A 57671-nucleotide genomic window follows, 5' to 3' on the forward strand; every position below is an offset into this window, starting at 1 on the left:
GATCTGCGACCTCGGGCTAGAGGCCGAGAGCATCGACCTCGCCCGCCTGCCGTCGGTGATCCGCGGCCGGGCGGGGCCGGTGGACGATGCGGCATTCGTGCGCCACGTGCGCCAGGCCCACGCCTACCTGAGCGAGCGCGGCCGGGAGCTTGACCTGCAGGCGGACAGCTTCGACCAGATCTTCTTCGGCCATGCGCTGGCGCCACGCCGGATGGACCCACGCATCGACGCCGTGGTGCGGCGCATCCGCAACGCGCCCTCGGCCACCGCCACGGCCGAATCTTGCGCCGCATCCGCCCACCTGTCGTTTTCGCGCTTCCTGCACTTGTTCAAGGAAGAGGTTGGCACACCGTTCCGCAGCTTTCGCACGTGGAAACGGGCCCGCAGCCTGCTGCACTATGTCACCCAGGACTCCAACCTGGCGCATGTGGCGCTGGATACCGGGTACCCTGACTCCACGCACTTCAGCCACTCCATCCGCCAGGTCTACGGGCTCAAACCCAGCGACATCTTTGCCGGCTCGCGCAAGCTTGCGCTGATCGGCGAGCGGGTGGCGGTGGGCGACGGCATGCCTGGCTAGGCGGCTCCCGCAACAAGCACGGATTTCCTGCTCCGTAACCTGGCAACCGGGCTTTGGCACGGCTTGGCAGCGGCCGATCTCGCCCCTTCCTACCCACTAAATTGGTAAAATGCAAATACCCATTAAATTGGTATTTGCATAATACCTATATTACTCATAAAATGATTTTACGCACATAACGGGTAAGCCTGGATCACCAAGATGAAGCAATTGCTCTCCACCGCTGGCCAGCTTGGGCAGGTGCTGCAATCCGCACGGCGTGCGGGGAAGCTGTCCCAGACGGACCTCGCCTCGCGCCTGGGCATCAGCCAAAGCCGCGTCTCCCATATGGAGCTGAACCCCGGCAGCATCAGCGCGGATCAGTTGCTGGCGCTGGTCAGCAGCCTGGGCCTTGAGCTGGTCGTCCAGGACAAGCGCCCGGCCGGCGCCGATTCCCCAACGGTGGAGTGGTAGGCATGGGCCGCAAATCGCATGCCCGAGCGCTTTCGGTGTGGGCCAATGGCGAGCGGGTAGGGACGTGGCGCATCCCCACGCGGGGCGATATGGAACTGCAGTATGACCCCGGCTGGATCGCCTCGCCCGCCGGCCGGCCCTTGTCCCTGTCGCTGCCCTTCGGCGTCGGTGCGTCCCCGCTGAAGGGCGACAGGGTGCGCAACTACTTCGATAACCTGCTGCCCGACAGCGACGCCATCCGCAAGCGCCTCGCCACCCGCTTCCGGGCAGCGACCACGGAGGCCTTCGACCTGCTGGAAGCCATCGGCCGCGACTGCGTCGGCGCGGTACAGTTGCTCGGCGAAAGCGAGCAGCCGGTGGGACACGACCGCATCGACGGCACGCCGCAGTCCGATGCCGATATCGAAAGACTGCTGCGGCAAACGGTCAGCCCGGCCGCCCTGGGCGCGCAGGGCGATGAAGACGACTTCCGCATCTCCCTGGCCGGCGCGCAGGAGAAGACAGCGCTGCTGTGGCACGGCAGCCAGTGGATGAAGCCCCACGGCGCCACGCCCACCACCCACATCCTCAAGTTGCCGCTCGGGCTGGTGGGCAACAAGCGAGCCGACCTCAGCACCTCGGTGGAGAACGAATGGCTCTGCCTGACCATCCTCGCCGCCTATGGCCTGCCGGTCGCGCACAGTGAAATCAAGACCTTCGCCAGCCAGAAGGTTCTGAGCGTGCAACGCTTCGACCGGCAACCGCACTCGTCGGGCAACTGGATCCTGCGGCTGCCGCAGGAGGACTTCTGCCAGGCGCTGGGTGTCGCTCCCCACCTGAAATACGAAGCGGACGGTGGCCCGGGCATGCGCGATATCGCGCAGATCCTGCGGCAATCGACCCACGCCGACGAAGACCTCGAGTCCTTCCTCGCCACGCAGATCCTGTTCTGGATGCTGGCGGCACCCGACGGGCATGCCAAGAATTTCAGCATCCGGCTGCTGCCCGGCGGGCGCTACCGGATGACGCCGCTCTATGACGTGATGTCGATCTGGCCGGTGGTCGGCAACGGGGCGAACCAGTGGTCGTGGCACAAGGCCAAGCTGGCCATGGCGGTGGCCGGCAAGAACCGGCACTACCTGTTCAAGGACGTGCAACGCCGGCATTTCAACGCGATGGCGCCCAAGTGTTTCCACGGCCCGGATGCCGAGGGCATGATCCAGCGGCTCATTGCGCAAACGCCGGCGGTCATCGGGAAGGTCGGCGCCGCCTTGCCGGCTGGTTTCCCGCAGAAGGTGGCGGACAGCATCCTCCAGGGACTGGAAGCTTCCGCCAGACAGCTCGAGGCAATGCCACCCGGATAGCGGCGGGTCCGGGCACCGGAGCGCCGACCACTTTGCGCAAGACGAAGTGCGCGGCGCAGCCTATGGTCGCGGCATGCCGGCAGTGCCGCATGGAATCGCCCGCCGGTTTGTGGCCGGCTCCCATGCCGCATGCCCCCGACCCCAAACGGCAGCCGCGCCGGCTGCCTGCCCACTGACAGGACCCACGATGAGCCTCCTGACCCTGCCGCCGCTCGCCCACTATTTCACGGCCGAGCACGAACAGTTTCGCAGCACCCTGCGCGAATTCGTCGCCCGCGAGATCTCGCCGTTTGTGAACGAATGGGATGAAGCCGGGACCTTTCCCCGCTCGCTGTACCGGCGCGCTGCCGAGATCGGCTTGCTCGGGCTGGGTTACCCGGAGCGCTTCGGCGGCACGCCCGGCGACATCTTCTACCACCTGATCCAGGCCGAGGAATTCGCCCGCAGCGGCTCGGGCGGCGTCAATGCGTCGCTCCATTCCCACTCCATCGGTGTGCCGCCGATCGTCGCGGCAGGCAGCGAGGCGCTGCAGCAGCGCGTGCTGCCCGCGGTTATCGCCGGCGACAAGATCGCCGCGCTGGCCATCACGGAACCGGGCGGCGGTTCCGATGTAGCGAGTCTCAGGACCACGGCCGTGCGCGACGGCGACCACTACGTCGTCAACGGCGAAAAGACCTTCATCACCTCCGGCATGCGCGCCGATTTCATCACCACGGCGGTGCGCACCGACCCTGCCAACAAGGGCGCGGGCGGCATCTCCCTGCTGCTGATCGAAGGCAACCCGCGCGGCCTGACCCGCACCGGACTGAAGAAGATGGGCTGGCTCGCCTCCGACACCGCCCACCTGCATTTCGACAACTGCCGCATCCCCGCCGCCAACCTGATCGGCGAGGAAAACCGCGGATTCCAGATCATCATGCGCAACTTCAATTCCGAGCGGCTGGGGATGAGCGCAAGCGCCTATGGCTATGCCGAGGCCTGCCTGCAGGAAGCGCTGGACTGGGCACGCCAGCGCAATACCTTCGGCCAGCCGCTGGTGGAGCGGCAGGTGATCCGCCACAAGCTGGTCGACATGGCGCTGCGCATCGAAGCCGCGCGCAATCTCGTCTATGACCTGGCCTACCGCGTCCAGCACCAAGCAGGAGACCCCGCGCAACTGGTGGCGCGCACCTGCATGGCCAAGATCCAGGCCACGCAGGCGATGCAGTTCTGCGCCGACCAGGCCGTGCAGATCCTGGGCGGGATGGGTTTCATGCGCGGCACGCTGAGCGAACGTGTATACCGGGAGGTCAAGGTCATGATGATCGGTGGTGGGTCCGAGGAGATCATGAAAGACCTAGCAGCGCGGCAACTGGGGTTTTGAGGGGAGGGGCCTGGGTGGCATCGGCGTCCGTACTGCCCGCATGCCAGCCTTATAATCCGACCAGAGATTCCGCCGCCGGGCACCGCCGGCGGGCGAGAGCGTCCTGGAACCGGCCGAATGCCTTCGTACCCCCTCATCCTTTGTCTCACCTTTGCCGTCGTTGGCAGCCTCACGGTTGCCGTGGCCGCGTGGACCAGGCGGGACGACCCCACCGTCAAGGCCTTCCTGATGCTGGCCTTCGGCTGCGTGATATGGAGCGGCGGCCGCCTGCTGGAACTGAGTTCCTTCGACCTGGAAACCCGCGTGATGTGGGCCAAGCTGCAGTACTTCGGTATCGTCGCGGTACCGATCGCCTGGCTTTGCGCCATGATCCAGCTCAGCCGGCCCAGGTTCGTCATTCCCTGGTCATTGCTCTCGATGCCCATCGTGATCAATATCGTGACGCTGGGCCTCGTCTTCACCAACGAACGGCACCACCTGATCTGGGATTCGATCGCGATGGTACCTGGTGGCCTGCCACCCGGAGCGGTCTTCACCCATGGTCCAGCGTACGCGGTGGTGGCCGCCTATTCCTACCTGCTGTTACTGATCAGCCTTTACTTCCTGCTGACGGCCCGCGTGCCCAGCAGCAGCCTGACGCGGGGCGGGCGCACCGTGCTGGCCGGCGGACTGGCGCTGCCGCTGGTGGCCAATATCGCGTACCTGCGTGGATGGACAGGGCTGCTCGGGGGCGACCTGACCCCGGCCACCCTCTCCGTGATGACGGTGCTGGTGTGGATATGCGCGCTGCGCGGGCACCTGAATGACGTGGGGCACTACGCCAGGCTACGGGTGTTCGATGCCCTGCAAGAGGGCTGCGTAATCGTGAATGCGGACGACATCATTGTCGATTTCAATCCCGCCGCCCGCCGGCTGCTGGAAGCCGTGGAACGCGGCAACCCGTACCCGGCAGCCTGGAATGACGCAATCGCCGCCAGTCGCTCTGGCATGCCCGGTAGCGGCGCATCCCACCTGATTTCGGAGGAGCGGGTCGACTACGAGCTCACCGTGGACCCGGTACGCAACCTCAACCGGCAACCGGTAGGGAGCATTGTGTTCCTCCGCGACGTCACCCGTTTCCGCTCGCGCGAACAGGCGCTGACTTCGGAGAACTCCACACTGGCGGTGCGGCTGGGCGAAACCGAGGAAAAGCTCTCTCGCATCGAGGCCGACCTGTACCGCGACGCGCTGACCGGGGTGTTCAACCGGCGGTTCTTCCAGCGCGAGGCCGCCGCCGCGCTGGCCAATGCCTTCGAGCGGGGCATCCCCGTCGGCCTGCTGATCATCGACGTCGATTACTTCAAGCAGTACAACGATCTCCACGGCCACGTGCACGGCGACGAATGCCTGCGCCGGATCGCCGGCGCCCTCGGGGACGCCATGCGCAACGGCCCCGGCGACTTCTGCGCCCGCGTTGGCGGCGAAGAGTTCGCCATCGTGCTCCCGCACATCTCGCCGCGCGAAACCAGGGAAGCCGGATTGCGGCTGCTCCAGGCCGTGCGCTCTCTGGCGCTGCCGCACGGTGGCTGGCCCGAACACCCGTACGTCACCATCAGCGTCGGCGCGGTTTGCGAAATCCCGGCATCGCCGTTCCTGGAGCCAATGCTGGAGAAGGCCGACGCCGCCATGTACGAAGCCAAGCGCAATGGTCGCGACCGCTTCGTGATGCGTGATGCGCTGGCATTGCCCGCGTATCCTGCGTAGCCATTGCCGCGGGCGGATTGCATCCGCGTGACTGTGCATATGCGAGCGCTCTGCGCGATGGCGCGCCCTCCATGCTGCGGTACTCCGTGCCGGTCCATGCCCCCTGAGGCGTGAGCCCGCCCGGGCACGGAAGCGGCCGCTTTCAATTCCGTCTGCCGGAAATGCGGGGCTGTATCGGACGGCATTAACGCTTACTCTGGACTCATCAAAAACGGGCGGGGCAAGGCGCGAAAGTGGCGCCGGGTCCCGCACTGAACCCAGACCGGAGACGCAAGTGCCGAACTCAATCCCTCTCTTTGGCCGGATGCTGGCCAAGCTGGCCATTCCCTTCGCCGCCATGGCCGCGCTGGCGCCATTGGCCGCCACGGCGGCCTACCCGGAAAAGCCGATCCGCCTCGTGGTGCCTTTCGCCCCCGGCGGCGGGACCGACCTGATCGCCAGGACCATGGGGGTCACGATGTCCCAGGACCTGGGCCAGCCCGTGATCGTCGACAACAAGCCAGGCGCTGGCACCATCATCGGCTCCGACGTGGTGGCCAAGAGCGCGCCGGACGGTTACACGCTGGTGATGGCAACGCTGGCCCACGTGGTCAACCCGAGCATCCACGCCAAGCTGCCCTATGCGACCGACAAGGCATTCGCCCCCGTGATGCTGGTAGGCCGGTCGCCCAACGTGCTCGTAGTGCGTCCGGACAGTCCTTACAAAACAGTCCAGGACCTGGTCGCGGCCGCCAGGGCCAAACCGGGAAAGATCTCATTTGCCTCTCAAGGCCCGGGCACCTCGGCGCACCTTGCCGGCGAGCTGTTCAAGTCGCTGGCCAAGGTCGATCTCAATCACATTCCTTACCGTGGCGCCGGCCCCGCGATTACCGACCTGCTGGGCGGGCAGGTCGACGTCATGTTCGCCACCGCCTCGGCGGTCGGACCGCAGCTGGAAAGCGGCAAGCTGCGCGCCATCGCAGTGACCACCGCGCAACGCTCCGCAAGCCCGGTGCTGGCCAAGGTTCCCACCATCGCGGAGAGCGGCGTGCCCGGCTATGTGGCCGAAAGCTGGTACGGACTGTTCGTGCCGGCCGGCACGCCCGCCCCGGTGATCGCCCGCCTCAATGCGGCAGCCAGGAAGGCCGTACAGACCGACGCGTTCCGCAAGCGTGCCGAAACCGAGGGTCTTGAGGTCAGTGCGGGCACGCCAGAGGAATTCGGGCGCTACGTGCGCAGCGAAGAGGCCCGCTGGAGCCGCGTGGTCAAGGAAGCCAAGATCACCGTCGAGTAATCCCGCCGCATCGGCAACACATGATACGCAAGGCCAATCGCATGGCCACCAGACAAAGAGAGACCAGCCAATGACCACCACCTCACTGATCACGCTCGACATCGATGCCGGGATCGCCACCTTGTCGCTGAACCGCCCGGAAAAACGCAATGCCATGACCGATGACATGCGCACCGAGCTGATCGCCGCCCTCGAACACATTACGCAGGACAAGAGCATTCGCGCACTGGTCCTCACCGGCAACGGCAAGGGCTTTTGCGCGGGCGGCGACGTGGCCGGCATGCAGAGGCGCATGGACGCGCCGCCGGGCGAAGTTGCCTTCAATGGCTGGGCGCGCCAGCAACGGGTGCACCATACGGTCGCGCTGCTGCACAACATGCCCAAGCCGACCATCGCAGCGGTCAATGGCGCCGCGGCCGGGCTCGGCGCGGACATGGCGATGAGCTGCGATTTCGTGATGGCGTCGGAAAGCGCCAGCTTTGCGTGGTCCTACATCCATCGCGGCCTGATCCCGGACGGCGGCGGCATGTATTTCCTGCCGCGCCGCACCGGCCTGGCCAAAGCCAAGGAACTGATCTTCAGCGGCCGCAAGGTCGATGCCGCCGAGGCGCTTCAGCTTGGCATCGCGGATCGCCTGAGCGAGCCGGAAACGCTGCTGGCCAATGCGCGCGCCTGGGCCGCCGAGTTGAGCCAGGGGTCGGCCACCGCCCTGGCGCTGGGCAAGTCCATCCTGAACCAGACCTTCGAGCTGCCGGCCGGCCAGGTGTTCGCGCAGGGCAGCCAGGCACAGGGCATCTGCTATACCAGCACCGAGCACCGCGAGTCCGTGCTGGCATTCCTGGACAAGATGGCAGCAAAGGAAAAGGCCTGACACCATGGACACAGCAAACACACGCTCCGTCATCGGCCGCCTGCTCAATCCGCGCAGCGTTGCCATCATCGGTGCTTCCGCCGATGCGGCCAAGACCGCCGGACGCCCCGTTGCCTACCTGAAGAAGCACGGATTCGCCGGCGCCATCTACCCCGTCAACCCAAAGGTGAGCGAGATCGACGGCCTGCGCTGCTATCCGGATGTCCGGTCGCTGCCCGAGGTGCCGGATGTGGGCATCGTCCTGCTTGGCGCGGAACGCGCCCACCTGGCAGTTCGCGACCTGGCCGCCCGCGGCACCGGCGCCGCCATCGTGCTGGCCAGCGGCTATACCGAAACCGGCGCCGAAGGCGCGCGGCGCCAGGCCGAGCTGATCGAGGCAGCGGGCGCCATGCGCCTGCTGGGCCCCAATACCATCGGCCTGGTCAACCTGACCGACAACATCCCGCTGTCGGCCAGCGGCGCGCTCGAGATGGCGCATTTTCCGGCCGGCAACATCGGCGTGGTCTCGCAAAGCGGAGGCATTCTTGGCGCCTTGCTGTCGCGCGCCGCCGCGCGTGGCATCGGGCTGTCCAAGCTGGTTTCCACCAGCAACGAAGTGGATCTGGAGCTGGCGGATTTCATTGACTACCTGGCCGATGACGAAGCCACCAGGGTGATTGCCCTGTACGTCGAAAGCGTACGGAATCCGGAGAAATTCCGCGCCGCCGCGCTGAAAGCCGCCAGGGCCGGAAAGCCGGTGGTGGCCTTCAAGATCGGTCGCTCCGAGGCCGGAGCCCGGGCGGCGGTATCGCACACGGGCGCGCTCGCCGGCGCGGACCGGATGTACGATGCGCTATTCAGGCAGGTTGGGGTGATCCGCGCGGAAACCTTCGCAGACCTGCTGGATATACCCGCCGCGCTAGCCACCGGCAGGGTGCTGCGCGGCAACCGGATCGCCATCCTGACGTCGACAGGCGGCGCCGGCACTCTGGTGTCGGACAGCCTCGGGATGTCCGGCTTCGAGACGCCCCCGCCCGATGAAGCCACCGCGCAACAGCTGCGGGCACTGCAAAAGGGCGATCATGCTGCGCTGGATCGCAATCCCATCGACGTCACCCTGGCAGGCCTGCAGCCAGACCTGTTGCGCGGTGCGATCAGGGCGCTGCTGGATAGCCCGAGCTACGATGCCGTCGCCGTGATCGTCGGATCGTCGGGCCTGGCGATGCCGGACCTGATGGCAAGCGCGATCCAGCAATGCCTGCCCACCAGCGACAAACCGATCCTGGCTTATGTCAGCCCACATGCGCCGCAGGCTGCCAGCTTGTTGAACGAGCGCGGCGTGCCCGCGTTCAGCGTGCCGGAAAGCTGTACCGTGGCATTTGACGCAATGCTGCGCGCCGCGCAATGGCGCGAGACGCCGGCAGACCAGGCTACGACGCCCGGCTTGCCCGCCGCGCATGCCAACGCCGTCCGCGCCGCAGCAGATTACCCGTGCGGCGCGCTCGACGAAGCGGCCGCAAAGCAACTGTTCGCGCGCTTCGGCATCCCCGCCGTGCGTGAAACCATCGTCGCGAACGGAGAAGAGGCAGCCGCGGCCGCCAGCGGCCTGGGCGCACGCGTGGTGCTGAAAATCCTCTCGGCCGAGATCACGCACAAGAGCGATGTCGACGGCGTAGCCGTCAACCTGTCGCCAGAAGACGTGGCGGGCCGCCTTTCGGCCATGTGCGCCGACGTGCACGCGCATACCGGCGTGGTGCCGCGGCGCTTCCTCGTCCAGGAGATGGTCAGCGGCGGCGTCGAGATGATCCTCGGCATGCACCGCGATGCCCTCGGCACCGCGATCCTGCTCGGCATGGGCGGCGTCGCGGCGGAGCTGTTCAAGGACACCACCCTGCGCATGCTCCCGCCGGCGGGCGGGCTGTCGCGCGCCGAAGCGCTGGGCATGATTCGCGAACTCAAGACCTGGCCGCTGCTGGATGGCTTCCGGGGGCGGCCCAAGGCTGACGTCGACGCCCTCGCGGACGCCATTGTGGCTTTCTCCGCCATGACGGCAGCGCTGGGCGAGCGGCTGGTGGAGGCGGAGATCAACCCGGTTTTTGTGTTGCCGGCCTCCCAAGGAGTGAAGGCGGCGGATGGTGTAGTCGTGCTGGCGGACTGAAGAGGGCGGGAGAGGGCGGGAGAGGGCGGGAGAGGGCGCGCAGAGTCGCAATGTGCCTGGTTCCGCGAGCGCTGACTATGTCAAACTCGGCTCCGATACGCTTGATTCCGGCTACCGGAAATCGGCCCCATCAGGAGCAATACCGTGAACCCCGAACAAGCACTGTCGAGAGCGCGAGGAAGAGCGACCAGCACGTCAGCAAACCGCTCCCTCGAACGCGGCATGGAGATACTCCGGGCCTTTCGTCCAGGCTCGGAGGTACTGGGCAACGGCGAGCTGGCCGAGCGTACCGGCCTGCCGCGCTCCACCGTCAGCCGGCTCACGCAAAGCCTGGTGGACGCCGGCTTCCTCCAATACGACCCAACGCTGCGCGCCTACCGGCTCGGCGCACCGGTCCTCAGCCTGGCCCACGCCATGCGCAGCGGCTCGGCAGTCCTGCAAGTGGCGGCACCGTTGATGCGCGAACTGGCACAAAGCCAGCACATCAATGTCGGGCTGGCCATGGCCGATCGCGACGAGATGGTCTACCTGGAGTCCATCCGCTATAGCCGCAAGGTCTCGCTTCGCACCGTGGTGACCGGCCAGCGCGTGCCGATGGAGCATACGTCCCTGGGCCGCGCCTACCTGGCCGCAGCCCCGGCGCGGGAGGCCAAGGCCTTGCTGGAAGGCTTCGGCAAGCGCTTGCGCGCCAACTGGCCGGCGCTGGAGCAACAGATCGAGCAGGGCATCGAGCAGGTACGGAAGCAGGGCTGGTGCATGGCCAGCTGGCAGCCGGAAGTGGTCGCGCTTTCCACGCCCCTGGTGTTCAAGAGCTACGCAATCCACATCCTGAACGTCAGCACGACCACGCAGGCAACGCCGGCCAGCGCCGCGCGCCTTCTCAAGCCGCACCTGATGCAGCTGGCGGCGCAGATCCGAAGCGCCGTAGGGGATGAGGCGCCGTGATCGGGTTAAATGTAAGCGCGATTTTCTCCGCACGTAGCGTTGACGCCCCGAAAGGCGCAGGATTGTGCCCACGATTTTTTTCGTGGGCACAATTCATGGACGATAGCGATTTTGACTTCCTGCCGCTGCGAGTGACCAATGTCGGCGCCAACGGGAAACGCAGCTACGACAGGCAGGGCAAGCGAAGATTGATCGAGGCTTGCCTTGAACCCGGCGTATCGGTTGCCAGCATGGCGATCCGAGCCCGGGTGAACACGAACCAATTGTGGCGCTGGGTCAAGCAGTACAAAGCAGAAAGACAAGGTGGTATTGACATGGATAGCGCCGTCGAAGGCGCGCCATCGGCCTTCGTTCCGGTAGTAGAGGTTCGCGGCGTACCTCCTCAAGCCCAGCGGTCACGGCCGGCATCGCCGGAATCGACATCTGTTCCCGTGCCGCAATCTTCATCTTCGCCACAATTGGCACGCCTGTCGGCACGGCTGCCAAACGGCGTAACCATCGAGCTCGAATGCACACCGAAAGATGGGACGCTCGTGAAGGCGATGATCGCGGCGCTGGGGGACACCTGATGTTCCGCCTCGACGCTGACCTGCGGGTCTATCTGCACCGCGAGCCTATCGACTTCCGGGCCGGCCTGAACAGTCTGGTGACGTTGGTCGAGCAGTCGATGCAACTCGATCCGTTCGCCCGGGCCGTCTTCGCGTTCCATAACCGCGGCCGCAATCGGGTCAAGCTTCTGCTCTATGACCGCTCCGGATTCTGGCTCCTGATGAAGCGTTTGGAAGCAGACCACTTCGCCTGGCCACGCCGCCAGCAGGCGGTGATGGAACTCACCACCGAGCAACTGCACTGGCTGCTTGAAGGTATCGACATCGAAGCCGTTCGCCGACACCCTTCGCGGCGCTACCGGCACGCGAGCTGAGTCAGCGTGAGGGAGGCCAGGGTGCGGGCTCTGGCCATAGGCTTCGCGAGGCGGCTGCTCGCCAGGGGATTGGCCGATACCATTGATATGGATTCGACGTAAACCTGTTGGCGATGCGATTGCACTATCGTGAATGGCATGCCTGCACATGACCTCATCCCTGATCTGCCGCCTGACGTCCAGGCCTATATCCGAGAACTCGAGAAGAAGAATCTGGATCTCGAGTCGCTAGCCCAGCAACTCTCGCAGCGTATCGAGCAGCTCGAAGAGCAGTTCCGCCTCGCGCAGCTCAAACGCTACGCGCCGAGCAGCGAGAAGCTCAAGGATCGGGTGTTTGACGAAGCCGAGCAGATCGCCGCGACAGAACCTGCTGGCGACGATCCCGATGACGCGTTCACGCTGCCCGATACGGGACTTCCGGAAGTCGATGAGTCTGCACACCGCAAGCGGGGACGCAAGCCGCTGCCGGCGTCGTTGCCGCGCCAGCGCATCGAGTACGACCTGCCCGAGGAACAGAAAATCTGTCCATGCTGCCAGAGCCCGCTGCATCGCATGGGCGAGGAGACGAGCGAGCAGTTGCACATCGAGGTAAAGGCCTCGGTGTTGCAGCACGTACGGTTCAAATACGCGTGCCGCCATTGCGAGCGCAACGCGGAGCGCACGCCGATCGTGGTCGCGCCGATGCCAGTACAACCGCTGCCAGGTAGCAACGCGAGTCCGGCGATGATCGCGACGGTGACGACCGGCAAGTACGTGGATGGCACGCCGCTATACCGGATGGAAGACGCGCTGGCCCGTGCGGGCATTCCGGCGGGCCGCGGCACGCTGGCGAACTGGATCATCAGGCCTGCCGAACTGCACTACAGCCGGTTGTACGAGGCGATGCGCCAGACGCTGCTGTCGCAGCCGCTGATCCACGGCGACGAGACGACGGTGCAAGTGCTCAAGGAAGAAGGCAAGACCGCGCAGAGCAAGAGTTACATGTGGCTCTACAGAAGCGCACAGGACTGCGAACAGCCTGTGGTGCTGTTCGACTACCAGCCGGGGCGTGGTCAGCAATATCCGCAGGCGTTTCTCGCCGGCTACGAAGGCATGCTGATGACCGACGGCTACAGCGCCTGGCGCACGCTCAAAGCCGTCACGCACTTCGGGTGTCTTGCACATTCGAGACGACTGTTCGTCGACGCGCACAAGGGCCAGAAGAAGCCCGGCGGTCGCGCACAGCAGGCGCTCGAGTACTTCAAGGCGCTGTATCAGGTCGAGACACTTGCTCGCAGAGAACTGCCAGAGGGCGAGACACGGGCCGGCTACACCTACCGACTGCGGCAGGAACACAGCGTACCGCTACTGGAGGCGCTCAGGAAATGGCTGGACGAACTGGCACCGCAGGTTCTGCCTGAAAGCCTGCTGGGCAAGGCGATCAGCTACACGCGCAATCAGTGGGAATACCTCAGCCGCTATGTTATCGATGGGCGTGCACCCCTCGATAACAACGTGATAGAGCGCGACGTGAGACCCTTTGCAACCGCGCGAAAGGCATGGCTCTTTGCAGACACGGTTGCCGGTGCGAAGGCGAGCGCGACGATCTACAGCCTGATGCTCACGTGCCGCGCCTGCAACGTCGAGCCGTATGCGTATCTGCTTCACGTTCTCACCGAGCTGCCGCAGCGTGCGGCGGACGCCGACATCAGCGACCTGCTGCCGTTCAACTACGCCAGCCAGCAGAGCGCAATGACGAACCCCGGTTGATGACATGACAGGGCGCCGGCACTGCCCCGGCGCGCGATTCCTGGTACCTCCATCGGACATTGCCGATCCTGCTCGAGCGTCGCAATAGGGCCGAGCCCGCCTGTTCACCGAGAACGACTCTCAATACAGTGTGCTGAATTGCGCGGTTACGGTTAAATAAGGTCCCAGATCTCATCGAGTGCTTCGCGCGGGAAATCATTGCGCCAGGCGCCACCGTTTTTCTCGCGAGCGAGCGGGAATTCACCACGCCACGTCTGAGTCGCTGAGGACTCATAGGATTTCCTGATGTTCTGGATCTCCTTCTGGCACTCCTGCGCACTGCACTTGCTGCCGCAAGGCGCTGAACCGCGGCGGGCCAGCGCTCCGGCACCGTGACCACCTGACACTCGAACGACGGGGCAATCCTGGCCCCATCTCCAACTGCCCGGCAGCCGGATATCCCTCAGCAGTAGGTCAAACACTACCGACAGGAATTGACAGTCGCGTCCATTATTCTTTGGATTCCTGCGGGAAGGGCAATTCCCCCAGGCATTTATCAACACCATAGGGTGACACGTGCCATTACTATTCTCATCTAGCCCTGTGTTGCAAGTCTGGAGTTCACACTTGAGGAGAAACGGGCATGACGAAGAGCGGGTTGCAGGAAAGCAAGTCTCCTTCTCAGCTGATCGACGCGAGAATCAAGGAGCTAGACGACTGGCGGGGCAAGATGCTCAACCGGCTCCGTACTTTAGTCAAGGAAGCCGATCCTGAAGTCGTCGAGGAGTGGAAGTGGAGAGGGGTTCCGGTGTGGTCGCACGACGGCTTGATCTGCACAGGCGAGACTTACAAGAACGTCGTGAAGATGACCTTCGCCAAAGGGGCGGCTCTGAAGGATCCTTCGGGCCTTTTCAACTCCAGTCTTGACGGAAACACAAGGCGTGCCATCGACTTCCATGAGGGCGAGAAGATAGACGAGGAGGCGTTGAAAACGCTCATTCGCGCCGCCGTCACCCTGAACAAGTCCAAAGCCCAAAGCTAGTCCACGGTACCAGCCATCAGACCGTCCTTTACGACGGCCTGCCTGCTGATAGCCCGCCCCAGATAAACGACAGCCTGAATCACCTTGAACCGGTCCAGTTCACGCATCGACATGGTCACCATCTCGGGCTTCGGCATGGCTGGACTCCGATCCAAGCGGATAGAGCGCCAGCATGCTCGCGTTAGCTCATGGGTACGACATTACAACTTAGCCCTGACAGTCTATGTCTATCTATTGTCGAGGCAGTTTTTAGATGTCAGCGCGCTGGCTATTTAGAAATGTCAGTGCGGTCGTGCTTTTTGTGGTTTGCCCGTAACGCGGTCAAGCTGGCCGGAAGGGGAGAAGCCGGCACCGGGTGGGGCGGTGGAACCCGCGATGGCGCGCTCCAGATCCAGCCGATTGATCAGCCTCTGGCGCTTGGTGTGGGGTGCCGGGTTGACGGGCCGCGGGGGCTCGCCCGACAGCGTGCGCGACGCGCCCGGGCCGCTCCACGTAGGGTCGCGTCGGGAGTGTCTGCGCGCTGGTCTTGGCGGCATAGCGCGACCGGCGTATCTCTGTGCTTGTATCGTGTCCGGCCCGGAGGGCACTCCGCAGACCGAGCAGCGGGTTGTGCGATGGCGTCCTTTGCGAAGCTGCCGCGTGTCCCGACCCCCTCTCATTGGTTGCTGCCTTTTCCCGCCGCGTGGGGTGCATCTGTGCGTTGCTCTGAGAGCCAGGGCGCTCTTGCGTTCAGGTGGGCGTTGCAGCGCCATACCCATGGCGAGTTTTGCCGCAAGGTAGAGCAGCATCGCGCACCACCCCAGCAAAAGGAGCTTGACCGACCAGTGCCAGTCGGTGGGCTGGCCATTTAGAAATGTCAGTGCGGTCGTGCTTTTTGTGGTTTACCCCTAACGCGGTCAAGCGGGCCGGAAGGGGAGAAGCCAGCACCGGGTGGGGCGGTGGAACCTGCGATGGCGCGCTCCAGATCCAGCCGATTGATCAGCCGCTGGCGCTTGGTGTGCGGCGCAGGCTGGTGTGGCCGCGGGGGCTCGCCCGACAGCGTGCGCGACGGCCCCGTGGTGTGCCGGCTGTCACGCAACGCCTGGACCTTGGCCGCAATGGCCAGCACGTGCCCCAGCCGCTTGTGCTCCACGATCGCGCCCTGGTCGATCTCGGCCAGCCGGTCATAGGTGGTGTAGGGGAGAGCGACGCCATCGGCCCACAGCTCGATCCGCCCGTCCGGATATTCCGCCACCTCGATGTAGCGGTGAATCAGCCGCCGGAACTCGGGCCGGTCCGCCAGCAGGTACATGACCTTGTCGTACTGCAGCGTCAAGCTCTGCGACACCTTGCGCCATTCGCGCCAGGTAAAGATCCGGGTCAGATCCTCGTCCGCGCGCAGCGGCCGGTGGGCATCGAAGTCGCTGCGCGGCGGCTTGGCGAAGCGGGCATTGAAGTCGGCTATAAAGGCCGGCGCAAAGGCATTGGCGGTTGGCATGGTGCTGATGCCGCGCAGCCGCAGTTCCTTGACCAGGCGGTCCTGCAGGGTGCCATTCATCCGCTCCACGCGGCCCTTCTCAAAAGCAGTCAACTACACGTGATCTGACCGGTGGGATGCAATCCTTCCGGGTTACCCATCCCTTTCATCCGCTTTACGGGCGAGAATTCGCGCTGCTGGAATGGCGCAATGCGTGGGGAGAGGACCGCATCTATTTCTACGACGAAATGGGCAACCTCAGACGCATGCCGGCGGCCTGGACGAGCGCAGCGGCGCCAAACGTATTCGAGGTAACGTCGGCCGGACGATCGCATTTCCGAGTAGAGGACCTGTTGCAACTTGTCGCGCTGATTGCCCGACAGCGGGAGGCTAAGCGATCTGGAAGGCCGCAAGCGCGCAAGCGCAAGGTGTCAAGGGAATAATGCCGCTTATGTAAAGATATTTATGCCATTTAGTATCCCGTGCATCTACCTATCCATGGGCGCCATGACACTGAATGCGGTTCGTTTATACAGTTACTGCGGGCATTCTCTACTTTTTTCTAGTAAAAAACCTTGACATAGGTGATGCGTGGGCATAATTTAGATTACATATGACTCGCATTCGAAAACCCGACCCTAAGCTTGCAGCGCTCGAAGAGAGCGGCACGGTGAATCCTCACTCGCAGGGCATCGATGATCCCGCCTTTATCGCCAGCGACTTCTTCGACCCCCGCGATCTGGTTCAGGCCCGCTATGAAATGCTGCGTCGCGTACGTGTCGATGGTCAGGCCATCGCCGATGCCGCTGCGCACTTTGGGGTCAGCCGACCGACGTTCTACAAGGCGCAGGCCGACTTTGATCGAGAGGGCCTGGTCGGGCTGCTGCCAGACAAGCGAGGCCCCCACGGGCCACACAAAATCACCGACGACGTGATGCGCTTCATCGAAGATGCACGTGCCGTGGAGGATGGTCTCGATGTGCAAATTCTTGTCGAACGGATCGCGGAACGCTTCGGTTTGACAGTGCATCGACGCACCGTGGAACGCGCCTTGGCGCGGTCGAAAAAAAAACGGCCATAAAAGCCCCCGCGGCAACGCTTGATGTTCATGTGCTGACCAGATACTACGAGGCGTTGCGTAAAGATGTCGTCGAGCCAAGCGAATGCGGCCGCACGATGATGCGCGGTCGCGCACTTGTCATGTTCAAGGGGATGGCCGCCTGGATGAAGTGTGCGGCCGAAGACGGCTCGCCTCGCCCAGTGCCCGTGGCCGCGAGGAGCGGGTTGAGCCTGCCTGTAGGTATCGAACGGAATCTGGTTGACATCGTGGCAACCATGGCAATCGCGACAGCGCTAGAGGGGATGACATGACTGCAGAGACCCACTCGAAAGTACAGGCAAGACACCTCAAGAGGAACGCCTATCTGTACGTGAGGCAGTCCTCGTTGCGGCAGATGTTCGAGAATACCGAGAGCACCAAGCGCCAGTATGCTCTGCGACAGCGCGCCATCGCGCTCGGATGGCGCAACGATCAAGTCGTGGTCATCGACTCGGACCTCGGCTTATCCGGTGCATCTGCGGTCGAGCGCGAGGGCTTCCAGCGCCTCGTCACCGAGGTGAGCCTGGGACGGGCCGGGATCGTAATGGGTCTGGAGGTGTCTCGGCTGGCGCGCAACTCAACCGACTGGCATCGGCTATTGGAGATCTGCGCACTCGCCGACTCCCTAATTCTTGACGAAGATGGAATTTATGACCCCGCGCATTTCAATGATCGGTTGCTGCTCGGCCTGAAGGGCACGATGAGCGAGGCAGAGTTGCACGTCATGCGGGCACGGCTACGCGGTGGCATCCTCAACAAGGCGCGCCGCGGAGAACTCGAGATGCGGCTGCCGATCGGCTTTGTCTACGACACCGAGGGGCGCGTGCGCCTGGACCCGGATGCACGTATCCAGGAGAGTGTTCGTCAGCTCTTCCGCACGTTTCGTCGCACGGGCTCTGCCACCGCGACCGTCAAGGCCTTTCGTGACCAGGGTCTTCAGTTCCCGCGCCGGATTCACCGCGGAGAGCGCAAAGGCGATGTGCTGTGGACCGAGCTCGAACACGCACGCGTGCTGTGGGCTCTCCATCATCCGCGCTATGCCGGTGCATTCTGCTTTGGGCGCACGCGGCAACGCAAGCATCCCAATGGTCAGAACGTCTGCCTGCGACTGCCGCCCGAGGAGTGGACCGCGCTGATTCGCGATGCGCACGAGGCTTACGTGAGCTGGGAGGAGTTCGAACAGAACGTTCAAATCCTACGCGACAATGCCCACGCACTTGGCCTCGACCGTGAGAGAGGGGCGCCTCGCGAGGGGCCGGCGCTGCTGCAAGGCTTGGCGATCTGCGCCAAATGCGGCGAGCGAATGACCGTTCGCTATCACATCCAAGGCACGCGTAGGGTGCCGGATTACATGTGCCAGCGCCGGGGCATTCAGCACGCGCACCCTGTGTGCCAGAGTCTCCATGGTGGTGAGCTTGACGATGCAATTGGCAGGTTGCTCGTGGAGTTGGTCACGCCGGTAACGCTTGAGGTCGCTCTGGCCGTGCAGAACGAGCTTGAGAGCCGTACCGAGGCGAGCGACCGACTGCGCCGCCAAGAGCTCGAGCGAGCGCGCTACGAGACCGATCTGGCACGCCGTCGTTACATGCAAGTCGATCCGGAGCATCGATTGGTTGCGGACTCGCTTGAAGCGGAATGGAACCATGCGCTGCGCGCTCTCAGTGAGGCCCAGGAACGCTACGAGAAGCAGCGCGAAGCCGATCGCGCCGGAGTTGACGACACACAGCGCAAGAGCATCATGGCACTTGCGAAGGACTTTCCTCGCCTATGGAACGATCCGCACACGCCAGATCGTGAGCGCAAGCGCATGGCACGCCTACTCATCGGCGACGTGACCCTGCTAAAAGGCACGGACGTCAGCGCTCAGATACGCTTCAACGGCGGCGCAACACACACGTTGCACGTGCCACTATCCAAGCCCGCGTGGATGTTACGGCAGACCCCGCCAGCCGTCGTCGCTGAGATCGACCGGCTCCTGGAAAACCACACTGACGGTGAAACGGCAGAGCTACTCAATCGCCAGGGACTCACGTCAGGTCAGGGCAAACCGTTTCACCACGTAATGGTCACCCGGATTCGGCTCTCCTACGATCTGCAAAGTCGCTACGACAGGCTGCGCGCGCGTGGCTTGCTCACGCTGGACGAGATTGCAAAGTGCCTCGATGTCGCACCGACTACCGTCAAGATATGGCGCCGTGCCGGCCTGCTCGTGGCGCACCGCTACGACGACAAGGGGCAGTGCCTCTTCGAACAACCTGGCGCGGATGCGCCAGTGAAGTATCGCCATCAATGCAAATCTCGCGGTAAACGTGCAGTCACCGCGTAAGTATCATCCCACTCGACCCATGAGGTGCATTGTGATGCATAGTCCTTGGCCGGGCTGGAATTGGCGCACAGGATGTCGATGTTCAGCTCGAACAGGGCCCGCCCAAACTGCGTGTAGCCGCGTCCTTCGGCGGCATCTTTGGCGTTGACGCGGAAGATGCTGGCCTTGTCGCTGTAGAACGCCATCGGCTTGCCATGACGCTCGATATAGGCCCGCGTCGCCTCGAAATACGCCTGGGTCGATTCAGTCGGCACGAAGCGCAATGCCATCAGCTGGCTGGTGGCGTCGTCGACATAGACCAGCAGCGTGCAGGCCGGCGCCCGCTGCTCGAACCAGGCATGGTCGCTGCCGTCGATCTGCACCAGCTCGCCCAGGCACGCGCGGCGCCTGCGCGGCTGGTAGACCTTGGGCGGGCGCAGCTTCCTCGGGACCCAGAAGCCGGCGTCAATCATGATCCGGCGCACGGTCTCCTTGGCCAGAGCGATGCCATGGCGCTCGCGCAGCTTCTCGCAGGCCAGGGTCGGACCGAAGTCGGCGTAGGTGTCGCGGATCAGGCCGCGCACGCGAGCTTCCAGGCCAGCATCGAGGGCGCGGTTGCCTGGTGTGCGGCCACGCTTGTGGGACAGCATCCCAGTCGCGCCATCGAGCCGGAATCGATGGGTCAGCCGCTCGACTTGACGCGTGCTTAACCCCAGCTTCTCAGCAGCGCGCCACGGCTTCAGCTCGCCCCGGGCTACCGCGTCAATCACCTTGAGACGATCCAGCTCTCGCATGCTCATGGTCACAAGATCCGGCCTTGCCATGGCGGCCTCCCGATACCCGCTACAAACCCGGTAGCATCGCACCCATGGCGCTGACCGCGACATTTCTATCTAGCCAGATCCCGACATTAGCATCTGGCTGCAACACGTAGTGGGCGCATAATTATCGTTATGTTAAATAATAGCTACGGGGCTGCGAGGCAATACCTCCTGCCTGACGTTGACAGTCAGGCCGTAAGACATCACCTAATTGGCTCTGATGCATCCACCAACAGCTGCCTAGGCCCAATACTGTTAACAAATTCGAATTTGTGTTAACTTTCAAGCCTCTGCAACAACAAGAAGAGCTTGAAGGATGGCAAGAACGGAGGCAACGCTGCCCGGCGGTGCGAGGCTCGCGGACCATTTGGCGGTGGGGTATTTGGCGCTGAACTGTTCCCTGGGGCAGGTCAAGGAGGCGCTCGTGAAGTGCGGTGTGCAGACGCGTCTGCGCCGGGATATGCCGCGGGAAGTGCTGGTGTATTTCGTGATGGCGATGTGCCTGTATCCGCGCGTGGCCTATGAGGAAGTGTTTCGGCTGGTGATCGAGGGGCTGCGGCGCATCTACGGCGATCAGGTGCGCGATGCGCAGGTCAGCAAGGCGGCGATCTCGCAGGGGCGGACACGGCTGGGCTGGCAGGTGATGCGCGAGCTGTTCGCCAGACAGGCAGCGCAACACCCGCGAACTGCAGGCGGTGACTATGCTGGCTATCGGGTCATGAGCGTGGATGGCTCGACGCTGGATGTGCCCGATGAACAGGTCAATGCGCAGGCGTTCGGGTATGCCCAGGGCGGGCGCGGTGAAGGCGCGTATCCGCAGATCCGCTTTGTGGCGCTGGCCGAATGTGCGACGCACGCGCTGTGTGAGGTGCAGATGGGCGGGGTACGCGAGGACAGCGAACAGGCGCTCACGCGGCAGCTGTTTCCGGCGTTCTCGAGCGAGATGCTGGTGCTGGCCGATCGCCTGTTCTACGGCTATGACATGTGGCGCGAGGCGGTAGCGACCGGAGCGAAGCTGCTGTGGCGCGTGAAGTCGAATGTGCGACTGCCGTGCGAAGTGCCGCTGGCAGACGGTTCGTACCTAAGCACCGTCTATGCCAGCGACACCGACCGACGACACCAGCGCAACGGCATGCGGGTGCGGGTCATCGAGTATCGCCTGGAAGGCGTGCCTGACGCTGAGCCGCAGTATCGCCTGATCACCAATCTGCTGGACCCGGCGGTGGCACCTGCCATCGAGCTGGCGGCGCTGTACCACCGGCGCTGGAAGATCGAGGAGATGTTCGACGAGATCAAGACACATCTGTGCGATGGAAAGAAGGTGCTGCGCAGCAAGACGCCTGATCTGGTACGTCAGGAATTCTATGCGCTAATGCTCACGCACGCGGCGATTCGTCGACTGATGTACGAAGCGGCACAGGACAGCGGGCAGCGACCCGAAGACTTATCCTTTGTTCATGCCGTGCGTGTGCTCAACCGACGCCTGCCCGAGGCGGCGGCTATTTCCCCCTGAGCAGTGGCAAAGCTGGAAACAAAGTCTGCTGCGCGAACTCGCCAGCGGCCCCGCGGTGCAAAGCCGCGGCAAGCGCAATCCCCGCGGCGTGAAACGAAAGATGTCGAATTTCCGAATCCGGCGGCGATCCGAGCCGCTGAATCAGCGAATCGTCCCCAAAGTGGTTGTGAAGTGAACAGTATTGTGCCTAGGCCCGTAAATTTAGGCTGCTCCCTACCCGGGTTTTTGTCGCCGGCACCGGTGCCTGGGCGAAACCAAGCGCTTCGCCGCAGAGGCTTCCACTTCAGCGCGCTCGGCCCGCTGCAGCGCCGTCCCGCTTCGGCCCGCAAGGCGGCCAGTTCGCGGGTGGCCGCCTCATATAGACTTGAGCGCCTCCGGCGACCCGGGGTGGTCGATGGTCACGCGCAACTTGCCGCGCAGGTCCACCCAGAACCCTCGGTTGGCATGCCCATGGTGCCCTTGCGCACCGGGCCGTAAAGGCTTTCGCCGGCCCTTGACATGATCAATGCGGGGCACGCGTATTTGAGCAAGTACAATCGGCGCGCTCGCGCTTGGGCGGAGTGACGACCCCGAACATGCATCCAGATAACCTTGGCCGGCGCCAAAAAGTGAATTTCAAATCCCTCAATCTTTTCGTGGCCAGCAGCTTTGCGCTTGCTGTTGCCATTGCTGCCGTAGGGGCCGGTGCGCTCCATGAAATGCGCCAGGACGCGTATGCCCGCGCACAGGAGGGGGCCGCCAATCTCTCGCTGATCCTGGAGCACGATATCGCCCGCAATCTGGAAATCTATGAGCTGTCGATGCACTCCGTGATCGACGGCGTCAAAGATCCCGAGATTCTCCGGTTGCCTCCCGCCATCCGCCAGCTAGTGTTGTTTGACCGTTCCACAACCGCAACGGACATGGGCTCCCTGCTGGTGACGGACGAGCAAGGCCACCTTTTGCTCGACTCCCGCTCGATCCCTCCCCGTCCCGTCAATCTCGCCGACCGCGATTACTTCAAGGTGCATCGCGATTCGGCCACTGCCGGACTGTATGTCAGCCAGCCGTTCCAGCCACGCCTGACGGACGGTGGCCAGTCGATCGGCCTTAGCCGAAGGTTGTCGCACGAAGACGGCAGCTTTGCCGGCATTGTCGTCGGCACGCTGCGTATCCACTATTTCAGGAGGCTGTTCGAAGGGACGAAGCTTGGCCCGGGGGGCACCATCACGCTGCTGCGGGACGATGGCATCGTTCTCATGCGCCGCCCGTATGAGCCAAGCACCATTGGGCGGAGCATTGCCAGCAGCCCGTCCTTCGCTCCGCTTACTCAAGCCTCGCAAGGATCCTATGTCGGCATTGCCGCACTGGATGGCACTGAACGGCTATATGACTTCCACCACGTTACCGGTTTCCCGCTCGTGGTTGTCGTTGGCCTGTCGACCGATTACGTTTATGCGGAATGGCGCAAAAGGGCGTGGCTGTTGGGCGGGCTTATCCTTGCCCTCGACGCCATGCTCATCGCCCTCTCGGTGCTGATTTCCCGGCAGTTCAGGCGCAGGCTGGCAATGGAAAAACACCTGCGACTCATGGTCAATACGGACGGTCTGACGGGTATCGGCAGCCGGCGCGCCCTGGATGAAGCCGCCGACATTGAATGGCGCCGGGCATGGCGCAACCAGCAGCCCTTGTCATTGATCATGATCGATGTCGATCATTTCAAGAACTTCAACGACCACTACGGGCACGCGGGCGGCGACGATGCGCTGGCTGCGGTTGCCCGCTGCATAGCCGACAGTATCCGCAGGCCTGGCGACTATGCCGCCCGCTACGGCGGCGAGGAATTCGCCGTGCTGTTGCCCAACACCGGCATGGAAGGCACCATTGCCGTGGCCGAAAAAATTCGCTCGGCAGTCCAGAGCCTGGCGATCCCGAATTTAGGGAGCGCCGACCAGGTGCTTACAGTCAGCATCGGTGTGGCTATCGCAGAGGACCGCGCGCGTTTCGCCAACCTGCGGGTCTTCTTCAATGCAAGCGACGAAGCGCTATACGAGGCGAAGGCGTCCGGGCGCAACCGGGTGGCCGTCGCCGCGGACGAAGCGCAAAGGAGCGCGGCCAAAAGTGCGGCCCAGAAGGGCTAGAGGGCAAAAGAAAGCCTCGCCCGGCCAGTCCGGCCAGTAACCAGTTGCTGAGAACATCGCGTCAATCGGCGACCAATCCGCAGTATTTGTGCAACGGCAATCGGGGATCGGCAATGGTCGGAGAAAGGCGCCGCGCATAGGCGCGGGCGCCGGGCAATTGGGGCAGATCCTGTGCCAATAGGTCGAGGAAAATGCGGCTGCCCCGCCGGGCGACGATACTCCTTCGGAGCGTCGCCGCTTGTTTCGTGCCGGCGTTCCGGCGCCCGCGCCGACCGCAGATCAGGCGGCCTTGGTTTTCGGCGCCTGCTTGAGCACCGTCGAGCTGGTCGCTTCGACATTGGATCGAACGACTTCCGATGCTTGCCTTGCGGCCTTGCTCACCGTGTCATATGTGCCGTTAGCAGCCGTCACGGCAGACTTTAGAACAGCCGTCACCACCTCGGATCCTGCGGGAGCGTGTTTCGCAAACGCGTCAACGAATGCCCCCAAGCTGCCGTTGTAATGCCCGTACTGCGCCTCGGCGATGCGCATGAACTCCGCCTGGGTCTCAGTAAAAATTTCGTACAGATCTTGAACGTAGGCAATTACCTTCTCTGCGGTCGGCTGCGAAGCGCCGCCCTGCGCGTCTAGCAACTCCCGCAGATCCCTTTGTGTGCACAACTTCGTGACGTGTTCGCTCCCGCTCTCCAGGGTTTCCTTCATTGCTTGAAGGTTAAGTTGGGCAACCCTCTGCCAGCTGTTGAAATATGCCTGGCTGAAACCAGATAGCGCAGCCAGATTGGATTCTTGAAGCGCGGCGAACGGGTTTTGCGCAAACTCAGACATTCAGTGTCTCCTGTAAGTTTTCTCTACAAGAACTTCCCTGAGCAAAAACCCTAAAGCGATTGCACGAGAGATGGCTAGCAGGGATTGGCGGACGGATGGCTGACGGCGATGTTTGTGCTCTGGACCATCCGCTCTCGAGTGTAGAGGCGATTGGCTTCGGGGCGCCACTCTACAATGTCAGGAAAAACCCGATAGCATCCCTGGGCTTTGACCTAGCTCAAATCGCATGTGCAACATGGCGCGCCCAAGCGACGCTTGCCGGGGTCCAGCTCTTTGGCTGGCGTGATCAACGCGTGTTTGCGTATATAAACTGGCTCTGGTGCAAACTACGGGCACGGCAAGCAGCATGGCGTCCGTCTCCGCCATTATGACCGCCCTCGCCTTTGCGCGGCCCGCGACTTTCCACGCCAGGTAAGCCCCGGCCTTCGCAAGCAGGTTTTGACGCGAATGCGGCGCAAGGTCTGCGGGGAAAGCGATCTGCAGCGCATATTCAGGATGAATCAGATTGACTCCCTCGGTTCTGTCCCGCCTCAATGCTTCGCTTAGCCTGTTCGACGCGTGACTGCACTTCACTGTCACCGGCAAACTCCTTCTGCGTGGCAAGCGGTTCGAGCGCTTCCAGCGCCTGCTGGGGGTGCCCAGCACTCAGTTCGCTGTCGGCCCACGCCAGGCGCAGATTTCGTACTTCGGTACTGCTCCATCCGCCAAGCCGCAGCGCTTCGGCAAACTGTTCGGACGCAAGCGTGAACTCCAACTGGCGCTGTGCGAGAAAGGCGCGCTGGGCGTGGAGTTTCTGATCGTCGGGGTACTTTCGCAGCAGCCCTTCCGAATAGGTGCGCGCTTCGACGAGGAGGTTTGCACGGACCAGCAGGCTCAGCCGCAGCAACTCGCGATCCCGGTTGTCGGGCGCGAGTTCCAAGGATGCTTCCACGGCCTTCCTGGCGCCGTCAATGTCTTCTGTTTCCGCCAGCGTGTATGCGCGCTCCGCCAGACGATAGGCCTGGGAATCGAGACTGGCTGCTGAGGAATTCTGGGACTTCCCCGACGGCTTGGCCAAGGTCCCAGCATTTGCGCCCAGGCTCATCGTCACCAGGAGCGGTGTTGCAAGGATCAGGGCGGAGCGCCCCGCGCGGAAGAACGTTGACCAGAGAGAGTGCTTCATAGGGCTTCCAGGTTGTTAGTTCCGACGGAAATCAGGGCGCATGCCGAAGATGGCAAGAGTTTTTTCACTTGCTCTCCCCTACTTGCTTTTTTTATATGCAGGACCCAATGCGCTCATGCCGGCGCGAACGATTTCGCGTACCAAGACTGGTCTCTCTGCGGCACTGGCGCGTTGCCGGGGATTCCTGCAATTTAGATAGTTGCGATAACCATGCCGCAATGTCAATCTGTTGATTTTTAAACAACTTCTTGGCACAGCACCAGGCTGCAGCGCCTGCTTGGCGCGACAGTGTCAAAAACCTGAAACACAGGTATGCATTAGGGTGACGGGGAGGGAGCAATATTGCGCACATATCAATGTGCGCATCACCGGTATCCCGAGCAATCGTGGATAGGATTCGATTTTTATCCCCATCAGCGCATCACACGCGAACATTACGAGACTTGTAAAGATCGCGAAACTCGCGATCAGGATATTTCATCGTCGTCGGATAAAGGGCTCGCCGAAAAGTGTCTTGGCCATCCAACCTATGTATGAGCTATCGGGGTACGTCTCAATCAAGAGTGCTAAGGCGAAAGAAAAAATGTTAGGTTAATGTCACTATCATCCCCTGGCCTCTACCGAAGACGGGCTAAAGGCAGGGGTTTTCAGTGGATGAAAGGCTTACATGGCAAATCTGGTTGCATCCGTGAGACATGCTGCAGGGCTCTGTCAGGCTATCTCCGTAGCGCGGTCCGGAACCGTCATGAAGGTCCAATGTGCCCCCTTAGCTCCTCCCAGGCAATCGGGATCGATCCCCCCGCCCCCTGCAGTGGGGTGACGTCACGGCTGCACGACGCTATCATCGATGCGTGTATGCACATGCAACGATGAGAATTGGTTATGTCGCCCAAGAGCCAGATGTTTCCCTTAACAAGATGTCCGAGGACGTCCGTAGAGGCACTGGCCACGCAGATCCGCCGCCTGGACGCCGGCAAGGTGGTCATTATCGGGGGCGAACCACTCAAGGCGCAGGCACTGAGAGACAAGCTCGCCGCCGATGCATGGTCGTGAACATGGCCGCAGGGTAAACGGCAAACCGACCGCGCCGCTCCCCCCCTGCTCAAGGATCCGCCCCGCCCCTCAACGGCCGCTTATGCATGCCGCGATCCGCTCACGCGCCTGCCACGTATCCTCGATGCCGATACTAATGCTGTTACGTACTTCCATGCGTCAACTCTATATCTGTGCCCTGCTGCTCGGAGGCGGCCCGACCAATGCGCCCGCCCATGCGGATACTTTCCCTGAGCGCCCGGTGCACCTTGTCGTTCCCTTCAGTCCGGGCGGGCTTAGCGATTCAATCGCGCGCATGATTGCAGACAAGCTGCGGTTCAGGCTAGGGCAGCCGGTGGTCATTGAAAACCGCCCCGGCGGGGCCACGCTGATAGGGGCAGAACATGTCGCAAAGGCACCCCCTGACGGCTACACGCTTCTACTGGGCAGTTCCACCACTTTCTCCATGCTGCCGGCCCTACGGCCACATCTGCCGATCGCGGCTGAGGACACGTGGGCGCCTGTCGCCATCGTCGGTGAGACCTCCATTGTCGTATCGACCCGCGCGGAGAACTCCACCATTGAGTCGTTCGCCAGCCTGCTGGCGCAAGCGCGCGCGCGGCCTGGCGCGGTCACGTATGGCACCACAGGCCCAGGGACGGCCCCCCACCTTGTGGGAGCGATGATTGCCTCTACCTTCCAAGTGGACATGACGCCTGTAGCCTATCGAGGCAGCATGCAGGTACTTGCCGATGTCATCGGTGGACAAATCGACCTGAGCCTCGACCCCTTTTTCGTTGCCAAACCGCTCATTGATGCTGGCCGGCTGAAACCGCTAGCAATCAGCAGTGCGGCACGGTTGCCTCAGTACAGCGCAGTTCCCACCTTTTCTGAAGTCGGCGTCACCATGTCGAGCGGTGCGTTCTGGTACGGCATAGCCGCCCCTCGCGGTACTCCGCAGAAAGTCCTGGAGCGGCTGCGAGTGGAACTGCAGGCGGTCCTGCAGAATCCGGAATTTCAGAATACGCTCGCCGAGCGAGCCATTGTTGTCGGGCATGGTCGCGCCGAGGATTTCCGTCAGCGCGTGCGTGCCGAGATCGCACAGTATCGGCAACTGGCAAAAGACGCGCGAATTAAGCTGGATTAAGCTCCCCCTATCTGGTCCACTTTGGACCGTTTGGGGGTTACGCGCAGCGCTCGTAGACATCGACCAACCACTCGCCTGCCCGCGAGCAGTGCAAGCTGGCCCACAATGCCCCGGCGGAACAGCAGGACGCAAGCGATAAAGATGACGCCCGTCACCATCGTGACCGACTCCCCCAGCGAGCCGAACCATGCGATGCCCGTGGCAGAAGCCAAGAAGCTGCCGATCGCGCCAAGCTTGGTCTCCAGCGCCACGACAACCAAGGCGCCGGCCAACGGCCCTGACAGCGTGCCCAGCCCGCCCACCAGCGTCATCAGGATCACCGAGCCCGACATCGCCCAATGCACGTCGGTCAGCGTGGCAAAGCCCAGCACCAGCGCCTTGATCGACCCGGCCAGCCCTGATAGCGCGGCGGACAGCACGAACGCCATCAGCTTGAAGCGGTCGGTGTCGTAGCCTAGCGAGACGGTGCGCGGCTCGTTCTCCTTGATTGCCTTGAGGATCTGGCCGAACGGGGAATGCACCGTGCGCACGATCAGCGCAAACGCGGCCACGATGACGGCCAGCGCCGCGTAGTACAGCGTCAGGTCGTCGGCCAGCGGCAGTACCCCGCACAGCTTGCCGCGCGGGATGGCCTGCAGGCCATCCTCGCCGCCCGTGGCCGGCGCTTGCAAGCAGACAAAGAACAGCATCTGCGCCAATGCCAGCGTGATCATCGAGAAATAGATGCCCTGGCGCCGGATCGCCAGCGTCCCCACCACGTAGCCGATCAAGCCGCCGGCCAGCGTCCCTAGCACCATTCCTGCTTCCGGCGTGACGCCCCACACTTTCATGGCATGGCCGGCGGCATAGCCCGCGCCGCCAAAGAAGGCGGCATGGCCGAACGACAGCAGCCCGGTATAGCCGATCAGCAGGTTGAAGGCACATGCGAACAGCGCGAAGCACAGTACCTTGAGCACAAACACCGGATACGCCCCGGCCATCGGCGCCAGCATCAACGCCACCAGCAGCAATCCGTACCACAGCTTCTTCTGCATGCCCCGCTCCTGTCTTGCGTGCCCTGCCTGTCCTGCCTGTCCTGCCTCGCCCGCGGCCACCGCCGCGCCAGTTGGTTGATGCATCATCTCTCTCTCCCGAACAGCCCCGACGGGCGCAGCATCAGTACGATTGCCATGATGAGGAACACCACCGTGGCCGAAGCCTCGGGATAAAACATCTTGGCCAGCCCTTCGATCACGCCCAGGCCAAGGCCGGTCAGGATCGAGCCCATGATCGAGCCCATGCCGCCGATCACCACCACGGCGAACACGATAATGATCAGGTTCTGCCCCATCAGCGGCGAGATCTGGATCACCGGTGCCGCCAGCACGCCGGCAAAGGCCGCCAGCGCCACCCCGAAACCGTAGGTCAGCGTCACCATCAGCGGCACGTTGACGCCGAAGGCCTCGACTATCTTGGGATTCTCGGTGCCCGCACGCAGGTAAGCACCCAGCCTGGTCTTCTCGATCAGGTACCAGGTGGAGAAGCACACCACCAGCGAAGCGGCCACCACCCAGGCGCGGTAGTTGGGCAGCATCATGAAGCCCAGGTTGGTGGCACCACCCAGTGACTCCGGTGCCGAGTACGGCAGCCCGGACACACCGTAGACCGAACGGAAGATGCCCTCGATCACCAGCGTGATGCCCAGCGTCAGCAGCAGGCCGTAGATATGGTCGAGCTTGTAGATCCAGCGCAGCATCGTGCGCTCGATCACGATCCCGATCAGCGCCACCGCCAGCGGCGAGAGCACAAGCATCGCCCAGTAGCCGAGCCCGAGGTAGATCATGCCCATCCAGGCCAGCACCGCGCCGAGCATGAACAGCGCCCCGTGGGCAAAGTTGATGACGTTGAGCAGCCCGAAGATGACCGCCAGGCCAAGGCTCAGCATCGCGTAGAAAGCACCGTTGACCAGCCCCAGCAGCAACTGGGACAGCAAGGCGGGAAGGGGAAAATTCAGTATTGTCATAAAGCGTTCCTCACACCCCCAGCAACTCGTTCAGTACCGGCATCCTGGCCTGCAGCTCCGCAGCCGCGAAGCGCTCTACGATGGTGCCGTGTTCCATCACATAAAAGCGATCGGCCAGCGGCGCGGCGAAGCGGAAGTTCTGCTCCACCATCACCACCGTGTAGCCCTTCTTCTTGAGCATCAGGATCATGCGCGCCAGCGCCTGCACGATCACCGGCGCCAGGCCCTCGGAGATCTCGTCGAGCAGCAGCAGGTTGGCCCCGGTGCGCAGGATGCGGCCAACGGCCAGCATCTGCTGCTCGCCGCCCGACAGGCGCGTGCCCTGGCTCTGGCGGCGCTCCTTCAGGTTGGGGAACATGTCGTAGATCTCGGCCTCGCTCATGCCGGTGACCGCGCTGCCGCCCTGCCCTTTCAGCAGCGGCGGCAGCAGCAGGTTCTCCTCGCACGACAGGCTGGCGAAGATGCCCCGCTCTTCCGGGCAATAGCCGATGCCGCAATGCGCGATCTTGTGCGTCGGCATGCCGATGGTCTCGGTGCCGTTGACGCGGATCGAACCCTTGCGCTGGCCGGTCAGGCCCATGATCGCGCGCAGCGTGGTGGTGCGCCCGGCGCCGTTGCGGCCCAGCAGCGTCACCACCTCGCCAGGATTCACGGTCAGGTCCACGCCATGCAGGATGTGCGATTCGCCGTACCAGGCGTGCAGGTCCTTGATTTCTAGTGCGGGCGTTGTGCTCATCCTGGCTCCTCAGTGCGCGCCCTGCAGTTCAGCGTCAACGGTGCCCATGTAGGCCTCCATCACGCGCGGGTCTTTCGATACTTCGGCGTACGGCCCTTCGGCCAGGATCGCGCCGCGCTGCAATACCGTGATCTTGTCGGCGATCGACGAGACCACGTTCATATTGTGTTCGACCATCAGGATGGTGCGCCCCACCGCCACCTTGCGGATCAGTTCGGTGACGCGCGCCACGTCTTCATGGCCCATGCCCTGGGTGGGCTCGTCGAGCAGCATCAGCTCCGGCTCCATCGCCAGCGTGGTGGCGATCTCCAGCGCGCGCTTGCGGCCATACGGAAGGTTGACGGTCACGGTCTGCGCAACGTCCGTCAGGCCGACCTGCTCGAGCAGCTCCATGCCGCGCCCGTTAAGCGTGTCGAGCGTGTTCTCGCTGCGCCAGAAATGATAGGACGTGCCGAGCTGCCGCTGCAGGCCGATGCGCACGTTCTCCAGCACCGTCAGGTGCGGGAACACGGCCGAGATCTGGAACGAACGAATCACGCCGCGCCGGGCGATCTGCGCCGGTTTCTCGCGCGTGATGTCGATGCCGTTGAACAGGATCGTGCCGGTCGTCGGCTCAAGGAACTTGGTGAGCAGGTTGAAGCACGTGGTCTTGCCGGCGCCGTTGGGGCCGATCAAGGCATGGATGGACCCGCGCCGCACCTGCAGGTCGACGCCGCTCACAGCGGTGAAGCCGCGGAACGACTTGGTCAGGCTGCGCGTTTCTAATATGGAATCTTCGTGGGGCATCGTTTGTTCGCCTCTGGCATGCATCGGGAATGCGGGTCTGGCCGGCGGCCTTATCCGTGGACGGGCAGCGCCTCGACGGCGTAGGCATGGTGCAGCGAGCGGGCCAGCACCGGATCCTCCAGTTCGATCTCGAAGCGATCCGCCGGCCGGATGCCACCGATCGCCGCCAGCGTGCCGCACAGCATGGCGGTGCCATCGTCAAAATTGCCGCCCTGCTCCGCAAACCTGTCGAGCAAGTCCTGGGGCGAACGCATCGCCGTGACCGGCCCCTGCTGGTACAGGACCCGCTCGCCGCCGATGGTCGCGTAGGCACGCAGGACAAGCTGGTCCCAGTGCTTGCCGATGTCCGCCAGGCGCCAGAGCACCTGCGCGCATGGCTTGTCGCACATCTGCTTGGACACCGTGATGCCGTAGGTCTCCACCTCCCGGTCCGTGTGGTCCGAGGCAATGCCGACAAAGATTTCACCCTGGTGCTTGATCAGCAGGAACTCCACTTCGCCGCTGCTGGCGCCTCCGCTGACCTGGATCGCGGGCTGCGATTGGAGCCGGTGCGCCGCAACCCGGTAGAACACCGGGGTGGCCGATGGCCGCCTTACGCCCAGCTCCTCCAGCTCTCGGATGTGCTTCTCCATCGCGTCGGCATCTCTCCCCGTCCAGCCCGCGATGACAAGCCGCTTGATGTCCACAACGCGCTGCCACCTGCCCGTGCGTGTCTCAATATCGAATGTCAGCATGTTCATGTCTCCGTAGTTGCTAATTGCTAACCGTCACTTCTTGATCAGCGCGCATTTGCTTGCCGAAATCGGCCGGAATGCTTCGCTGGCTGGAATGACCTGCCTGATCTTGTAGTAGTCCCATGGCTTCCTGGACTCCTGCGGCGTCTTGACCTCGGCGAGATACATGTCATGCACCATCAGCCCGTCGGCGCGGATCTTTCCATTGGCCGCAAAGAAGTCGTTGACGGGGCTGGACTTCATCTTCGACACCACCGCATCGGTCTCGTCGGTGCCCGCGGCCTGGACGGCCTTCAGGTAGTGCATCGTCGACGAGTACACACCGGCTTGCACGAGCGTGGGCATCTTCCTGGTCTTGTCGAAGAAGCGCTGCGACCAGGCCCGCGTGGCATCGTCGCGGTCCCAATAGAAGGAGGTGGTCAGCATCATCCCTTGTGCCGCTTGCAGGCCGAGACTATGGATGTCGCTGATAAACATGTGCAGTCCCGCCAGCTTCTGCTTTCCCGCGCCGCCAATGCCGAAGTCCCGGGCGGTCTTCAATGCGTTGACGGTATCGCTGCCGGCGTTGGCCAGGCCGATCACCTTGGCGCCCGATGCCTGGGCTTGCAGCAGATAGGACGAAAGGTCCGGGGAATTGATGGGATGCTTTGCCTTCCCGATCACCTTTCCCCCTACCGAGGTCAATGCATCGACCGCGTCTTTCTCAAGGGACGCCCCCAGCGCGTAGTCGACCGTCAGGAAGTACCAGCTGTTGTCGCCGCCCTTTGACAGGGCTTTGACAGTGTTGGCTGCAAAGGCATAGGTGTCATAGGAATACTGGATGGTGTAGGGCGAGCAATCCTCGTTGGTCAGCCTGGTCGTGCCGGCGCCGCTGGCAATCACCAGCTTGTGCTTCTCCCTGCCGAGATTGGACACCGCGAGCGCCACCGAGGACGGCAATACGTCCTGGATGACGTCCACCTTCTGGTTATCGAACCAGTCTCGCGCGATGGTCCCGGCCACATCGGTCTTGTTCTGGTGGTCGGTGCTGACCACTTTGATGTCCGATCCCAGCACCTTCCCGCCGAAATCGTCCACCGCCATCTGGGCGGCAACGAGCGACCCTTTTCCACCAATATCGGAAAATATCGACGACATATCCGTCAACACCCCGATCTTCACCACGCCGTCGCTGATCTTGCCCGGCTGGGCCGCGGCAAGCGCCGAAGCGCCCAACATCGTGCCGGCCAGGAACATCGGCTTGAACCGAAAATGAAACATGATCTCTCCTCCTCGTTGTTAGAAGCCGCCACAAAGTCTTGCCGGCGGATAAGGCGTCTACATCTTGTGGCTACGCAGGATGCACTCCATGCCCATGCCGATGGCGAGTAGTCGCCGGTCCGCCATCGGCTGGCCGAAGAGCATCAGCCCGACCGGTGCCTCGCCCGTTTCATGGCATGGCATGGTCAGTGCGCACAGGTCGAGCACATTGGCGATGGCGGGATTGCGCAGCAATAGCCGGTTGGCACGAAAGAACGCGGCGTCATCGGCGAGGTCGGCAATCCGCGGTGCCGCGATCGGCACCGCCGGCAGCACCACTGCGTCGAACCATTGCAGCTCCCCTTGTGCCTCCCGGCATAGCGCTTCGCGCCGGGCGCGCATCCGCAGGTAATCCACCGCGCTCTGCTGCTCGCCCATCCGGATGCGCGACAGGACTCGCGGGTCGTACCGATCCGCCTGGGCGGCAACCCGCTCGGCATGCCACGCGCTCGCCTCCGCCGCCACCAGGCCCCCGTTGATGCTCAGTTCCGGCAACTGGTTCCAGCTATCGAAGGCAGCCTCCCGCAGCAAGGCGCCGGCGGCAGCCAGCCGGCCAAGAGCCCGCTCATAGGCACTGGCGACTTCGCCGGAAAGCCCGTCGAGCACCACGTTCCGTGCCACGGCCAGCCGAAGGCCGCGTACCGGCCTCGCTGCCAACGGCACGTCCGGTTCCCCCGCCATGACCCCGTCGAGCGCGGCGCAGCAGGCAACCGTCTGCGCCAGGCAACCGATCGAGTCATAGCTGGGCGACAGTGGCACCGTGCCCTGCAGCGGCACCCGGCGCGCGGTGGGCTTGAACCCCGCGATGCCGCAGAGCGCCGCAGGAACCCGGCATGAGCCGCCCGTATCCGAGCCGATCGCGGCCACAGCCATGCCGTCCGTCACCGAGACCGCCGCCCCGGACGAGGAACCGCCGGGAATGCGGCCAACCGCGCGCTCGAACGGATTGCGGGGCGTGCCGTAGTGCGGATTGGTGCCAACCCCGGAATACGCGAACTCGGTCATATTGGTGCGGCCGACGAAGACCGCGCCGGCCGCGCGCAACCGTGCAATGGCGACCGCGTCAACCGTGGCAGCCTGCTCGGGCAGCACGCGGGCGCCGGCCCGCGTGACGTCGCCCTGCACATCGAACAGATCCTTGACCGAAATCGGCAAGCCAGAGAGCCGCCCGACAACGCCTTGTCTGCGCAATATGTCGCTGGCCGTGGCTTGCTTCGACGCGGCCATGCTCACGCCGTGCGGAAACACGCGAGCCCCCTCCCCGCCGGGATTGCAGGCGCGCTCCACGCAGTCCGCCAGCAGCGACGCCGCATCGGCGGCGCCCGCCGAGAGCTGGCCCATCACGGAATCTATGGTCGCCACCATGATCAGGCCGGGTCGAAGTAATGGATTTCCAGCAGCATGCAACCCGCGTTCGACTTGAAGGGACCGTGATATGCACCCGGCGGACGGCATGCATAGGTGTTTGGATCGAAAGCCCGCCCGCCCTCGCCGCGCTCGTCGTTACCGACGGTCAGGTCGCCGCTGAGCAGATACACCTCCTCCCAGTAGCGATGGACGAACGGCGCGGTGGTGAAGACGCCGGGCTGGAATCGCAGCAGGCGCGTGCGGCTGCCGCGGCCGCCGCCTTCGTCGAGGGAGCCGGAGAGTATCTTCTGCTGGATGCCCGAAGGATAGCCGGGAGGCACCTCCCAGCCGCTCTCCATATCAATGGTGTGAAACTCATCGTGAAGCTTGTTGATCGCCATGGTTATCTCCGTGGGTGTCAGCGAATCTCAAAAACGGCTGCCGGCTTAGGCAGCGCGCGCCACCTGGCCCAGCTCCGCGCCCAGCGAATAGCTGTCCAGGATGTTGTCGACCAGGTCGGTGGCCTTCTTCCAGTCGTAAGATCGATATGCGTGCCCTTTGGTGACGAAGCCCGCGCCTGCATAGAACATCTCGTATTGGTTATGGCGCGATGCAAACTCGGACCCGACGGCGTCCCAGGCGAGCTTGAAAAACTTGACGCGCTCTTCCGGGCTGCAGGTCGGCGACTTCTGCGTCTTGTCGATAATCGAGGCCAGTGCCGGGTTCTCGAAGTCGCGGATGCTCGACGGCAGCATGATCATTCCGCCACCCGCCAGCTCGCGCAGGGCGTTGAGGACCTTGGCATAGAGCTGCTGGGTGATGACCTGCGATCCGTACAGCAGGTTGCGGTCGGGCACGAAGTAGCCTTTCTCCATGTGGCCCTTGGATTCCATGCCATAGACCCAGGCCTCCACCATGGCCGCCTCGGCGGCGAGCTGGCCCAGCATCTCCCGTACCTGCGGGAAGGCATTGGTGCCGTTGACCTCGGTAATGCGCTGCGCGATGCCCACCAGGAAGCGCAGCTTCACCATCAGCCGGACCTGGCACTGGTAGTTCTGGTAGCTATGCGCCGGAGTGGCATGAAACTGCTTTGCGCACATGCCGACATCGCCCGCGATAAAGACGCGCTCCCATGGCACCTTGACGTCGTCGAAGTAAAGGACCGCATCGTTCTCGTCATAGCGGCTCGACAGCGGGTTGTCGAAAACCGAAGTCGCGTTGCCCTCGTACGACTTGCGCGACATGACTTTCAAGCCCTTGATGTTCATGGGCACGGCGAACGAAAGCGCATACATCTCGTCGCCCTCGCGCAAGGGCTGGATACAGCTGCAAAATACCTCGTTGGCCATGATGCCGCTGGTTGCCAGCATCTTTGCGCCGCGCACCGTGATGCCTTCGGCATCCTGGTCGAAGATGCCCACCGCCAGGTACTTGTCTTCCTGCTCGTGCGCCGCCTTGGACTGGTTTGCCTGCGGATTGACGATGACGTAGGTGAGGAAGAGATCGTTGTCCCGGGCGTACTTGTAGTACTCGCGCAGGGCGCCGGCCCGGGCCCGGTCGTATTGCTCGAAGACGTCGATCCCCATGTACATGCCGGAAATGCAGGATGCGACATGGTCCGGCGAGCGGCCCATGAAGCCGTAGTGCAGTTCCGTCCAGGCCTCGAGGGCCATCCGGCGCTCGACCAGATCGTCGTAGCTCTCGGGCAGTTGCCAGATCCGGCTAACGCGCTCGCCGGTGTCCGGCGACTCGAAGGTCATCTTCTCGATGTTCTCCGGGCGGGCCTGGAAGTCATAGAGGTTCGCGTAGCTGCGGATCGAGTTCCGGAATGCAGGGTCGGTCGTTACATCCGCGACCCGCTTGCCATCCAGATAGACCTCGCGGCCGTCACGCAGCATGTCGATATGCCGGCTACCTGTCTTGACCATGTCTTCTCTCCTAAATACGTATCTGTCGTTGAATCAAGCGGCGGCCGGCGTCTCGTCGAGAACGCGATACCTGCCTCCGAAAAAAACCAGTGGCCTGCCATCCGGCCGGGCCCGGTGGCGAACGACGCGTCCAATGAAGATCACATGGTCGCCGCCGTCATGGCGCGCATACGGCTCGCACTCGAAGGTGGCAAGCGCGTCGGGCAGGAGCACCGCCTGGCCGCTCCCCTCCGGGGCAATACCGATGCCGTCCCACTTGCCGGAGTTCGCCCGAGCAAAGCGGTTTGAAAGGTCTTGCTGGCTCGCCTCGAGCACGTTGACGGCATAGCGTGGCGTCGCGCAAAGGTCGTCCAGGCTAAGGCAACGTCGGTCCACCGAGAACAGGATCAGCGGGGGATCGAGCGAGACAGAGTTGAACGACGCAACCGTGATGCCCACCGGTGCGCCTTGGGCGCGGGGCGCGGTGATCACCGCCACGCCCGTGGCGAACATTGCGAGCGTGCTGCGAAAGCGACGCTGCTCGTCGGCATTGGCGTCGCGCTGTGCATGGGTTTCGGCCATCATCCCTCCTGTATGGAAACCGTGGCGCGGATCGCGTTCCGACCCGCTGCTTCACTTGTCAATCTTGCTTCGTTTATTAGCTTTGTAATTTAGGTAGTATTGAATGCCAATCCACGTCTCCATTCAAGCTGGTGAAAACCCTTGGTTATGGGGTCAGGCTTCGCGCAACGACGGGCCCGGCGCCGCAAAAAATGGCCCGGAGCAGGCTTGCGATCCGGGGAATCGAAGCCCAACATAGCTGCCATGATGGAAGTAGCCGCGGCGCGCCGTGACCAGATGCGCACCAAGCGGGAGCTCGCGCCCTGCCGCGTCGCTGCCCGCGGGGGCGCAGAGGAGAAGCTGCGTCTCGTCATCGTGGTTCATGAGCGCCCCTGAATCGGGTTGACGCGGTCAGGTCTTGCCATGCCATTTAGCTTTGTAACATAGCTACTAATAAACGCTACTATTCATTGGTATGCAAATTAGTAGAAACCCTTGGTGCGGTACTCACCATTGGCAAGCATGGTATCCGTCACGAACACTGAAACCCTTTGCCGGCATGGCTTTCCGGGCAATTGTCCGCGCGGCTTTCATCCGGAGCCGGTCGATTCGGCGTTGCGGACAAGCCGACGAGCAACCCTACCGGCGGCATGGTGCCAACGTGTTTTTTCCCGGCCGGCGGTAGACTCGCGGCAAGCTCTCGCCGCCGGCCCGCGCATCAAGCGGACCAAGGGCGCATCAACCGCATCAGGAGAACCACGGAATGCAGGACGCAGCCACCGCACGCCCGATCTACATGGACTACAGCGCCACGACGCCGGTCGACCCCAGGGTCGTCGACAAGATGGTGCCGTACCTGTACCAGCACTTTGGCAACCCGGCCTCGCGCAGCCACAGCTATGGCTGGGAAGCCGAGCAAGCCGTGGAGACCGCGCGCGCGCACGTTGCCGCACTGCTGAACGCGGATCCTCGCGAGATCGTCTGGACCTCGGGCGCGACAGAGGGGAACAACCTGGCGCTGAAGGGCGCGGCCCACTTCTACGGCGGCAAGGGAAAACACATCGTCACGGTCAAGACCGAGCACAAGGCCGTGCTCGACACCTGCCGGGAACTTGAGCGGCAGGGCTTCGATGTCACGTATCTCGACGTCGAGGAAGATGGCCTGCTTGACCTCGGCAAGCTGCGCGCCGCGCTTCGCCCGGACACCGTCCTGGTGTCGGTCATGATGGTCAACAACGAGATAGGCGTAATCCATCCGGTTGCGGCCATCGGGAACCTGTGCCGGGAACACGGCATCCTGTTCCATTGCGACGCGGTGCAGGCGGCCGGAAAGATCCCGATCGATCTCCAGGCGCTGAAAATCGACCTGCTGACCGTGACCGCGCATAAGGTGTACGGTCCAAAAGGCATTGGCGCGCTCTACGTCCGGCGCAAGCCGCGGGTTCGCATCGAGGCGCAGATGCACGGCGGCGGGCACGAACGGGGCATGCGTTCCGGTACGTTGGCGACGCACCAGATCGTGGGCATGGGCGAGGCATTCCGTCTCGCCAGGCTCGAACTAGCCGAGGAATCGCGCCGCGTTGGCGCATTGCGGGACAAGCTGCTGGCCGGGCTCGAACAACTCGACGAGGTCTACGTCAACGGCAGCACGGCGCACCGGATCCCGCACAACCTCAACGTCAGCTTCAATTTTGTCGAGGGTGAGTCACTGATGATGGGGATCAAGGGCGTTGCCGTTTCATCCGGATCCGCGTGCACATCGGCGTCGCTGGAGCCATCTTTCGTGCTGCGCGCGCTGGGGCGCAGCGATGAACTGGCGCACAGTTCGATTCGCTTTACGCTTGGGAGGTACACCACGGAGGCGGAAGTGGATCAGGTGATACGGCAGGTCCGGGACACGGTAAGCAGACTGCGCGAACTCAGCCCGCTATGGGATATGCATCAGGAAGGCATTGACATCAGCACGATCCAGTGGGCGGCGCACTGAAGCCACAGCGTGAACAGCCGCGTGAGCGGACATCACGCTTTTTGCTGCCGCGCAAGAAGGTGCGCCAGGTCGAGCGAGGCGCGATCGCCATTCGCCACAAGGCGATCCACCACCGAGCACAAGACCTTGAACTCGGTGCGGTTGACGCCTTCGAAGAGGACGTCATTGATGCGTTGCTGAACCGGCGTCAGCTCGCTCAGCAAGCGGGTGCCGGCCGCTGCCACCGTAAGCAGCATCTTGCGCTTGTCCTCGGGGTGGGCCGTCTTGTCGATCAGGCCGAGCTTCTTGAGTTTCCCGGTTTCGATGGTAACGAACGGACCGCTCAAATGCAGATGCTCGGCCAACTGGTTCACCGTCACTTCGCCTTGCGAGGAGAGATGCGCGATCGAACGGATCAGCGAATACTGGACGCCGGTCAGGCCGATCAGACTGCCGAAACCATCGCGCACGGACAGCAGGCGGGCGGCGAACGGCAGCAGGCCGTTGACCAGGTGCCGGAATTCGCTATCCGAGCCATCGACCAGGCATGCGGGATTGGTAATCGTCAGCGCCTTGACCTTGGTGTTCGTTGCCATACCTCACGCACTCCTTTAGCTAACTAAATTATCTTTTCCAAAAATAATACCAAAAAATTGGCAATGCACGTGCTACCCCTCTGTTGAGGGGGCGGCGCTTGAGGTTACGCTTTCGGTCGACACACGCCCCAACGACCGCTCGGCCACATTGGGGGCGATGCGCATCGAAGAAGCTCATATCGCCGATCGAGTATCGAGACAGCGATGCATCGAATGTCTCCTCCCTTCTTGTGCCGCCTGCCCTCGCGTGAGCGCCTGCTCGGCCTTCTGGCGAAGCGGAGGGTCGGCCGGAATTCGTGAAAAATCCGCCACATCCCTGACAACCCATTGATTTGTCGAGGGAATCTAGCCTTTCCGGCACACGGATGTCTGAATAGTTAATAAAACAGCACATTTACGCAAAATGAGGCGGAAGGCAAGAGCGCTTGGCCCGTCAACCTGTACGACGGCTTTCCCCTGCTCGGCATCGACATTTTCGTCAACAACCAACACCGTGATCACGGTTGTCGCGGGACGAAGCAACACATTCTCCTGTGACTCGGTCGGCGGCGACGGGACAACAACAGGAAATAGGAAGCGTCAGCGTGCTTCCCATATGCGCCGTCATGTGCGCTTGCCAGTGTTCTGATCACCGAAAGGCCAATGCCGAACCCTCCCTCCTGGAGATTTTGTCCGGACGGAGACAGAGAAAGAGCGCGCGCATGGTGAGAATAGCGCGCATGTATGGCTTCCGCGCACTACCCTACTTATAAGATAGCTGCCAGGCTCGCTACAGAAATCAGGTCGCCCCAACATGTGAAATCGGAGGTGGTGTGTCGAACCGTCACACGAAGCGGATAGGTTGGGCGAGCGGCCATGGAAGCAGGCTGGCGCTCCATCTTCTCGCCGCACTGCTGGCCATCTTCGCCGGATTCATCGCCCCGGCCCGGGCACAAACACCATCACCTGCCGCCGAATGGCAATACTCGGCCGGTGTGCCACTGATAAAGCTGTTCGAGCCGAGTATTCCCGATTGGGAAGTCCGACTGGGTCTGGGCACCAGCCTGCGGCCGAGGTATGACGGGGCCCAGCAATATCACTGGCTGGTCGGCCCAAGCATCGATATCCGTTACCGCGACCTGTTCTTTGCCTCCACTGGCGAAGGCATTGGGGTTAATTTGCTGCGCGCGACGCACTGGCGTGGCGGCGCCGCCATCACCTATAACCTGGGGCGACGGGCGGCCGACGATGCGGGGCACCTGAACGGCATGGGCAATATTAACGTTGCCCCCGAAGCCAAACTGTTTCTGGAATATGCCGTATCGAAAGAATTCCCGCTGGTGGTGCGAGCCGATGTCCGGCGCAGCATGGGCGGCACCGACGGATGGATTGGCGATCTAGGTGTCTATTTGCCGCTGCCGGGCAGTTCGGAGAGGTTCTACTGGTTCGCGGGTCCCACGATAACCTTTGCCGACGCCCGCTATATGAATGCGTGGTTCGGTGTCAGCCAACCCCAGGCGGCGCGCTCTGGCTACCCCCAATACAATCCCAGCCCGGGACTCGTGTCGTACGGCGCCGCCATCACTACGGTCTGGTACTTCCGCAAGCACTGGTTGGTGACCGCCGACACCGCAATAGGGCAACTGGCTAGCAGCGCGGCGCACAGCCCGATCACGCAGCGGGCGACCAACTTTGCCCTGGATCTATCCATCAATTACGAGTTCTGAATGCCCCCATCGGGAGACACTGACGAGACGCCGCTTCGGCCGTCCGCGGCGCTCAGTCCTGGCTAAGTCTTCGGCGTTAAGCTCTGCTGTCGCGCAATACCCTGCCGGCACCCCGGCGGCCGAAGCCATCATGGAAACACTCAACCACAGCCTCTTTCTGCTGATCAACGCGCCGGATCATCCCGGTGCACCGGCACTCGCCGCCGCCACGTTCTTTGCCGAGTATGCGATCTGGATCATCCCCGCCATGGTGGCAATCGGTTGGCTGCGTGGCGGCGAATCCCACCGGAAAGCGCTGCTGGCGGCCACCGTATCGGGCTGCCTGGGATTGCTTGCGAACCAGCTCATCGGGCTGTGCTGGCAGCATCCCCGCCCCTTCATGACCGGCCTGGGGCACACCCTGATCCCACATGCTCCCGATTCGTCTTTCCCAAGCGATCACCTGACACTGATCTGGGCTGTAGCGTTCAGTCTCATGATGACGGCCCGCGCAAGAATGGCAGGACTGGCGCTGGCCTTGCTCGGCATCCCGGTGGCCTGGGCACGCATCTACCTGGGCGTGCATTTCCCCTTCGATATGGCGGGATCCGCCGTGGTCGCCCTGCTGTGCGGCTGGCTTGCGCTACGCACCGGCGGATGGCTCGCCATGCCCATCTACCGTGTGGCAATAGGCATCTATCGCCGCTTGTTCGCCAAGCTGATTCACCGGGGCTGGGTGCTGCCCTGACCTGCTATGGCTGGCCTAAGTCAGGCCCGCCAGACTGCGCACTGCATCCATGCGATGAAGCAATCAATCCCGGAGAGAGGCATGAACAAATCGGATACGCGATCCCCGGCTGAACAGGGCCTGAGCAAGGTGCCGGAAGTCACCCTGGTTTTCTGGATCATCAAGATAGCGGCAACCACGCTGGGAGAGACCGGCGGCGATGCATTGTCGATGTCCCTGAATCTTGGCTACCTCATCAGCACGGCGATCTTTGCCGTAATTTTCCTGATCGCGGTGTCGGCACAGATTTCTGCCACGCGCTTTCGGCCGGTGCTCTACTGGGTGACCATCGTTGCCACTACGACCGTGGGCACGACCCTGGCAGACTTTGCCGACCGGTCGCTCCGTATCGGCTATGCGGGCGGAACAACGGTGCTGTGCGTCTTGCTGATGCTCTCATTGGCGGTCTGGTACCGAACGCTTGGAACCGTATCGGTTGATACCGTGAAGTCGCCCAGGGCCGAGATGTTCTATTGGGTGACGATCATGTTTTCACAGACGCTCGGCACGGCCCTGGGCGACTGGACGGCGGATACAGCCGGGCTGGGCTATCTGGGCGGCATGGCCCTGTTCGGCGCGCTGCTGGCTGCGCTGGTCGCGGCCCACTACTGGACGCGCGTATCCCGCACCGCGCTGTTCTGGGCAGCTTTCATCCTGACGCGCCCGCTCGGCGCCGTGGTGGGCGATTTCCTCGACAAGCCGCTCCATGCCGGCGGGCTGGCCGTGAACCGCTTCTCCGCCTCGGCTGCACTGATGTCGCTGATGGTGGCATGCATCCTGTTCTTTCCGCAGAAGGCTGCGGCGCGCGCAGGCCACTGAACCCTTCTCCACCGCCGCATGTCCGTCGATTTGCGCTCTGGAGGCGATATGATGTGGAGCCTGGAGACTGTCAGCCCGCCGGACTGGCAGCGCTCCGCAGGCAATGGAGAGGGGATGCGCGTACTGCTGGTCGAAGACGATCCGATGATCGGGCAGGCGATCCGGGAGGCACTGAAAGATGCTTCCCACGCCGCCGACTGGGTCAGCAACGGGCAAGCGGCGCTCGATGCACTAGCCTGCCAGGACTACGACATCGTGCTGCTCGATCTCGGTCTGCCGGGCAAGAACGGCATGACGGTGCTGGCTTCGCTTCGCGCCCGCGACAACACGGTGCCGGTGCTCATCATCACCGCGCAAGACGGGTTGGACGACCGGATTCGCGGCCTGGACGCAGGCGCCGACGACTATGTGCTCAAACCGTTCGAGATGGCCGAATTGCTCGCCCGCATGCGTGCCGTGTGGCGGCGCAAAGGCGGGGTGGCGGCACCGGTGCTGAGCAACGGGAAACTCTCCCTCGACCCTGCCACCAGGCAGGTAACCGCCTTGGGCAGCGAAGCCGTGCAACTCACCAACCGCGAGTTCGCCCTGCTGCAGACCTTGCTGGTCCGGCCAGGGGCCATCCTCTCCCGCAGCGATCTCGAAGAACGCATCTACGGCTGGGGCGAGGAAGTGGAAAGCAATGCGATCGAATTCCTGATTCACTCCTTGCGCAAGAAGGTGGGGAGCGACGCCATCAGGAATGTAAGGGGCGTGGGATGGATGGTTTCAAAAGCAGGCTGAAGGATTCGGTCCGCCTTCGCCTCTCGCTCTGGCTGTCGCTCGCCATCCTCGCGATTGCGCTGGTCGCCGGCGTATTCTCCTTTGCCGCAGCCTTCCGGGAAGCCAACGAACTCCAGGACGACATGTTGCGCCAGGTCTCGACCCTGTTCGACCGCCAGCACCTGCCGGTGCCCCACCTTGGAGACACCGGGCGGCTGCCGCACAGCGACGAGGAAGCCCGCGTCATCGTGCAATACCTGCCGCAGGCCGGCACCGGTGACGGCAGCCCGGAAGCCGGCCTGGCGTTACCGGCGACGCTCACGGACGGGTTGCAATCCCTGAGCATCCGGGGTGAGCACTTCCGTGCCATCGTCCGAACGCTTTCCTCGGGCGAGCGCATCGTCGTGGCGCAGGAAACGGGCATTCGCGACGAGATCGCCCGGGATGGCGCACTGCGCACCATTCTCCCTTTCCTGGTACTCGTGCCCATCCTGCTCCTGATCGTTGCCAGGCTGGTGGGCAAGATGTTCAGTCCGATCGCCTTGCTGTCAGCGGAGATCGACCGGCGCGGCGACCAGGAACTGCACCCGTTGCCGCAGGAGCATGTCCCGACAGAAGTCCGTCCGTTCGTGGTGGCCATCAATCGCCTGCTGGGCCGGGTCTCGCAATCGATGGAAGCGCAGCGGCGCTTCGTCGCTGACGCCGCGCACGAGTTGCGCTCCCCTCTGACGGCGCTCTCCCTGCAGGCGGAGCGGCTCGCCGGCACCGAGATGTCAGAGACCGGCCGCGCGCGGCTCGCGACACTCCGCCAGGGCATCGAGCGAGGCAGGAACCTGCTGGAGCAGTTGCTGAGCCTGGCCCGGGCGCAATCCGCCGTGCCTGTGCCGGCGGTCCCGCTGCCTGTGCGGCGGATCTACCGGCGCGTGCTGGAAGACCTGATGCCGCTGGCCGAAGCCAGGCACATCGACCTGGGCGTGGAAGGAGAATCCGATGCAAAGGTGCTGGCCAACGAGGTCGACCTGCTCACCATCGTCAGGAACCTGGTCGACAATGCAATCCGCTATACGCCGGCGGGCGGCCGCATCGATCTGTCCGTCCGGTCGCTGGCGGGAGAGGCGATCCTGCAGATTCAGGACACCGGCCCCGGCATTCCGCCTGAAGAGCGAAGCCGCGTTTTCGATCCTTTCTACCGGGTGCTGGGCAACGAGACGATGGGTTCAGGGCTTGGCCTGTCCATCGTCCGGACGATCGCAGACCGCATCGGCGCACAGGTCAGCATTGGCTACACCGACGAGGATGCGCAGCGCGGGTTGAGGGTGACCATCCGTATTTCGCACGCACCCGCCTCGGCAGTCCCGGCTGCCTCAGATGCCTGAAATCGGGCGTTGCTCAGGAAAAACAGGATGACCGGTTTCCAGCCAGCCGACCGAGGTGCGCAGCCCTAAACCGGAAATCGTGCTGCGCACCGCTCAAGTTCTCTCGCGACAACTCGGCTAGGCAATCAGTGTGCCTCGGATGCGCTGAACCGTCGCCTGTAGTAACCCGGACTGGTTCCGAGGCGAGTCCTGAAATGATTGCGCAAAGTGGCTGCAGCACCAAAGCCGACTTGCACCGCGATCTCATCCACGGATAAATCGGTCTCTTCGAGCAATGCCCTGGCCCGGCCCAGGCGCTCGGAAAGCAGCCACTCCCCTGGCGGCATCCCCATCGTACTGACAAAGTGCCGCTGAAAGGTTCGGGCACTCATCGCAGTTTGCTTTGCCATTCTGACAATCGACCAGCCTTCGTCCAATGTTGCGCGCACCGCGTCCACCAAGGGTGCCAGCGAAGAGCCGCTACGCTTTGAGACCGGCTCGTCGATATATTGGGCCTGCCCGCCTTCGCGGTGGGGTGGCATGACAAGTCGGCGTGCGACCTGATTGGCTGCGCGCGGGCCAAGGTCCCGGCGAATCAGGTGGAGGCACAAGTCGATTCCCGCCGCACTACCGGCAGACGTGAGGACATCGCCGGCATCGACGTAGAGCACGTCCGCTTCCACGTGGACTTCCGGATATCGCGCCGCGAGTGCTGCGGCATGACGCCAGTGCGTAGTCGCACGCAGCGGGGTGTGACCACCGCAAACCACGCAGCCGGTTGTTCATGCGTGTGAATCACCCTTCAGATTCCAGTCTCCACCTAACGCCAGCAATAGGGTAATCCGCTGGTTGAGATGATCACCATGCACGCTGATGAGATCCATCTCGGCAGCCAGCAGTGCCTGCCGATCCTTCAGCAAGCTGCGCGTGTTCGAGGCGCCGATCCTGACGCGTGCCTCTTCTCTCTGTACCAATACCCGGCTCTCATTTACCCGGTCCTGCAGTTGCTTCCCGCGCTCTGCGAAGATGGATTCGGCACGCAACCCCGCTTCGACCTCACTCAGTGCTTGCAGGGCACTGTTGCCATAGGCAATCAGGGCGGCCTTCTGTTCAGCGGTGTAGTAGTCCGCCCTGGCCTTGAGCTCTCCTCCAGTGAATATCGGTGCGAAAAGCGAGCCATTCAGTCCTTTGATTGGGCTGCCGGCCTGATTGAGCAGGAACACGTCGCTCCGGATGCCTGTAATGGCCGCGCTGATCGAGATGCGCGGCAGGCGCGCTGCCTCAGCCGACTGCCTCAGATCGAAGGCCGCAGCAACGCGGAGTGCCGCGGCCGTGAGATCCGGGCGGCGATCAACCAGATTTGCCGGCAAGCCTGCCTCGGGGGCCGCAGGCACGGCCGGCATTTCCAGCTCCGTCGCGATTTCCCCGGCAGGGTAGCGGCCCAGCAGCAGTTCCAGGGCTTGCGCAGCCTGGCTTCTCGCCAGCTCGGACTTCTTGAGCGCATCAAGATGCGCCCGGAGCGAATTTCTTGTCTCCACCAACTCAGTGTCTGGCGCTACGCCGATGTCAACACGCTGGCCCGTGATCTTCACCAGTTGTTCCTGTACGCCGACGGCCTGCCGCAGCCGATCTTCCAGCTTCTCGTACTGGATCAGCGTGAACCATGCTCTGGCAGTCGCTGCGGCGACGACGCGCTGGGCCCAAAGATAATCGTCTGTGGTTGCAGCGTATTGGGATTCTGCTGCCCGCGATTGCGCGCGGATGCGCCCCCAGAGATCGATCTCCCAGCTCGCGCCAATGGAGAGGATCTGGGTTTCCGAATTGCCGGCCCTGCCCTTCACGCCTGCGCTCGGCAACAGACCACTGCTTTGCATGGTCACAAGCGCCTGCGCCTGCTGGACGCGAACCGCGGCGAGCTTGAGATCGCCGTTGTGCGCGATCGCTTCTTGCACCAGCCGTTGGAGCTCGGCATCCTCGAAGGTTGCAAGCCAGCCGTCTACAGGATCGCCTGCCACGGCCTCGTTCGCCCAGGTGTGCTGTCCTTCAAGCGCCGGAACAGCCTGGCGTTGCAGCTCCGCGCCATCAGGCGGCGCCTGCAGGGCGCAGCCGAAGAGCATTGCGAGCGGAAGCACCAGCAATACCGGAAAGGTCTTCTTGAGGTGAGACGACACAGACTTCCCCTTAGTGAAGCTTGAATACGAGATAGTTCAGCTTGGAACTGACGCGCAGGAAGACCATGCGAATGATGTGAAACATCTTCATATGCGCTGTATAGATGGCACCCGCGCCGACAGCCCCGACAGGAAGCATCAACCCCTTCGATTCATCACGCAGATCCAGCTTGACCGCGAATCGGTTCGGCGCGACTTCGGTAGCACCTGTGTTCGGGATCATTCCGCCCTGCGCAAACTGGCCTTGCGATTGCGCCCACACGATCGAATCCACCTTCGCCTTGATGATGTCCCCCGGATTCGTCGGCAGATAGATCTCAGCGAGATCCCCTTCCTTGACCTTGTAAAGCTCGTTCTGCTTGTATAAGGCGATCACCTCCTGCTCATTCTCCACGAAGCTGAATGCTGGCGAGAAAGGGAATGGAACCAGCATGGTGCCCACCCGCACCTGCAGATTCACAACCTTGCCGTCAGCGGGCGCCCGATACTCTGTCTGGGCGAGTTCCCATCTCGCGTTCTCAAGCGTGACTTCAGTTTCCGCACGCTTGGCACGCGCGGTGGCAATGGCGGCAAACTCCCCCTGGCTTTTGGCCGAAAGCTTCTGCCTGACCTCGTCCTCGACGGCTTGCGCGCTGATCAGTTCGCCCTCCAGTTCGTGGTGCCGGGCCAAGGCATCTTCGCGGTCGAACTTCGAACCGGCCCCCGCCGCAAGCAGCGCCTCGTGTTCCTTGAGCCTCTGGCTGGCAAGTGACAGCTTCGCTTGCACGGTGCTAACCCTTCCGGCCGCGCCGCGCACGGATTCGCTGAGCTGACGAGCAGCGGCCTGCGCCTCCGCAAGCGCGGCGTCGTCAGCCATCAACCTGCCCTCGAGTTGCCTGACAGAAGCCTGATAGGGCGTCGGATCGATGCGCAGCAGGACATCCCCCTTCTTGTAGCTCCGGTTACCCTCAGCCGGAAGCTCGACAATGCGCCCCCGGACCTGCGGCACTACCTGAAGAACCTTGCCAACGACCCTGACATCATGGGAGGAAGGAGCCACCACGTTGAGCGTCAGGACCAGCAGCGTCATCGCGATCACCGGAATCGTGACCACGATGACCATGGAAGTCGTGTTCCACGGCAGCCATTTGAGCTTGAAGAAGATCAGCCAGACGGCCAGCGCATAGATACCAAGCAGCAGCGCATCCATTCAGATCTGCTCCTTTGCGCCGGACATCCCGCCGGGAATGCCGTCCAGCGCGCCGTTTGTCGTCGCCAGCGCCTGAAGGGTTGCGACGTTACGGGGCCCATTTGAAACAGCATGCTCCGGCCTTGAAGCCGGCTCCGCCGTGTTATGCCCTGGCGCCTCATCGTTCTCCGGCGCCTTGTCGGTGCCATAGGCAGCCCGGTAGAACACCGGCTTGGTGTGCGCCCAGAGCCAGGCCAGCGGCCACAACAGTCCCCCAAAAAAGAGCGAAAGCAGGCACAGCGCGTGGATGGCTTCCTTTTGCGGGTGCTGCTTTCGCTGAGCGACCTTTTCAGGCCAGATATGCAGCATCCAGAACAGGTAGACCCCTGCGATCGGCACGAATATCAACACCACCCACGAAATGGCATTGGCAGCGGTCTCGAGAGCCTTTCCACTGAGTGCGGATGCGAGAGCTGGTTCACTTAATGCCAGCAGGCCAGCGCCCGTCAGCAGATATTGACGTAGTTTCATCGGGGAATATTGAGATGGAGCACACAGGGCTCAGTGTTTGACGTGCAAATCTCCGCAGTGATGCGCCAGCGCCGCGCTGCTGCGGGGACTTCAGGTGAACGGTAGGGTTACGAATTACAGTGTGCCGTCCAGGCACACGTTGCTTCACTGCGGTGGCCGCCTCCGGAGGCGCCCTCTTGCGTGCGCCCTGCAGGCCGGTCGGATATTCCGCCTGCTCCGCAGTTCTGGCACGGGCGAGCGGCCTCAGCTCCGGGCGACTGCACGCCTTCGCTTGCTGGCGCATCGTCCGCGTACAGGAGGTTGTATTTGCTCTGGCTGGAATCGCTTTCGGCACGGCAGATTGCGGAATTCGAACCAAGACCGGCTCCTGAGCAAGCATCTCTCAGCCCCAGGCTGGGCGAGATCTGCCCATACGATTGCCCGGCGCCGGCAATCAACAGGGCCATCACCACGTTCGCTACCCCACGGCCACCCGCGCCGGTCCACGTGCGGCGCCATTTCGAACCAACCGCGAAAAGCGCGCCCGCGCCCACTGTCGAGACAGCCGAGAGGCAGTTCTTGATCATGTCTGCAGTTTCCTTCGAAGTGAATCAGATAGCGTCGACGCGCACCGGTGAGGCCGGTCACGTCGCCATAGAGCGCACACCTTATGCCGGAGGGCCGATCGCCGCTATCAAAGAAATTAGAAAGTGAGGGGGCACAAGATTGATCCGCCCCGGGTGTCGCGCAGCTTTTCGAATTCCTTCGATAGCCGCCGCGTCGAGGCCGCCGTAACCTGTCTGCCGTCGTATGCCCTCGGGTGAAGCTCAGGCTCACCTCGACTGATTAGCAAAATGAATGCCGTTTCCTTGATTTCCGCGAGAGTCATTGCCCTCGCAGCCGCAAGCGCCTTGTCTGGGTGTGCGATCCCCGATGCCGGGACCTTGAGTCCGTTCCAGGACCCCTGGCCGTGGAAAAAGCTCGTTGCCGTCAATCACACCGATCATGACGTGCGGGCAGTGCGCGCCGGCCACTGCGAGACCGGGCCCGCATTGCGGCACTCACAGTCATCCCCATCCTTCTGCTTCCTTGGCACAAAGCCAGAGGGGCCCATCGCGATTACCTGGAGCGAAGCCAGGGCCGGTACGGAACCCAGCGCCGCGTTCGGTCAGGGCGAGCAGCACGCCTTCACGGCGCCCCTGCCGCCGCTGTGGCATGAAGATCCCGGTCCGGACGATGTCACAGGCAGCTTCTTGTGCGTCGTATTTCACAACGATGCGCGTGTCAATGTGGCTGCTGCCGCCAGCGCCGAAGATTGCGCTGTCCTCTAGGACGTTTCCAGCATGGCCTCTCCGGCGAGAGTGGAGCGGCTACCGTCACCCCGGCCCCCTTATGCAGGGCTTATTGCACTGAATAGCCGCGCCCCGTCATGCATGCAGGCTTGCCAGTACGACGTCAAGGCCCAATTGCAGGCCGCGCGGGCGGGGGCGCAATCATTGAACCTGGAGAACCAGCAGATCGGCGCTGCCGGCAATCTGGTTAGTCAGCGTCCAGGCGCTCACACACCCGGCTGAGGCCTTGCGCGATGAAGGCGGACTGGAGTTCGACCTCATCGTCCCAGCATGCGACCTGCGCTGCGTAACTGCGCAGGTCCTCACAAAGCTCGGACAGTTCTGAGCGGCCGACGACCGCGAGGGGGCCTGAGATGCGATGCAGCAGCCGTTCCAATCGAGGCATGTCCCTCTCTGTCCGAATCGCGTCGTACGCATCCAGATCTGCCCTGGTCTGCGCCAGGAATGCTTCGGCGTACTCGGCAGGGATCGGCGGCAGCTCAGGAAGATCGTCGTCGGCCGGCAACGCTGCCGCCGCCTCCTCATCGTCCGCATGCGTCATGCCGGCCGGAGCGGCGACGCACGCAAGAACCGAAGCCAGAGTCGCCAGAGACACCGGTTTCGTGAGGTAGCCCGTGAATCCTCTTGCCTGCCCTTCTGCGACATCCTCGGGCCTCGCGCTTGCGCTCACGGCATAGACGGGAATCTTTGCACCACCCTGTTTCATTTCATGGAGCAGGTCGAATCCGTTCATGACGGGCATGTCTATGTCTGTCAGAACCGCATCCACGCTCTGCTTCGACAGCGTTGCCATGGCCTCGTTGCCGTTGCCCGCTTCGGCAACCCTCGCACCCAGCACGTGGAGCTGGTCCCGCAGAAGAGTTCTGTTCAGCAGGTTGTCTTCCGCGACCAGCACGGAAAGGCCCGCAAGCGGGGCGACGGATCCCTCTTGCATGGCGGGGCCGGGTCGGCTTTCGTCTGAGTGCTTCGGTTGCGGAGCTTTTGTGATGGCCGCCTGCGCAGCAGCGTATATGCCGGACAGGCTATAGGCAGACACCTCCTGGCTACCATCCGGCCGCTTCGCCGCGACCAGCGGTCCCAACTGTTTCAACCAGACGACTGAGGCCGGCATTCGCCACCACGCAATGACTTCGTCCGGATCAAATGCCTCAGTCACCAGCAGGAAGTCAAAGCTATCCGCGTCAACGGGGTCGTCCAGGTTTGACCGGGCAGACGGCTGGCATGCTCCCCAGTCGAAATGGTTCAGCATTCCCTCAAGACACTCCGGCTCTCGGGACAGGACAAGCGTCCGGTTCGGCGGCAAACTCCAGCGCGCTGCGGGCCGAGCTGCATCGGACACACTGAGAGGCAAGCGGACCGTAACGCGCGTTCCGACGCCCAAGATGCTGTCCAGCGTGATGCGGCCGTTCATCCGCTCCACCAGCCGCATGCAGATTGACAGTCCAAGCCCGGTACCCCGGGCCTGGGCGAGGCGATTGTTGTCAACCTGGGAGAATGGTTGGAAGAGTCGATCCTTGTACTCTTCCGGTATGCCGACGCCGGTATCGGTAATGACGATCTCAAGGTTCTCATCCACCCATTGCGCGCGCAGGACGATCTTGCCGACCTGGGTGAACTTGAAGGCGTTGCCAAGCAGGTTGTTGATGATCTGGGTCAGGCGCACCGGGTCAAGACTGAGTCGTGCCGGGATGTCCTTTGCATATACGGCAAAAAATCTCAACCCGCGCTGCGCCGCAAGCGGGGCGTGCGAGATCGCGATACGACTGAGGAGCTCCGTGACGAACACAGGCTCCTCCGTAATGCTCAACGCCCCCACATCGATCTTGGAGAAATCGAGCACGTCATTGACGATCTGCAGCAGCCCCTCGGCCGACACCTGCATTGCGCTAACCCTCGCCCGCTGCTCCGGCCCCAGAGTGCCCATGGCGACAAGCTCCATGTTCCCCAGGAGAGAGGAAAGCGGCGTCCGTATCTCGTGACTCATCGACGCAAAGAAGGCCACCTTGGCCCTGGCGGCCGCATCGCTCGCGAGTTTTGCCTCGTGCAGGAGTTGCTGCGCGCGCGCTGCTTCGGCGTAAGTGCTGGTCAGGAAGCGATAGTTCCAGTAGCGGTACATCGCAAACAGCAATGCAATAAGCGCGGCTGTGATCAGGCAGATGACAAACAGTTCCCCCCTCATTTCCTGAAACTGTTGTCCTATCGGGAGCGCAAAGATCAGGTGGCCAAAATCCGCAACGAGTGGCGGACGGCGCAGTGCCCAGCCATAGTCCTGGACCCAGTGAAACTGCGCATCCGGACGTCCCTCCAGCCTGGAGTCCAGTCGTTGTGCATTGTCCCTTGCGCCTGCCGCAACCAGGGGGATGCCGAGGCTATTGAAGAAAATTGGCTCCGGGATGGACAGGTTTGGCCCGGCAGGCCGCAGCAAGTCTTGCAGGGGGATTCGCGTCAATACGATGGCGTAGAGCTCGTTGCCTTTCGCGACCAGCGATGCGCCAACTATTTCCGGATCATCTCCGGGCATCCGCGCCGGCACTCCCAGCCAGACGACGCGCTTTTCCCTCGCCGCCTGCAGGAGATCCATATCGCGGCTCTTAAAGCGTTGAAGGATCGTCCTGGTGATCACTGACGACGGTACCAGCGCAAGCGCCGGCCGCGCACCTGGCGCCTCATAACGATACGTCGCGCCGTTTGCGATCGAGACCATTTCGATCGACGGCTTCTGGCTTGCGGCAGTCAGCGTCCGGACGGATTGGTCGCAACTCTGCTGCAGAACATCATCCGGCGGAGCAGACGGTGAAACCTGCGCGCAGAGACTGTGGGCTTGCCTGCCCTGCGACAGGGGGAATGTGCCATTGGCACGCAGCTCCAGAATCAGGTTTGTCGCGGTCAGAGTACTCCGGCGTTCAAGGACGGCATCGACGACCCCCTGTTCATACAGGCGGGCCACCTGCTCCTGGGCACGCAGGGAGCCATTCAGCCGTACGAACACCATTGCCGAGGCGATCGCGATGGCGACCAGCCCCAGCAGCAGTATCACCATCGAGAACACCCGGCGTTCCCGTTGCAGGTTCCGCTCAACCGAGTGGGCGCCATGCAATGACGATTGCTGCGACCGCTCGCGTGTTCTTTGCATCAAGTAAGACCGTTCTCGCGCGCGTACGTGACAAGGTCTGCATTACCGGTGATGTTCAGCTTCCGCATTGCGGAGCGCTTTTGCGTCGCTATGGTTGCGAGGGATCGATGGAGATATCCGGCGATTTGCGTGATGGTGCTACCAGCCGCGAACATCCGCACCACCTCGATTTCCTTCGGAGACAGCGGCTTTGTGCTGCCCTCGACCAGCGCACCCGCGCTCGCCATCCGTGCCGATATTCCCGGTGAAAGGCGCTGGGCATTGCCGGACATCGCATCGATACAGATTTGCCTCAGGATGCCTGGCTCTTCATTCTTCCCCACGATGGCATCGACACCCATCTCCTTGATGCGCGTGAGCAGGCCGCCATTGGTCAGCATCGTGAAGACAACGATCGGCGTGTCGGGGCGGGACTTTCTGAGTCGATGAATAAGCCGAAGTCCATCGTCATTGCCCTGCGAACGCTCCATTGTGAAATCGGTGACGATGAGATCAGGCTGGTGGGATTCCAGCGCGGCGAAGAGCTCCTTTCCTGAAGAGCACATTGCAGAAATATGGACATTCGGGATCTCGCTCAAGGTGGTCTTGACTGCGAGCTGAATCACCGGGTGATCGTCCGCGATCACGACGGAGATGGTACGTGGCGGCATGCGCGTTAACTCTCCATACTCCAGATCGATTCTGGGAGGACATTTTCTCTTACAGCATGCATTTGATCGTACATCCGTGAGGCAGGCATGCCTCCAGATGTCTCGCGGCGCGTGGATGAATTGAGGGGCGGCGTGACCAGCGGGCGGACCAGTCTGCATAGGGGGACAGATTCTACCAACCGGCTCTCACGCCCGTTTGACAAGACGAGACGGATATATGACCGATCGTCCCACGCCCAGCAGAGGTTTTTAGGATCGCGCGCGCAGCATGCCAGGCCACCGCATTGCATCCCTGGCGAACGCGCCGCGACGGAATTGCTTGCTTGAGTGCCGCTGAGCCGACCTGGCTAGATGGGCAAGCCGGAAAGGGCGTTCGCTTATAGCCGTTGTCTGCAGTTGCATTCAAAGCGACCACTCAATTGAATGTGGCAAACGTCCGAGAAGCGAAACGGGACGGATTATAGCAGCCCTTGAACAACGCATCTACAGGCGTCGGCACTGTCGTTGCCCCAACGCTGCCTTTTCTATGGCACGCGCCAAAGCGCCCGACGGAACCCATTGCTTTCGTATGCACGCTTGGTGTCCTCGTCGTTGACCGTGGCGAACCAATCACCTCGCTCGGCGCGTGGCGCGTGGCAGCGGAAGAACAGCCGGTACTGCTGAAAGAACTTGGCCCGGAACCAGTGCTTGTGTTTAGTCATCGAGGCTGTCGCCTTGCCGGTATTCGGGCCTGGTCGAGTCTTGCGAAATGACGTCGAACGCCAACTTGCTGATCGCGACTAGTCGCCTGCTGGCGCTCTTCATCACGTACCCCACCAATCATCCCGTACCCTTGCGGCTGCCGGTGTGCGTCGAAGTTGAACGTGGTGCGAAAGCCGCGCAGGAATTTGGCGAGGCGAGAGGCTGGAGCCAACACCACGGGCCCGAGAACCTAATGGCGCTCACTCAGCCCAGTGATGAACCCCCGGTCATAGCCCGGGCGTTCATTGTTCAGGCTTGGGTTGCGGACCGTGCCGCCGTGGCTTAGCGAGTCGTTAAGGGCACCGCGGCTTGCGCTTCATGGTTTTGCCGGCGCAGGTTCTCCGTGGTGTCGCCCTTGCCGTCCGGGCTCCAGCCCGGAGGCAGGGCCAGGTAGCTGATTGCGTCCCACAGGTTGCGTGCCGAAGCGATGTCCCGTGCCAGGCTGACCCAGTGCTCGAACTGGTTGACGATCGGGTTGTGCGTCGTGGTCGGAGTGGTCAGGCCGTAGACACAGGGTTCGTCGGCGCGTTCTTCCACATAGGTGCCGAACAGGCGGTCGAAGATGATCAGCACGCCGCCGAAGTTCGCATCCAGATAGCCGATGTTCGAAGCATGGTGCACGCGGTGGGCCGACGGAGTGTTGAACACGTACTCAAACCAGCCGAGCTTCGGGATCCAGGTGGCGTGGAGCCAGAACTGGTACAGCAGATTGAAGCTCAGGGCAGCCAGCACGACTTCCGGACGCACGCCGAGCCAGACCAGCGGGGCGAAGAACAGTGCCGTGCCGGTGAGCTTGCCGGTCCAGCCAAGGCGGTAGGCCGTGCCCAGCGTCAGTTCGTTCGGCGAGTGGTGGACCGCATGCGTTGCCCAGAAGAAGCGGATGCGGTGCGAAGCGCGGTGGTACCAGTAGTAGCAGAATTCCTGGCCGATGAAGAGCAGCAGCACCATCAGCGCGCTGTTGATCTCGACCGTGAAGATGCGATGTTCCCAGGCGAACGAGAAGATCGGCGTGGCCAGCGACAGCGGAAGCAGCGCAAACAGCTTGCGGCCGGCCAGGTCGGCCAGCGAAATCCAGACTTCGTGCCAGGGGTAGGCCTTGCCTTCCTTTCGCGCCTTGCGGGCCAGGACGTAGGCCTCGACCAGCGAGACTGCCACGATGAACGACGTGACGAAGAACGCGATTTTTGCAAAGTTGTGCATGTTCATTCCAATGCAGTGAGTTGGACGCGTTGTCTGCGGAAGGGCCGCGTTCGCGTCGGTGAGGCAAATGTAGTAGTCGGCCGCGCCGAACGCCATGCGGGAAATATGTCGCCGGGTGTCACCGCATCCGGCCTGCACGGCGCACGGCGCCTGCAACAACGCGCACTACGGCGAATGCGGCAGCGCCGACCGGACGCTCGGTGCAGCATGACGGCAATACCAGTTGCGCCGGCGCCACCTGTCTGCGCTCCGAAACCGCGACCGCCACCAACGGCGGTACGAGTACGTGGCGGCGCAGTCACCGCCGGCGGCACAGTGACGCGGCCATGATGCCCACTAACAGCGCTAACGTGGGTGCCACACCTGCCCTGCGCGCAGGACCGCAGTGCATCATTCGATGCCATATCTCGTCGGGGATTGAAATCTGATCGACGAGCTTCCTGCCTGATTTACCCCCGGCATTCGCCTACTCCCTATTGGTGCCGCCACCCGGCTTGCGGCGTCACCTTTCCGTTCAAAATGCCCATCCGTCCACCTGCCCGGCGCCCTTCTCTTGTGCGCCGCACCATTCGCGGGCACGGTTCACGCTTCCGGCGTCCGCGCGTCCCGTCCTCTTTGCAACGAATAAATACCCTTATAAATCAGATATTTAAACCAACATCACCGCAGGCTCGCACGAGGACAGAAAGGTGGTCCGCAATTTGCGTTATTGGTGTAACTGCCTACTGTCGACAGTTGAATATCGACATACAGTCACCCTATCGCCAATCCGAGGAATAAAAAAATGGGCAATAACGTCTCTTCCCGCCTGGTTCCCGCCATCTCCGAGGCTGAGCAACGGGTGCGCGAGGATCTCGCCGCCGCCTACCGCCTGGTCGCGCTATATGGCATGGACGACAGCATCTACACCCATATTTCGGCGCGTGTGCCCGGCACGGAAGACCGCTTCCTGATCAACCCCTTCGGGATGCTGTTCAGGGATATCACCGCCTCATCGCTGGTCTGCATCGACCTCGACGGGCACATCATCAGCGGGCCGCCGGGGCAGGACGTCAACCCCGCGGGCTTCACGATTCACAGCGCGGTGCACGCCGCGCGCCACGACGCAGCCTGCGTATTGCATACGCATACGGTGGCAGGCGTGGCGGTATCGTCGCTGGCCTGCGGCCTGCAGCCGTCCAACCAGTGGGCGCTGCAGTTCCACGAACGCGTTGCGTATCACGACTTCGAGGGCATTGCGCTTGACCATGAAGAGCGCGTTCGCCTGATCGCCGATCTCGGCCCCGATAAGCGCGCCCTGATCCTGCGCAATCACGGCCTGGTGACGCTTGGCCGCAGCGTGGCGGAGGCCTTCATCCTCATGCACAACCTCGAACGCGCCTGCCGCGTGCAGGTGGCGATCCAGTCGAGCGGCCAGTTGGTCAATCCGGTGCCGGAGGCCATCCGCGAGAAAACTGCGCGCCAGTACGAAAGCGGCGATACCAACCGGCTTGCCGGGTCACCCGACCCGTACACGCGTGAGTGGCG

At 62.8% G+C, this 57671-nt stretch carries 50 protein-coding genes and 3 pseudogenes (2 of these 53 cut by a window edge); 28 read left to right on the forward strand and 25 right to left on the reverse strand.

Going from position 1 to position 57671, the window contains the following annotated elements:
• The 13 genes from ACZY0R_RS00495 to ACZY0R_RS00555 form a co-directional block, all read left to right on the forward strand.
• Positions 1-580, forward strand: the 3' portion of a protein-coding gene (locus ACZY0R_RS00495) for an AraC family transcriptional regulator (protein ID WP_488856660.1). Its footprint begins 278 nt before the window's first position; the window shows 580 of its 858 coding nt (coding positions 279-858); its start codon lies beyond the left edge, outside the window; the stop codon is at positions 578-580.
• A gap of 201 nt (positions 581-781) precedes the next feature.
• On the forward strand, positions 782-1033 hold the full coding sequence (locus ACZY0R_RS00500; protein ID WP_045238703.1) for a helix-turn-helix domain-containing protein: 252 nt from the start codon (positions 782-784) through the stop codon (positions 1031-1033).
• Positions 1034-1035: 2 nt separating this feature from the next.
• Positions 1036-2376: a type II toxin-antitoxin system HipA family toxin gene (locus tag ACZY0R_RS00505; RefSeq protein ID WP_488856661.1), complete on the forward strand. Its 1341-nt coding sequence runs from the start codon at positions 1036-1038 to the stop codon at positions 2374-2376.
• A gap of 187 nt (positions 2377-2563) precedes the next feature.
• Complete coding sequence (locus tag ACZY0R_RS00510) at positions 2564-3739, forward strand: acyl-CoA dehydrogenase family protein (RefSeq protein WP_488856662.1); 1176 nt, start codon at positions 2564-2566, stop codon at positions 3737-3739.
• A 117-nt stretch (positions 3740-3856) separates the two neighbouring features.
• Complete coding sequence (locus tag ACZY0R_RS00515) at positions 3857-5482, forward strand: histidine kinase N-terminal 7TM domain-containing protein (RefSeq protein ID WP_488856663.1); 1626 nt, start codon at positions 3857-3859, stop codon at positions 5480-5482.
• 304 nt (positions 5483-5786) lie between these two features.
• Complete coding sequence (locus ACZY0R_RS00520) at positions 5787-6755, forward strand: tripartite tricarboxylate transporter substrate binding protein (RefSeq protein ID WP_488859457.1); 969 nt, start codon at positions 5787-5789, stop codon at positions 6753-6755.
• 70 nt (positions 6756-6825) lie between these two features.
• Entirely contained in the window at positions 6826-7626 is an 801-nt protein-coding gene (locus ACZY0R_RS00525; protein WP_488856664.1) for an enoyl-CoA hydratase/isomerase family protein, read from the forward strand.
• Positions 7627-7630: 4 nt separating this feature from the next.
• A complete protein-coding gene (locus ACZY0R_RS00530) occupies positions 7631-9763 on the forward strand; it encodes an acetate--CoA ligase family protein (protein ID WP_488856665.1) in 2133 nt (710 codons plus the stop codon).
• 144 nt (positions 9764-9907) lie between these two features.
• Positions 9908-10708, forward strand: coding sequence for an IclR family transcriptional regulator (locus tag ACZY0R_RS00535; protein WP_488856666.1), 801 nt, complete (start codon positions 9908-9910; stop codon positions 10706-10708).
• Between the two features lie 95 nt (positions 10709-10803).
• Positions 10804-11277 (forward strand): IS66-like element accessory protein TnpA, encoded by a 474-nt coding sequence (tnpA, locus tag ACZY0R_RS00540; protein WP_488856667.1) that lies wholly within the window; start codon positions 10804-10806, stop codon positions 11275-11277.
• Positions 11277-11630, forward strand: coding sequence for an IS66 family insertion sequence element accessory protein TnpB (gene tnpB, locus ACZY0R_RS00545; protein WP_488856668.1), 354 nt, complete (start codon positions 11277-11279; stop codon positions 11628-11630). Before tnpA ends, tnpB begins: the two co-directional genes overlap by 1 nt.
• A 138-nt stretch (positions 11631-11768) precedes the next feature.
• Positions 11769-13379: an IS66 family transposase gene (gene tnpC, locus ACZY0R_RS00550; RefSeq protein ID WP_488856669.1), complete on the forward strand. Its 1611-nt coding sequence runs from the start codon at positions 11769-11771 to the stop codon at positions 13377-13379.
• A gap of 622 nt (positions 13380-14001) precedes the next feature.
• A complete protein-coding gene (locus ACZY0R_RS00555; protein WP_488856670.1) occupies positions 14002-14400 on the forward strand; it encodes a DUF1801 domain-containing protein in 399 nt (132 codons plus the stop codon).
• Here the strand turns inward: ACZY0R_RS00555 and ACZY0R_RS00560 are convergent.
• Together ACZY0R_RS00560 and ACZY0R_RS00565 are read right to left on the reverse strand one after the other, a co-directional pair.
• Entirely contained in the window at positions 14397-14537 is a 141-nt protein-coding gene (locus ACZY0R_RS00560) for a hypothetical protein (RefSeq protein WP_488856671.1), read from the reverse strand. The genes ACZY0R_RS00555 and ACZY0R_RS00560 overlap by 4 nt on opposite strands.
• 719 nt (positions 14538-15256) lie before the next feature.
• Positions 15257-15967, reverse strand: a pseudogene (locus tag ACZY0R_RS00565) (transposase family protein); the annotation flags it as partial.
• A gap of 26 nt (positions 15968-15993) precedes the next feature.
• Here ACZY0R_RS00565 and ACZY0R_RS00570 point away from each other — a divergent pair.
• The 3 genes from ACZY0R_RS00570 to ACZY0R_RS00580 all read left to right on the forward strand — a co-directional run bounded on the left by ACZY0R_RS00570 (position 15994) and on the right by ACZY0R_RS00580 (position 19281).
• Complete coding sequence (locus ACZY0R_RS00570) at positions 15994-16299, forward strand: DUF5372 family protein (RefSeq protein WP_488856672.1); 306 nt, start codon at positions 15994-15996, stop codon at positions 16297-16299.
• A 170-nt stretch (positions 16300-16469) separates the two neighbouring features.
• The gene (locus tag ACZY0R_RS00575) at positions 16470-16937 is read left to right on the forward strand and encodes a helix-turn-helix domain-containing protein (protein ID WP_488856673.1); all 468 of its coding nucleotides are present in this window, start codon (positions 16470-16472) and stop codon (positions 16935-16937) included.
• 286 nt (positions 16938-17223) lie between these two features.
• Entirely contained in the window at positions 17224-19281 is a 2058-nt protein-coding gene (locus ACZY0R_RS00580) for a recombinase family protein (RefSeq protein WP_488856674.1), read from the forward strand.
• A 44-nt stretch (positions 19282-19325) separates the two neighbouring features.
• On the opposite strand, the pseudogene ACZY0R_RS00585 reads toward ACZY0R_RS00580, so the two are convergent.
• Positions 19326-20084, reverse strand: a pseudogene (locus ACZY0R_RS00585) (ISNCY family transposase); the annotation flags it as partial.
• Positions 20085-20397: 313 nt separating this feature from the next.
• Between ACZY0R_RS00585 and ACZY0R_RS00590 the strand changes: the two are divergent.
• Both ACZY0R_RS00590 and ACZY0R_RS00595 read left to right on the forward strand, forming a co-directional pair.
• Positions 20398-21594 carry an IS4 family transposase gene (locus ACZY0R_RS00590; protein ID WP_488856675.1) on the forward strand — a complete coding sequence of 399 codons (1197 nt, stop codon included), beginning with the start codon at positions 20398-20400 and terminating at the stop codon, positions 21592-21594.
• Between the two features lie 575 nt (positions 21595-22169).
• A complete protein-coding gene (locus ACZY0R_RS00595) occupies positions 22170-23714 on the forward strand; it encodes a sensor domain-containing diguanylate cyclase (protein ID WP_488856676.1) in 1545 nt (514 codons plus the stop codon).
• Positions 23715-23993: 279 nt separating this feature from the next.
• Here the strand turns inward: ACZY0R_RS00595 and ACZY0R_RS00600 are convergent, their stop codons facing one another.
• Positions 23994-24539, reverse strand: a complete 546-nt coding sequence (locus ACZY0R_RS00600) for a phasin family protein (protein ID WP_488856677.1) — start codon at positions 24537-24539, stop codon at positions 23994-23996.
• A gap of 490 nt (positions 24540-25029) precedes the next feature.
• Positions 25030-25701 carry a hypothetical protein gene (locus ACZY0R_RS00605; RefSeq protein WP_488856678.1) on the reverse strand — a complete coding sequence of 224 codons (672 nt, stop codon included), beginning with the start codon at positions 25699-25701 and terminating at the stop codon, positions 25030-25032.
• Positions 25702-26583: 882 nt separating this feature from the next.
• Between ACZY0R_RS00605 and ACZY0R_RS00610 the strand changes: the two genes are divergently transcribed.
• Positions 26584-26754: a hypothetical protein gene (locus ACZY0R_RS00610; RefSeq protein ID WP_488856679.1), complete on the forward strand. Its 171-nt coding sequence runs from the start codon at positions 26584-26586 to the stop codon at positions 26752-26754.
• A 154-nt stretch (positions 26755-26908) separates the two neighbouring features.
• Entirely contained in the window at positions 26909-27880 is a 972-nt protein-coding gene (locus ACZY0R_RS00615; RefSeq protein WP_488856680.1) for a Bug family tripartite tricarboxylate transporter substrate binding protein, read from the forward strand.
• On the opposite strand, the gene ACZY0R_RS00620 is transcribed toward ACZY0R_RS00615, so the two are convergent.
• The 11 genes from ACZY0R_RS00620 to ACZY0R_RS00670 form a co-directional block, all read right to left on the reverse strand.
• Positions 27877-28914 carry a branched-chain amino acid ABC transporter permease gene (locus tag ACZY0R_RS00620; protein ID WP_488859458.1) on the reverse strand — a complete coding sequence of 346 codons (1038 nt, stop codon included), beginning with the start codon at positions 28912-28914 and terminating at the stop codon, positions 27877-27879. The two genes, ACZY0R_RS00615 and ACZY0R_RS00620, sit on opposite strands and share 4 nt — an antisense overlap.
• 83 nt (positions 28915-28997) lie before the next feature.
• The gene (locus tag ACZY0R_RS00625; RefSeq protein WP_488856681.1) at positions 28998-29882 is read right to left on the reverse strand and encodes a branched-chain amino acid ABC transporter permease; all 885 of its coding nucleotides are present in this window, start codon (positions 29880-29882) and stop codon (positions 28998-29000) included.
• Positions 29883-29892: 10 nt separating this feature from the next.
• On the reverse strand, positions 29893-30618 hold the full coding sequence (locus ACZY0R_RS00630) for an ABC transporter ATP-binding protein (RefSeq protein ID WP_488856682.1): 726 nt from the start codon (positions 30616-30618) through the stop codon (positions 29893-29895).
• Positions 30619-30627: 9 nt separating this feature from the next.
• Positions 30628-31404, reverse strand: a complete 777-nt coding sequence (locus ACZY0R_RS00635) for an ABC transporter ATP-binding protein (protein ID WP_488856683.1) — start codon at positions 31402-31404, stop codon at positions 30628-30630.
• A gap of 50 nt (positions 31405-31454) precedes the next feature.
• Positions 31455-32144 carry a DUF2848 domain-containing protein gene (locus ACZY0R_RS00640; protein ID WP_488856684.1) on the reverse strand — a complete coding sequence of 230 codons (690 nt, stop codon included), beginning with the start codon at positions 32142-32144 and terminating at the stop codon, positions 31455-31457.
• Between the two features lie 27 nt (positions 32145-32171).
• Complete coding sequence (locus ACZY0R_RS00645) at positions 32172-33374, reverse strand: ABC transporter substrate-binding protein (RefSeq protein ID WP_488859459.1); 1203 nt, start codon at positions 33372-33374, stop codon at positions 32172-32174.
• 81 nt (positions 33375-33455) lie between these two features.
• Positions 33456-34802, reverse strand: a complete 1347-nt coding sequence (locus ACZY0R_RS00650; RefSeq protein ID WP_488856685.1) for an amidase — start codon at positions 34800-34802, stop codon at positions 33456-33458.
• Positions 34803-34804: 2 nt separating this feature from the next.
• The gene (locus ACZY0R_RS00655) at positions 34805-35185 is read right to left on the reverse strand and encodes a cupin domain-containing protein (protein WP_441628981.1); all 381 of its coding nucleotides are present in this window, start codon (positions 35183-35185) and stop codon (positions 34805-34807) included.
• A 45-nt stretch (positions 35186-35230) separates the two neighbouring features.
• Positions 35231-36712: a 4-hydroxyphenylacetate 3-hydroxylase family protein gene (locus ACZY0R_RS00660; protein WP_488856686.1), complete on the reverse strand. Its 1482-nt coding sequence runs from the start codon at positions 36710-36712 to the stop codon at positions 35231-35233.
• 33 nt (positions 36713-36745) lie between these two features.
• The gene (locus tag ACZY0R_RS00665) at positions 36746-37273 is read right to left on the reverse strand and encodes a flavin reductase family protein (protein WP_488859460.1); all 528 of its coding nucleotides are present in this window, start codon (positions 37271-37273) and stop codon (positions 36746-36748) included.
• A gap of 153 nt (positions 37274-37426) precedes the next feature.
• Positions 37427-37636, reverse strand: a complete 210-nt coding sequence (locus tag ACZY0R_RS00670) for a hypothetical protein (RefSeq protein ID WP_488856687.1) — start codon at positions 37634-37636, stop codon at positions 37427-37429.
• Between the two features lie 379 nt (positions 37637-38015).
• On the opposite strand from ACZY0R_RS00670, the gene ACZY0R_RS00675 reads away from it, so the two are divergent.
• Complete coding sequence (locus tag ACZY0R_RS00675) at positions 38016-39239, forward strand: IscS subfamily cysteine desulfurase (protein ID WP_488856688.1); 1224 nt, start codon at positions 38016-38018, stop codon at positions 39237-39239.
• Positions 39240-39271: 32 nt separating this feature from the next.
• On the opposite strand, the gene ACZY0R_RS00680 is transcribed toward ACZY0R_RS00675, so the two are convergent.
• Positions 39272-39814: a MarR family winged helix-turn-helix transcriptional regulator gene (locus ACZY0R_RS00680; protein WP_488856689.1), complete on the reverse strand. Its 543-nt coding sequence runs from the start codon at positions 39812-39814 to the stop codon at positions 39272-39274.
• A gap of 812 nt (positions 39815-40626) precedes the next feature.
• On the opposite strand from ACZY0R_RS00680, the gene ACZY0R_RS00685 reads away from it, so the two are divergent.
• The 5 genes from ACZY0R_RS00685 to ACZY0R_RS00705 all read left to right on the forward strand — a co-directional run bounded on the left by ACZY0R_RS00685 (position 40627) and on the right by ACZY0R_RS00705 (position 45240).
• Positions 40627-41520, forward strand: coding sequence for a MipA/OmpV family protein (locus ACZY0R_RS00685; protein WP_488856690.1), 894 nt, complete (start codon positions 40627-40629; stop codon positions 41518-41520).
• 130 nt (positions 41521-41650) lie between these two features.
• Positions 41651-42247, forward strand: a complete 597-nt coding sequence (locus ACZY0R_RS00690; protein ID WP_488856691.1) for an undecaprenyl-diphosphatase — start codon at positions 41651-41653, stop codon at positions 42245-42247.
• An 81-nt stretch (positions 42248-42328) separates the two neighbouring features.
• Positions 42329-43105, forward strand: a complete 777-nt coding sequence (locus tag ACZY0R_RS00695) for a COG4705 family protein (RefSeq protein ID WP_488856692.1) — start codon at positions 42329-42331, stop codon at positions 43103-43105.
• Positions 43106-43219: 114 nt separating this feature from the next.
• Positions 43220-43885 carry a response regulator gene (locus tag ACZY0R_RS00700; RefSeq protein WP_488859461.1) on the forward strand — a complete coding sequence of 222 codons (666 nt, stop codon included), beginning with the start codon at positions 43220-43222 and terminating at the stop codon, positions 43883-43885.
• Positions 43861-45240, forward strand: coding sequence for an ATP-binding protein (locus ACZY0R_RS00705; RefSeq protein ID WP_488856693.1), 1380 nt, complete (start codon positions 43861-43863; stop codon positions 45238-45240). Before ACZY0R_RS00700 ends, ACZY0R_RS00705 begins: the two co-directional genes overlap by 25 nt.
• A gap of 125 nt (positions 45241-45365) precedes the next feature.
• Here ACZY0R_RS00705 and ACZY0R_RS00710 read toward each other — a convergent pair whose 3' ends face one another.
• The 7 genes and pseudogenes from ACZY0R_RS00710 to ACZY0R_RS00740 all read right to left on the reverse strand — a co-directional run.
• Positions 45366-45902: a helix-turn-helix domain-containing protein gene (locus ACZY0R_RS00710; RefSeq protein WP_488856694.1), complete on the reverse strand. Its 537-nt coding sequence runs from the start codon at positions 45900-45902 to the stop codon at positions 45366-45368.
• A 99-nt stretch (positions 45903-46001) separates the two neighbouring features.
• Positions 46002-47390 carry an efflux transporter outer membrane subunit gene (locus tag ACZY0R_RS00715; RefSeq protein ID WP_488856695.1) on the reverse strand — a complete coding sequence of 463 codons (1389 nt, stop codon included), beginning with the start codon at positions 47388-47390 and terminating at the stop codon, positions 46002-46004.
• A gap of 10 nt (positions 47391-47400) precedes the next feature.
• Positions 47401-48579, reverse strand: coding sequence for an HlyD family secretion protein (locus ACZY0R_RS00720; RefSeq protein WP_488856696.1), 1179 nt, complete (start codon positions 48577-48579; stop codon positions 47401-47403).
• A complete protein-coding gene (locus ACZY0R_RS00725) occupies positions 48580-49089 on the reverse strand; it encodes a DUF3302 domain-containing protein (protein ID WP_488856697.1) in 510 nt (169 codons plus the stop codon).
• Positions 49090-50607: 1518 nt separating this feature from the next.
• A complete protein-coding gene (locus ACZY0R_RS00730) occupies positions 50608-53460 on the reverse strand; it encodes a hybrid sensor histidine kinase/response regulator (protein WP_488856698.1) in 2853 nt (950 codons plus the stop codon).
• A 92-nt stretch (positions 53461-53552) separates the two neighbouring features.
• Complete coding sequence (locus tag ACZY0R_RS00735) at positions 53553-54203, reverse strand: response regulator (RefSeq protein WP_488856699.1); 651 nt, start codon at positions 54201-54203, stop codon at positions 53553-53555.
• Between the two features lie 557 nt (positions 54204-54760).
• Positions 54761-55016 (reverse strand): annotated as a pseudogene (locus tag ACZY0R_RS00740) (type II toxin-antitoxin system YhaV family toxin); the annotation flags it as partial.
• Between ACZY0R_RS00740 and ACZY0R_RS00745 the strand changes: the two are divergent.
• Positions 54952-55230 (forward strand): hypothetical protein, encoded by a 279-nt coding sequence (locus tag ACZY0R_RS00745; protein ID WP_488859749.1) that lies wholly within the window; start codon positions 54952-54954, stop codon positions 55228-55230. The pseudogene ACZY0R_RS00740 and the gene ACZY0R_RS00745 sit on opposite strands and share 65 nt — an antisense overlap.
• Here the strand turns inward: ACZY0R_RS00745 and ACZY0R_RS00750 are convergent.
• On the reverse strand, positions 55227-56144 hold the full coding sequence (locus ACZY0R_RS00750; protein WP_488856700.1) for a sterol desaturase family protein: 918 nt from the start codon (positions 56142-56144) through the stop codon (positions 55227-55229). The genes ACZY0R_RS00745 and ACZY0R_RS00750 overlap by 4 nt on opposite strands.
• 784 nt (positions 56145-56928) lie before the next feature.
• On the opposite strand from ACZY0R_RS00750, the gene ACZY0R_RS00755 reads away from it, so the two are divergent.
• Positions 56929-57671, forward strand: partial view of a class II aldolase/adducin family protein gene (locus ACZY0R_RS00755; protein ID WP_045241276.1) — the 5' portion only. Its footprint extends 52 nt past the window's final position; 743 of the gene's 795 nt are visible here — the first part of the coding sequence; it begins with the start codon at positions 56929-56931; its stop codon lies off the right edge, out of view.

The sequence above is a fragment of the Cupriavidus sp. F041 genome, assembly GCF_057814235.1.

Excerpts from the sequence above, each read along its gene's own strand:
- ACZY0R_RS00625 (WP_488856681.1), bottom strand. The coding sequence starts at position 29,882 with ATGACAATACTGAATTTTCCCCTTCCCGCCTTGCTGTCCCAGTTGCTG.
- ACZY0R_RS00675 (WP_488856688.1), top strand. The coding sequence starts at position 38,016 with ATGCAGGACGCAGCCACCGCACGCCCGATCTACATGGACTACAGCGCC.
- ACZY0R_RS00520 (WP_488859457.1), top strand. The coding sequence starts at position 5,787 with ATGCTGGCCAAGCTGGCCATTCCCTTCGCCGCCATGGCCGCGCTGGCG.
- ACZY0R_RS00660 (WP_488856686.1), bottom strand. The coding sequence starts at position 36,712 with ATGGTCAAGACAGGTAGCCGGCATATCGACATGCTGCGTGACGGCCGC.
- ACZY0R_RS00570 (WP_488856672.1), top strand. The coding sequence starts at position 15,994 with ATGCAATCCTTCCGGGTTACCCATCCCTTTCATCCGCTTTACGGGCGA.
- ACZY0R_RS00705 (WP_488856693.1), top strand. The coding sequence starts at position 43,861 with ATGGATGGTTTCAAAAGCAGGCTGAAGGATTCGGTCCGCCTTCGCCTC.
- ACZY0R_RS00595 (WP_488856676.1), top strand. The coding sequence starts at position 22,170 with ATGCATCCAGATAACCTTGGCCGGCGCCAAAAAGTGAATTTCAAATCC.
- ACZY0R_RS00560 (WP_488856671.1), bottom strand. The coding sequence starts at position 14,537 with ATGCCGAAGCCCGAGATGGTGACCATGTCGATGCGTGAACTGGACCGG.
- ACZY0R_RS00670 (WP_488856687.1), bottom strand. The coding sequence starts at position 37,636 with ATGAACCACGATGACGAGACGCAGCTTCTCCTCTGCGCCCCCGCGGGC.
- tnpB (WP_488856668.1), top strand. The coding sequence starts at position 11,277 with ATGTTCCGCCTCGACGCTGACCTGCGGGTCTATCTGCACCGCGAGCCT.
- ACZY0R_RS00605 (WP_488856678.1), bottom strand. The coding sequence starts at position 25,701 with ATGAAGCACTCTCTCTGGTCAACGTTCTTCCGCGCGGGGCGCTCCGCC.
- ACZY0R_RS00630 (WP_488856682.1), bottom strand. The coding sequence starts at position 30,618 with ATGAGCACAACGCCCGCACTAGAAATCAAGGACCTGCACGCCTGGTAC.
- ACZY0R_RS00650 (WP_488856685.1), bottom strand. The coding sequence starts at position 34,802 with ATGGTGGCGACCATAGATTCCGTGATGGGCCAGCTCTCGGCGGGCGCC.
- ACZY0R_RS00530 (WP_488856665.1), top strand. The coding sequence starts at position 7,631 with ATGGACACAGCAAACACACGCTCCGTCATCGGCCGCCTGCTCAATCCG.
- ACZY0R_RS00640 (WP_488856684.1), bottom strand. The coding sequence starts at position 32,144 with ATGAACATGCTGACATTCGATATTGAGACACGCACGGGCAGGTGGCAG.
- ACZY0R_RS00700 (WP_488859461.1), top strand. The coding sequence starts at position 43,220 with ATGCGCGTACTGCTGGTCGAAGACGATCCGATGATCGGGCAGGCGATC.
- ACZY0R_RS00645 (WP_488859459.1), bottom strand. The coding sequence starts at position 33,374 with ATGTTCCTGGCCGGCACGATGTTGGGCGCTTCGGCGCTTGCCGCGGCC.
- ACZY0R_RS00730 (WP_488856698.1), bottom strand. The coding sequence starts at position 53,460 with ATGGTGATACTGCTGCTGGGGCTGGTCGCCATCGCGATCGCCTCGGCA.
- ACZY0R_RS00695 (WP_488856692.1), top strand. The coding sequence starts at position 42,329 with ATGAACAAATCGGATACGCGATCCCCGGCTGAACAGGGCCTGAGCAAG.
- tnpA (WP_488856667.1), top strand. The coding sequence starts at position 10,804 with ATGGACGATAGCGATTTTGACTTCCTGCCGCTGCGAGTGACCAATGTC.
- ACZY0R_RS00515 (WP_488856663.1), top strand. The coding sequence starts at position 3,857 with ATGCCTTCGTACCCCCTCATCCTTTGTCTCACCTTTGCCGTCGTTGGC.
- ACZY0R_RS00735 (WP_488856699.1), bottom strand. The coding sequence starts at position 54,203 with ATGCCGCCACGTACCATCTCCGTCGTGATCGCGGACGATCACCCGGTG.
- ACZY0R_RS00510 (WP_488856662.1), top strand. The coding sequence starts at position 2,564 with ATGAGCCTCCTGACCCTGCCGCCGCTCGCCCACTATTTCACGGCCGAG.
- ACZY0R_RS00500 (WP_045238703.1), top strand. The coding sequence starts at position 782 with ATGAAGCAATTGCTCTCCACCGCTGGCCAGCTTGGGCAGGTGCTGCAA.
- ACZY0R_RS00525 (WP_488856664.1), top strand. The coding sequence starts at position 6,826 with ATGACCACCACCTCACTGATCACGCTCGACATCGATGCCGGGATCGCC.
- ACZY0R_RS00690 (WP_488856691.1), top strand. The coding sequence starts at position 41,651 with ATGGAAACACTCAACCACAGCCTCTTTCTGCTGATCAACGCGCCGGAT.
- ACZY0R_RS00680 (WP_488856689.1), bottom strand. The coding sequence starts at position 39,814 with ATGGCAACGAACACCAAGGTCAAGGCGCTGACGATTACCAATCCCGCA.
- ACZY0R_RS00750 (WP_488856700.1), bottom strand. The coding sequence starts at position 56,144 with ATGCACAACTTTGCAAAAATCGCGTTCTTCGTCACGTCGTTCATCGTG.
- ACZY0R_RS00580 (WP_488856674.1), top strand. The coding sequence starts at position 17,224 with ATGACTGCAGAGACCCACTCGAAAGTACAGGCAAGACACCTCAAGAGG.
- ACZY0R_RS00600 (WP_488856677.1), bottom strand. The coding sequence starts at position 24,539 with ATGTCTGAGTTTGCGCAAAACCCGTTCGCCGCGCTTCAAGAATCCAAT.
- ACZY0R_RS00655 (WP_441628981.1), bottom strand. The coding sequence starts at position 35,185 with ATGGCGATCAACAAGCTTCACGATGAGTTTCACACCATTGATATGGAG.
- ACZY0R_RS00725 (WP_488856697.1), bottom strand. The coding sequence starts at position 49,089 with ATGAAACTACGTCAATATCTGCTGACGGGCGCTGGCCTGCTGGCATTA.
- ACZY0R_RS00665 (WP_488859460.1), bottom strand. The coding sequence starts at position 37,273 with ATGGCCGAAACCCATGCACAGCGCGACGCCAATGCCGACGAGCAGCGT.
- ACZY0R_RS00620 (WP_488859458.1), bottom strand. The coding sequence starts at position 28,914 with ATGCAGAAGAAGCTGTGGTACGGATTGCTGCTGGTGGCGTTGATGCTG.
- ACZY0R_RS00505 (WP_488856661.1), top strand. The coding sequence starts at position 1,036 with ATGGGCCGCAAATCGCATGCCCGAGCGCTTTCGGTGTGGGCCAATGGC.
- ACZY0R_RS00635 (WP_488856683.1), bottom strand. The coding sequence starts at position 31,404 with ATGCCCCACGAAGATTCCATATTAGAAACGCGCAGCCTGACCAAGTCG.
- ACZY0R_RS00590 (WP_488856675.1), top strand. The coding sequence starts at position 20,398 with ATGGCAAGAACGGAGGCAACGCTGCCCGGCGGTGCGAGGCTCGCGGAC.
- ACZY0R_RS00745 (WP_488859749.1), top strand. The coding sequence starts at position 54,952 with ATGACGTCGAACGCCAACTTGCTGATCGCGACTAGTCGCCTGCTGGCG.
- ACZY0R_RS00610 (WP_488856679.1), top strand. The coding sequence starts at position 26,584 with ATGTCGCCCAAGAGCCAGATGTTTCCCTTAACAAGATGTCCGAGGACG.
- tnpC (WP_488856669.1), top strand. The coding sequence starts at position 11,769 with ATGCCTGCACATGACCTCATCCCTGATCTGCCGCCTGACGTCCAGGCC.
- ACZY0R_RS00615 (WP_488856680.1), top strand. The coding sequence starts at position 26,909 with ATGCGTCAACTCTATATCTGTGCCCTGCTGCTCGGAGGCGGCCCGACC.
- ACZY0R_RS00575 (WP_488856673.1), top strand. The coding sequence starts at position 16,470 with ATGACTCGCATTCGAAAACCCGACCCTAAGCTTGCAGCGCTCGAAGAG.
- ACZY0R_RS00720 (WP_488856696.1), bottom strand. The coding sequence starts at position 48,579 with ATGGATGCGCTGCTGCTTGGTATCTATGCGCTGGCCGTCTGGCTGATC.
- ACZY0R_RS00555 (WP_488856670.1), top strand. The coding sequence starts at position 14,002 with ATGACGAAGAGCGGGTTGCAGGAAAGCAAGTCTCCTTCTCAGCTGATC.